61 protein-coding genes and 2 pseudogenes (2 of these 63 only partly in view) are annotated in these 54,613 nt (G+C 68.5%); 19 read left to right on the top strand and 44 right to left on the bottom strand.

What is annotated here, in order from left to right; all coding sequences use genetic code 11:
* On the top strand, positions 1-596 hold the 3' portion of the coding sequence (locus ACZ50N_RS00875; RefSeq protein ID WP_464474362.1) for an HNH endonuclease signature motif containing protein. Its footprint begins 652 nt before the window's first position; 596 of the gene's 1,248 nt are visible here — the last part of the coding sequence; its start codon lies beyond the left edge, outside the window; the stop codon is at positions 594-596.
* 14 nt (positions 597-610) lie between these two features.
* Here ACZ50N_RS00875 and ricR read toward each other — a convergent pair whose 3' ends face one another.
* Together ricR and ACZ50N_RS00865 are read right to left on the bottom strand one after the other, a co-directional pair.
* Positions 611-925: a copper-sensing transcriptional repressor RicR gene (gene ricR, locus ACZ50N_RS00870; protein WP_464474361.1), complete on the bottom strand. Its 315-nt coding sequence runs from the start codon at positions 923-925 to the stop codon at positions 611-613.
* Entirely contained in the window at positions 922-1,500 is a 579-nt protein-coding gene (locus tag ACZ50N_RS00865; protein WP_464474360.1) for a DUF305 domain-containing protein, read from the bottom strand. Before ACZ50N_RS00865 ends, ricR begins: the two co-directional genes overlap by 4 nt.
* 78 nt (positions 1,501-1,578) lie before the next feature.
* Here ACZ50N_RS00865 and ilvD point away from each other — a divergent pair, with 78 nt between their 5' ends.
* Both ilvD and ACZ50N_RS00855 read left to right on the top strand, forming a co-directional pair.
* Positions 1,579-3,294 carry a dihydroxy-acid dehydratase gene (gene ilvD / locus ACZ50N_RS00860; protein WP_046362442.1) on the top strand — a complete coding sequence of 572 codons (1,716 nt, stop codon included), beginning with the start codon at positions 1,579-1,581 and terminating at the stop codon, positions 3,292-3,294.
* Between the two features lie 15 nt (positions 3,295-3,309).
* The gene (locus ACZ50N_RS00855; protein WP_464474359.1) at positions 3,310-3,924 is read left to right on the top strand and encodes a LysE family translocator; all 615 of its coding nucleotides are present in this window, start codon (positions 3,310-3,312) and stop codon (positions 3,922-3,924) included.
* Here ACZ50N_RS00855 and ACZ50N_RS00850 read toward each other — a convergent pair.
* The 7 genes from ACZ50N_RS00850 to ACZ50N_RS00820 all read right to left on the bottom strand — a co-directional run bounded on the left by ACZ50N_RS00850 (position 3,921) and on the right by ACZ50N_RS00820 (position 9,922).
* Entirely contained in the window at positions 3,921-4,922 is a 1,002-nt protein-coding gene (locus ACZ50N_RS00850) for a LacI family DNA-binding transcriptional regulator (protein ID WP_464474358.1), read from the bottom strand. The two genes, ACZ50N_RS00855 and ACZ50N_RS00850, sit on opposite strands and share 4 nt — an antisense overlap.
* Entirely contained in the window at positions 4,919-5,569 is a 651-nt protein-coding gene (locus ACZ50N_RS00845; RefSeq protein WP_464474357.1) for a nucleoside/nucleotide kinase family protein, read from the bottom strand. Before ACZ50N_RS00845 ends, ACZ50N_RS00850 begins: the two co-directional genes overlap by 4 nt.
* A complete protein-coding gene (locus ACZ50N_RS00840) occupies positions 5,566-6,474 on the bottom strand; it encodes a PfkB family carbohydrate kinase (RefSeq protein WP_464474356.1) in 909 nt (302 codons plus the stop codon). Before ACZ50N_RS00840 ends, ACZ50N_RS00845 begins: the two co-directional genes overlap by 4 nt.
* The gene (locus ACZ50N_RS00835; protein WP_048424940.1) at positions 6,452-7,240 is read right to left on the bottom strand and encodes an ATP-binding cassette domain-containing protein; all 789 of its coding nucleotides are present in this window, start codon (positions 7,238-7,240) and stop codon (positions 6,452-6,454) included. Before ACZ50N_RS00835 ends, ACZ50N_RS00840 begins: the two co-directional genes overlap by 23 nt.
* A complete protein-coding gene (locus ACZ50N_RS00830) occupies positions 7,237-8,232 on the bottom strand; it encodes an ABC transporter permease (RefSeq protein WP_046362424.1) in 996 nt (331 codons plus the stop codon). Before ACZ50N_RS00830 ends, ACZ50N_RS00835 begins: the two co-directional genes overlap by 4 nt.
* Complete coding sequence (locus tag ACZ50N_RS00825; RefSeq protein ID WP_046362423.1) at positions 8,229-9,236, bottom strand: substrate-binding domain-containing protein; 1,008 nt, start codon at positions 9,234-9,236, stop codon at positions 8,229-8,231. Before ACZ50N_RS00825 ends, ACZ50N_RS00830 begins: the two co-directional genes overlap by 4 nt.
* A gap of 110 nt (positions 9,237-9,346) precedes the next feature.
* A complete protein-coding gene (locus ACZ50N_RS00820) occupies positions 9,347-9,922 on the bottom strand; it encodes a TetR/AcrR family transcriptional regulator (protein WP_046362422.1) in 576 nt (191 codons plus the stop codon).
* 85 nt (positions 9,923-10,007) lie between these two features.
* On the opposite strand from ACZ50N_RS00820, the gene ACZ50N_RS00815 reads away from it, so the two are divergent.
* Positions 10,008-10,883: an NAD-dependent epimerase/dehydratase family protein gene (locus ACZ50N_RS00815; protein WP_464474355.1), complete on the top strand. Its 876-nt coding sequence runs from the start codon at positions 10,008-10,010 to the stop codon at positions 10,881-10,883.
* Here ACZ50N_RS00815 and ACZ50N_RS00810 read toward each other — a convergent pair.
* The 6 genes from ACZ50N_RS00810 to ACZ50N_RS00785 form a co-directional block, all read right to left on the bottom strand.
* The gene (locus tag ACZ50N_RS00810) at positions 10,873-12,327 is read right to left on the bottom strand and encodes a sodium:solute symporter family protein (RefSeq protein WP_464474354.1); all 1,455 of its coding nucleotides are present in this window, start codon (positions 12,325-12,327) and stop codon (positions 10,873-10,875) included. The genes ACZ50N_RS00815 and ACZ50N_RS00810 overlap by 11 nt on opposite strands.
* A 10-nt stretch (positions 12,328-12,337) precedes the next feature.
* Complete coding sequence (locus tag ACZ50N_RS00805) at positions 12,338-13,939, bottom strand: thiamine pyrophosphate-binding protein (RefSeq protein ID WP_464474353.1); 1,602 nt, start codon at positions 13,937-13,939, stop codon at positions 12,338-12,340.
* A 190-nt stretch (positions 13,940-14,129) separates the two neighbouring features.
* The gene (locus ACZ50N_RS00800) at positions 14,130-14,570 is read right to left on the bottom strand and encodes an SRPBCC family protein (RefSeq protein WP_073684046.1); all 441 of its coding nucleotides are present in this window, start codon (positions 14,568-14,570) and stop codon (positions 14,130-14,132) included.
* A complete protein-coding gene (locus ACZ50N_RS00795) occupies positions 14,571-14,855 on the bottom strand; it encodes a GlsB/YeaQ/YmgE family stress response membrane protein (RefSeq protein ID WP_046362452.1) in 285 nt (94 codons plus the stop codon).
* 40 nt (positions 14,856-14,895) lie between these two features.
* Positions 14,896-15,279, bottom strand: a complete 384-nt coding sequence (locus ACZ50N_RS00790; RefSeq protein ID WP_046362418.1) for an SRPBCC family protein — start codon at positions 15,277-15,279, stop codon at positions 14,896-14,898.
* A gap of 194 nt (positions 15,280-15,473) precedes the next feature.
* Complete coding sequence (locus tag ACZ50N_RS00785) at positions 15,474-16,046, bottom strand: TetR family transcriptional regulator (RefSeq protein ID WP_073684048.1); 573 nt, start codon at positions 16,044-16,046, stop codon at positions 15,474-15,476.
* Between the two features lie 201 nt (positions 16,047-16,247).
* On the opposite strand from ACZ50N_RS00785, the gene ACZ50N_RS00780 reads away from it, so the two are divergent.
* The 6 genes from ACZ50N_RS00780 to ACZ50N_RS00755 are packed head-to-tail and all read left to right on the top strand — an operon-like array spanning position 16,248 to position 22,122.
* On the top strand, positions 16,248-16,913 hold the full coding sequence (locus tag ACZ50N_RS00780) for an HAD family hydrolase (RefSeq protein ID WP_046362417.1): 666 nt from the start codon (positions 16,248-16,250) through the stop codon (positions 16,911-16,913).
* Between the two features lie 20 nt (positions 16,914-16,933).
* The gene (locus ACZ50N_RS00775) at positions 16,934-18,151 is read left to right on the top strand and encodes a sedoheptulose 7-phosphate cyclase (protein ID WP_464474352.1); all 1,218 of its coding nucleotides are present in this window, start codon (positions 16,934-16,936) and stop codon (positions 18,149-18,151) included.
* Positions 18,144-18,956, top strand: a complete 813-nt coding sequence (locus ACZ50N_RS00770) for an O-methyltransferase (RefSeq protein WP_464474351.1) — start codon at positions 18,144-18,146, stop codon at positions 18,954-18,956. Before ACZ50N_RS00775 ends, ACZ50N_RS00770 begins: the two co-directional genes overlap by 8 nt.
* Before the next feature lie 10 nt (positions 18,957-18,966).
* The gene (locus tag ACZ50N_RS00765) at positions 18,967-20,328 is read left to right on the top strand and encodes an ATP-grasp domain-containing protein (protein WP_464474350.1); all 1,362 of its coding nucleotides are present in this window, start codon (positions 18,967-18,969) and stop codon (positions 20,326-20,328) included.
* Between the two features lie 25 nt (positions 20,329-20,353).
* The gene (locus ACZ50N_RS00760) at positions 20,354-21,340 is read left to right on the top strand and encodes a D-alanine--D-alanine ligase family protein (protein WP_464474349.1); all 987 of its coding nucleotides are present in this window, start codon (positions 20,354-20,356) and stop codon (positions 21,338-21,340) included.
* Positions 21,337-22,122, top strand: coding sequence for a TauD/TfdA dioxygenase family protein (locus tag ACZ50N_RS00755; RefSeq protein ID WP_464474348.1), 786 nt, complete (start codon positions 21,337-21,339; stop codon positions 22,120-22,122). The genes ACZ50N_RS00760 and ACZ50N_RS00755 overlap by 4 nt, the downstream gene beginning before the upstream one ends.
* On the opposite strand, the gene ACZ50N_RS00750 is transcribed toward ACZ50N_RS00755, so the two are convergent.
* From ACZ50N_RS00750 to ACZ50N_RS00730, 5 genes are all read right to left on the bottom strand, one after another.
* Entirely contained in the window at positions 22,119-22,778 is a 660-nt protein-coding gene (locus ACZ50N_RS00750) for an O-methyltransferase (RefSeq protein WP_464474347.1), read from the bottom strand. The two genes, ACZ50N_RS00755 and ACZ50N_RS00750, sit on opposite strands and share 4 nt — an antisense overlap.
* 25 nt (positions 22,779-22,803) lie before the next feature.
* On the bottom strand, positions 22,804-23,298 hold the full coding sequence (locus ACZ50N_RS00745) for a TIGR04338 family metallohydrolase (protein ID WP_464474346.1): 495 nt from the start codon (positions 23,296-23,298) through the stop codon (positions 22,804-22,806).
* Complete coding sequence (locus tag ACZ50N_RS00740) at positions 23,295-24,047, bottom strand: DUF2786 domain-containing protein (protein WP_111509832.1); 753 nt, start codon at positions 24,045-24,047, stop codon at positions 23,295-23,297. Before ACZ50N_RS00740 ends, ACZ50N_RS00745 begins: the two co-directional genes overlap by 4 nt.
* Positions 24,048-24,126: 79 nt before the next feature.
* Entirely contained in the window at positions 24,127-25,092 is a 966-nt protein-coding gene (locus ACZ50N_RS00735; RefSeq protein WP_464475741.1) for an alpha/beta hydrolase family protein, read from the bottom strand.
* Positions 25,093-25,136: 44 nt separating this feature from the next.
* A complete protein-coding gene (locus ACZ50N_RS00730) occupies positions 25,137-25,976 on the bottom strand; it encodes an alpha/beta hydrolase (RefSeq protein WP_464474345.1) in 840 nt (279 codons plus the stop codon).
* Positions 25,977-26,059: 83 nt separating this feature from the next.
* On the opposite strand from ACZ50N_RS00730, the gene ACZ50N_RS00725 reads away from it, so the two are divergent.
* The 3 genes from ACZ50N_RS00725 (at position 26,060) to ACZ50N_RS00715 (ending at position 27,954) form a co-directional block, all read left to right on the top strand.
* Positions 26,060-27,052: a sigma-70 family RNA polymerase sigma factor gene (locus ACZ50N_RS00725; RefSeq protein ID WP_464474344.1), complete on the top strand. Its 993-nt coding sequence runs from the start codon at positions 26,060-26,062 to the stop codon at positions 27,050-27,052.
* Between the two features lie 78 nt (positions 27,053-27,130).
* Positions 27,131-27,610, top strand: a complete 480-nt coding sequence (locus tag ACZ50N_RS00720; protein WP_464474343.1) for an SRPBCC family protein — start codon at positions 27,131-27,133, stop codon at positions 27,608-27,610.
* Entirely contained in the window at positions 27,601-27,954 is a 354-nt protein-coding gene (locus tag ACZ50N_RS00715; RefSeq protein ID WP_464474342.1) for an ArsR/SmtB family transcription factor, read from the top strand. Before ACZ50N_RS00720 ends, ACZ50N_RS00715 begins: the two co-directional genes overlap by 10 nt.
* Before the next feature lie 124 nt (positions 27,955-28,078).
* Here the strand turns inward: ACZ50N_RS00715 and ACZ50N_RS00710 are convergent, their stop codons facing one another.
* A complete protein-coding gene (locus tag ACZ50N_RS00710; protein ID WP_464474341.1) occupies positions 28,079-28,519 on the bottom strand; it encodes a MarR family winged helix-turn-helix transcriptional regulator in 441 nt (146 codons plus the stop codon).
* Between the two features lie 93 nt (positions 28,520-28,612).
* Here ACZ50N_RS00710 and ACZ50N_RS00705 point away from each other — a divergent pair, with 93 nt between their 5' ends.
* Together ACZ50N_RS00705 and ACZ50N_RS00700 are read left to right on the top strand one after the other, a co-directional pair.
* Positions 28,613-29,380 carry a pirin family protein gene (locus ACZ50N_RS00705; RefSeq protein ID WP_464474340.1) on the top strand — a complete coding sequence of 256 codons (768 nt, stop codon included), beginning with the start codon at positions 28,613-28,615 and terminating at the stop codon, positions 29,378-29,380.
* Positions 29,358-30,668 (top strand): PQQ-dependent sugar dehydrogenase, encoded by a 1,311-nt coding sequence (locus tag ACZ50N_RS00700; protein ID WP_464474339.1) that lies wholly within the window; start codon positions 29,358-29,360, stop codon positions 30,666-30,668. Before ACZ50N_RS00705 ends, ACZ50N_RS00700 begins: the two co-directional genes overlap by 23 nt.
* Here ACZ50N_RS00700 and ACZ50N_RS00695 read toward each other — a convergent pair.
* Positions 30,644-31,099: an SRPBCC family protein gene (locus ACZ50N_RS00695; RefSeq protein WP_133412772.1), complete on the bottom strand. Its 456-nt coding sequence runs from the start codon at positions 31,097-31,099 to the stop codon at positions 30,644-30,646. The genes ACZ50N_RS00700 and ACZ50N_RS00695 overlap by 25 nt on opposite strands.
* Before the next feature lie 159 nt (positions 31,100-31,258).
* On the opposite strand from ACZ50N_RS00695, the gene ACZ50N_RS00690 reads away from it, so the two are divergent.
* Positions 31,259-32,341: a phosphodiester glycosidase family protein gene (locus ACZ50N_RS00690; RefSeq protein ID WP_464474338.1), complete on the top strand. Its 1,083-nt coding sequence runs from the start codon at positions 31,259-31,261 to the stop codon at positions 32,339-32,341.
* Here ACZ50N_RS00690 and ACZ50N_RS00685 read toward each other — a convergent pair.
* The 14 genes from ACZ50N_RS00685 to fadD5 all read right to left on the bottom strand — a co-directional run bounded on the left by ACZ50N_RS00685 (position 32,334) and on the right by fadD5 (position 47,886).
* Entirely contained in the window at positions 32,334-33,101 is a 768-nt protein-coding gene (locus ACZ50N_RS00685) for a fructosamine kinase family protein (protein WP_464474337.1), read from the bottom strand. The two genes, ACZ50N_RS00690 and ACZ50N_RS00685, sit on opposite strands and share 8 nt — an antisense overlap.
* Before the next feature lie 5 nt (positions 33,102-33,106).
* Entirely contained in the window at positions 33,107-34,015 is a 909-nt protein-coding gene (locus ACZ50N_RS00680) for a mammalian cell entry protein (RefSeq protein WP_464474336.1), read from the bottom strand.
* The gene (locus tag ACZ50N_RS00675) at positions 33,982-34,533 is read right to left on the bottom strand and encodes an Rv1363c family protein (RefSeq protein ID WP_464474335.1); all 552 of its coding nucleotides are present in this window, start codon (positions 34,531-34,533) and stop codon (positions 33,982-33,984) included. Before ACZ50N_RS00675 ends, ACZ50N_RS00680 begins: the two co-directional genes overlap by 34 nt.
* Positions 34,530-35,510 carry an RDD family protein gene (locus ACZ50N_RS00670; protein WP_464474334.1) on the bottom strand — a complete coding sequence of 327 codons (981 nt, stop codon included), beginning with the start codon at positions 35,508-35,510 and terminating at the stop codon, positions 34,530-34,532. The genes ACZ50N_RS00675 and ACZ50N_RS00670 overlap by 4 nt, the downstream gene beginning before the upstream one ends.
* On the bottom strand, positions 35,507-36,187 hold the full coding sequence (locus ACZ50N_RS00665; protein ID WP_464474333.1) for an Rv1363c family protein: 681 nt from the start codon (positions 36,185-36,187) through the stop codon (positions 35,507-35,509). The genes ACZ50N_RS00670 and ACZ50N_RS00665 overlap by 4 nt, the downstream gene beginning before the upstream one ends.
* Positions 36,157-37,719, bottom strand: coding sequence for a virulence factor Mce family protein (locus ACZ50N_RS00660; protein WP_464474332.1), 1,563 nt, complete (start codon positions 37,717-37,719; stop codon positions 36,157-36,159). Before ACZ50N_RS00660 ends, ACZ50N_RS00665 begins: the two co-directional genes overlap by 31 nt.
* Before the next feature lie 3 nt (positions 37,720-37,722).
* Positions 37,723-38,868: a virulence factor Mce family protein gene (locus ACZ50N_RS00655; RefSeq protein WP_464474331.1), complete on the bottom strand. Its 1,146-nt coding sequence runs from the start codon at positions 38,866-38,868 to the stop codon at positions 37,723-37,725.
* A 2-nt stretch (positions 38,869-38,870) separates the two neighbouring features.
* Complete coding sequence (locus tag ACZ50N_RS00650; RefSeq protein WP_464474330.1) at positions 38,871-40,502, bottom strand: virulence factor Mce family protein; 1,632 nt, start codon at positions 40,500-40,502, stop codon at positions 38,871-38,873.
* Positions 40,503-40,518: 16 nt separating this feature from the next.
* Positions 40,519-42,102 carry a virulence factor Mce family protein gene (locus ACZ50N_RS00645; RefSeq protein WP_464474329.1) on the bottom strand — a complete coding sequence of 528 codons (1,584 nt, stop codon included), beginning with the start codon at positions 42,100-42,102 and terminating at the stop codon, positions 40,519-40,521.
* Complete coding sequence (locus ACZ50N_RS00640) at positions 42,099-43,130, bottom strand: virulence factor Mce family protein (protein ID WP_046364265.1); 1,032 nt, start codon at positions 43,128-43,130, stop codon at positions 42,099-42,101. The genes ACZ50N_RS00645 and ACZ50N_RS00640 overlap by 4 nt, the downstream gene beginning before the upstream one ends.
* Positions 43,127-44,344 (bottom strand): MCE family protein, encoded by a 1,218-nt coding sequence (locus ACZ50N_RS00635; RefSeq protein ID WP_046364266.1) that lies wholly within the window; start codon positions 44,342-44,344, stop codon positions 43,127-43,129. The genes ACZ50N_RS00640 and ACZ50N_RS00635 overlap by 4 nt, the downstream gene beginning before the upstream one ends.
* A gap of 2 nt (positions 44,345-44,346) precedes the next feature.
* The gene (locus ACZ50N_RS00630) at positions 44,347-45,216 is read right to left on the bottom strand and encodes an MlaE family ABC transporter permease (RefSeq protein WP_046364267.1); all 870 of its coding nucleotides are present in this window, start codon (positions 45,214-45,216) and stop codon (positions 44,347-44,349) included.
* Position 45,217: 1 nt separating this feature from the next.
* The gene (locus ACZ50N_RS00625; RefSeq protein ID WP_464474328.1) at positions 45,218-46,015 is read right to left on the bottom strand and encodes an MlaE family ABC transporter permease; all 798 of its coding nucleotides are present in this window, start codon (positions 46,013-46,015) and stop codon (positions 45,218-45,220) included.
* Positions 46,016-46,233: 218 nt separating this feature from the next.
* A complete protein-coding gene (gene fadD5, locus ACZ50N_RS00620; protein ID WP_464475740.1) occupies positions 46,234-47,886 on the bottom strand; it encodes a fatty-acid--CoA ligase FadD5 in 1,653 nt (550 codons plus the stop codon).
* 153 nt (positions 47,887-48,039) lie between these two features.
* Between fadD5 and ACZ50N_RS00615 the strand changes: the two genes are divergently transcribed.
* Positions 48,040-48,747, top strand: a complete 708-nt coding sequence (locus ACZ50N_RS00615; protein ID WP_133412761.1) for a GntR family transcriptional regulator — start codon at positions 48,040-48,042, stop codon at positions 48,745-48,747.
* Here the strand turns inward: ACZ50N_RS00615 and ACZ50N_RS00610 are convergent.
* The 3 genes from ACZ50N_RS00610 to ACZ50N_RS00600 all read right to left on the bottom strand — a co-directional run bounded on the left by ACZ50N_RS00610 (position 48,744) and on the right by ACZ50N_RS00600 (position 50,925).
* Positions 48,744-49,181 (bottom strand): SRPBCC family protein, encoded by a 438-nt coding sequence (locus ACZ50N_RS00610; protein WP_073683054.1) that lies wholly within the window; start codon positions 49,179-49,181, stop codon positions 48,744-48,746. The genes ACZ50N_RS00615 and ACZ50N_RS00610 overlap by 4 nt on opposite strands.
* 30 nt (positions 49,182-49,211) lie before the next feature.
* Positions 49,212-50,003: a mechanosensitive ion channel family protein gene (locus tag ACZ50N_RS00605; protein WP_464474327.1), complete on the bottom strand. Its 792-nt coding sequence runs from the start codon at positions 50,001-50,003 to the stop codon at positions 49,212-49,214.
* 166 nt (positions 50,004-50,169) lie between these two features.
* Positions 50,170-50,925, bottom strand: a complete 756-nt coding sequence (locus ACZ50N_RS00600; protein WP_073683052.1) for a DUF72 domain-containing protein — start codon at positions 50,923-50,925, stop codon at positions 50,170-50,172.
* Positions 50,926-50,996: 71 nt separating this feature from the next.
* Between ACZ50N_RS00600 and ACZ50N_RS00595 the strand changes: the two are divergent.
* Positions 50,997-51,194: pseudogene (locus tag ACZ50N_RS00595) on the top strand (hypothetical protein); the annotation flags it as partial.
* Positions 51,195-51,246: 52 nt separating this feature from the next.
* Here the strand turns inward: ACZ50N_RS00595 and ACZ50N_RS00590 are convergent.
* Positions 51,247-51,918: a TetR/AcrR family transcriptional regulator gene (locus tag ACZ50N_RS00590; protein WP_073683050.1), complete on the bottom strand. Its 672-nt coding sequence runs from the start codon at positions 51,916-51,918 to the stop codon at positions 51,247-51,249.
* A gap of 131 nt (positions 51,919-52,049) precedes the next feature.
* Here ACZ50N_RS00590 and ACZ50N_RS00585 point away from each other — a divergent pair.
* Positions 52,050-52,166 (top strand): annotated as a pseudogene (locus tag ACZ50N_RS00585) (CAP domain-containing protein); the annotation flags it as partial.
* On the opposite strand, the gene ACZ50N_RS00580 reads toward ACZ50N_RS00585, so the two are convergent.
* From ACZ50N_RS00580 to ACZ50N_RS00565, 4 genes are all read right to left on the bottom strand, one after another.
* Complete coding sequence (locus tag ACZ50N_RS00580; RefSeq protein ID WP_073683061.1) at positions 52,163-52,516, bottom strand: hypothetical protein; 354 nt, start codon at positions 52,514-52,516, stop codon at positions 52,163-52,165. The pseudogene ACZ50N_RS00585 and the gene ACZ50N_RS00580 sit on opposite strands and share 4 nt — an antisense overlap.
* 114 nt (positions 52,517-52,630) lie before the next feature.
* On the bottom strand, positions 52,631-53,434 hold the full coding sequence (locus ACZ50N_RS00575) for an ABC transporter ATP-binding protein (protein ID WP_073683049.1): 804 nt from the start codon (positions 53,432-53,434) through the stop codon (positions 52,631-52,633).
* A complete protein-coding gene (locus tag ACZ50N_RS00570) occupies positions 53,391-54,428 on the bottom strand; it encodes a taurine ABC transporter substrate-binding protein (protein WP_133412756.1) in 1,038 nt (345 codons plus the stop codon). Before ACZ50N_RS00570 ends, ACZ50N_RS00575 begins: the two co-directional genes overlap by 44 nt.
* Positions 54,425-54,613: the 3' end of an ABC transporter permease gene (locus ACZ50N_RS00565; protein ID WP_464474326.1), read on the bottom strand. 681 nt of this gene lie beyond the right edge of the window; 189 of the gene's 870 nt are visible here — the last part of the coding sequence; its start codon lies beyond the right edge, outside the window — the gene reads right to left on this strand; the stop codon is at positions 54,425-54,427. Before ACZ50N_RS00565 ends, ACZ50N_RS00570 begins: the two co-directional genes overlap by 4 nt.

Raw genomic sequence — 54,613 nt, 5'->3', positions numbered from 1 at the left:
CGGCGTTCCTGCGGCTGGTGCATGCCGGGTGGGACGCCGAAGCCGCGGCCCGCCCGCACGGACAACGCACCACCGTCGTGGTCCACGTCGACATCGAAACCCGCCTGGCGGCTTTACATTTGGGGCCCGTTCTGCCCGACAGCGATCGCCGCTACCTGACCTGTGATGCCACCTGCGAGGTGTGGTTTCACCGCGACGGGCAGGTGCTCGGGGCCGGGCGATCGACCCGCACGGTGAACCGGCGGCTGCGCCGGGCGTTGGAGCACCGCGACCGGGCGTGTGTGGTCCCCGGCTGCGGGGCCACCCGGGCACTGCACGCCCATCACCTGGTGCACTGGGAGGACGGCGGCCCCACCGAATTGTGGAACCTGGCGTTGGTGTGTCCGTATCACCATCGGGCCCACCACCGGGGCCTGATCACGATCACCGGCCCCGCCGACCAGCTCGTCGTCACCGACGCCGCCGGCCGCGTCCTGACCTCAGCCTCGTTGGCCCGACCACCCACCCAACCCCCGCCCGATGTCGCACCATGCCCCGGCCCGACCGGGGAACGCGCGAACTGGTGGTGGTACCAGCCCTACGAACCGCCCGCCTAGGTGTTCGGGTACCGCTAGGAGCGAACCAACCGCGCGATCGCGGCGGACGCCTCGGCGAGCTTCGCGTCCGCCTCGTCGCCCCCGGCGGCCACGGCATGCGACACGCAATGGCCCAGATGCTCGTCGAGCAGGCCCAGCGCCACCGACTGCAGGGCGCTGTTGACCGCGCTGATCTGCGTCAGCACATCGATGCAGTACTTGTCCTCGTCGATCATCTTGGCGATCCCTCGGACTTGGCCCTCGATGCGGCGCAACCGCTTGGCGTAGTTCTCTTTCTGCGCCGTGTATCCGTGCGTCTCGGTGTCCCCACCGTTGTCGACATCGCTCACGGTGTGCCCTCCAGCATCGTGGTCATCTGGTTGAGTTCGGCCGTCTGCGTCGACACGATCATCGTGGCCATCGACTTCGCATCCACGTTCGCTCCACTCGCGAGCTCAGTATCGGCCACGGCGATCGACTTCCGGTGCTCGTCGATCATCGACTGCAACCACAGGCGATCGAAGGCGGCACCCTGCAGCGGTTCAAGCTGCGCCACGACCGGAGGAGGCTGGCCGCCGGGGCCCATCGCGGCGCCCATCTTCGGGGGTTGGTCCCACTGCACCAGAAAGACGTTGAGGACGTTGATCTGATCCTGCTGCTGAGCACCGATGCGCTGTGCGAGGGCGGTCAGGTCTGCGTTGGTGGAGCGCTGCGGCACCACATCGGTAAGGGCGATCGCTTGCCGGTGCCGATCCACCATCTGCTGGGCGAATGTCACGTCGGCGGTGTTGTAGCCGGCGGGGTCGCCGGTGATGACGGGGGTGTCGGTGGTCGACGACGCCGACGGCGCCGCGGCAGGCCCTCCGCAGCCGATCAGCGCCGCAGCGGCTACCAGCGCCGCCAGCGCGCCTGAGACCTTCGACATCCCGCCAGCCTACCCGTACCCCATGGGGGTATGAATATTGGTTTGGCCGGGGGAAACGCCAGGCGCATAATCGTCGGCATGTCTTCAGAGTCTCCGGACACCCGCACGCCCGACATCAAGCCCCGTTCGCGCGACGTGACCGATGGCCTCGAGAAGACCGCCGCCCGCGGCATGCTGCGCGCCGTCGGCATGGGCGACGACGACTGGGTGAAGCCGCAGATCGGCGTCGGTTCGTCATGGAACGAGATCACGCCGTGCAACCTGTCGCTGCAGCGGCTGGCGCAGGCGGTCAAGGCCGGGGTGCACGAGGCGGGCGGCTACCCGCTGGAGTTCGGCACCATTTCGGTGTCCGACGGCATCTCGATGGGCCACGAGGGCATGCATTTCTCGCTGGTCTCCCGCGAGGTCATCGCCGACAGTGTCGAGACCGTCGTGCAGGCCGAGCGCCTCGACGGCACCGTGCTGCTGGCCGGCTGCGACAAGTCCATCCCCGGCATGCTGATGGCGGCCGCGCGGCTGGACCTCGCCAACGTGTTCCTCTACAACGGCTCGATCATGCCCGGTGTCGCCAAGCTGACCGATGGCACCGAGAAGGAAGTCACGATCATCGACGCGTTCGAGGCCGTGGGCGCGTGCGCGCGCGGGCTGATGTCGCGTGCCGATGTCGACATCATCGAGCGCGCGATCTGTCCGGGTGAGGGCGCCTGCGGCGGCATGTACACCGCCAACACCATGGCGTCTGCGGCCGAAGCCCTCGGAATGTCGTTGCCGGGCAGTGCTTCTCCGGTCGCGATCGATTCCCGTCGCGACGAGTACGCCCGCCGCTCCGGCGCCGCCGTCGTCGAGATGCTGCGCCGCGGCATCACCGCGCGCGACATCCTCACCAAGGAGGCGTTCGAGAACGCCATCGCCGTCGTCATGGCGTTCGGCGGTTCCACCAACGCGGTGCTGCACCTGCTGGCCATCGCGTGGGAAGCCCAGGTCGAGTTGACCCTGGCCGACTTCACGCGCATCGGGAACAAGGTGCCTCACCTGGCCGACGTGAAACCGTTCGGCCGCCACGTGATGAAGCACGTCGACGAGATCGGTGGCGTGCCGGTGGTGATGAAAGCACTGCTCGATGCCGGTCTGCTGCACGGGGATTGCCTCACCGTCACCGGGCAGACCATGGCCGAGAACCTGGCCCACATCGAGCCGCCGGATCCAGACGGCAAGGTGCTGCGGGCGATGGACAACCCGATCCACCCCACCGGCGGTATCACGATCCTGCACGGCTCGCTCGCCCCGGAGGGCGCGGTCGTGAAGTCGGCGGGCTTCGACTCTGACGTGTTCGAGGGCACCGCACGGGTTTTCGAGCGGGAGCGCGCCGCGCTCGACGCGCTCGAGGACGGCACGATCACCCACGGCGACGTCGTGGTGATCCGCTACGAGGGCCCCAAGGGTGGCCCCGGCATGCGGGAGATGCTGGCGATCACGGGCGCGATCAAGGGTGCGGGTCTGGGCAAGGACGTGCTGCTGATGACTGACGGTCGGTTCTCCGGCGGGACGACGGGGCTGTGCGTGGGACACATCGCGCCGGAGGCCGTCGACGGCGGCCCCATCGCGTTCGTCCGCGACGGCGACCGCATCCGCCTCGACGTGGCCAACGGCACGTTGGACATCCTGGTGGACGAGGCCGAATTCGAGGCGCGCAAAGCCGGATTCACGCCTCTGCCCCCGGTCTACAAGACCGGCGTGCTGGCCAAGTACACCAAGCTGGTCGGCTCGGCGGCCGTCGGCGCGGTCTGCAGCTAGGCAAGTGTCGGCTCGATGACTCTGGCATTCCTGCTGACCAGCCTGGTCGTGGTAGTCACGCCCGGCACCGGCGCGCTCTACACCGTGGCCAGCGGCCTCTCACACGGCACGCGGGCCTCGCTGCTGGCCGCGGGCGGATGCACGCTGGGCATCGTCCCGCACATGCTGGCCGCGGTCAGTGGGCTCGCCGCGATCATGCACAGCAGCGCCATCGCGTTCCAGACCGTGAAGTACCTCGGGGTGGCCTATCTGCTGTACCTGGCGTGGGTCACCTGGCGCGACGACTCGGACTTGGTGGCCGTCGATGCGCCCGCCGCCCCGCCGGGATCGTGGCGCATCATCGGCACCGCGATCGCGGTCAACACGCTCAACCCGAAGCTGACACTGTTCTTCTTCGCCTTCTTGCCGCAGTTCGTCGACCCCGCCGTTGGTTCCGTCGTCGGCGAGATGCTGGTGCTGTCAGCGGTGTTCATGGCGATGACCCTGGTCGTGTTCGCGGCCTATGGCGTGTTCGCCGCGGCGGTGCGCAGTCACGTGATCAGCCGCCCTCGCGTCGTGAGGGGGCTGCGCAAAACGTTCGCCGCGACGTACGTGGCGTTGGCCGCGCGGATGGCGGTCGCTTCCCGCTAGCTCCGACAGCCGCACGAGTTGCGGTGATGGAACGTCGTCGGCACCTGGATGCGTTGCGCTGCAAATTCTTCCGCGCCCACGCGGCGCAACAGCAGTTGCGCCGCGGTGGCGCCGATGGTCTCGACGTCCTGAGCCGCCGCGGTGAGCTTGGGCTCGAACAGGTCCGACCACTCGAAGTCGTCGTAGCAGGCGAACGCCACGTCGGCCGGGATCGACAGGTCGAGGCTGCGCAGCGCCTTGAGCGCCCCGATCGTCATCGCGTTGTTCATCGACACCAGTGCGGTGGGCCGGTGCTCCCCGGCCATCGCGGCGCGGACTTCGCGTTCGGCGACATCGGTGCTCGACTCACCTTCGATGACGAGGTCGGAGTCGAGCGGGATGCCGTGCGCGGCCAGCGCCGCCACGTACCCGTCGAATCGTTCGACCGTCGAGGAGATTCCGGCGATACCGCGCACCACGGCGATGCGCCGGTGCCCGTGCTCGATGAGGTGCTCGGTGAGGGCCCGCGCCGACTCGACGTTCTCGGGACCGACCTGATCGCAGTCGATGTCGACAGCGCGGTCGATGAGCACCAGCGGGGTTCCGGTACGCACGATCGCCGGCAGCGTCGTCCGCTCCGAGCCGGCCGCCGGAGCCACGATGAGCCCGTCGACCTGCCGGTCCAGCAGCGAGTCGGTGACCCGCTTCTCGGATTCCGCATCGTCGTGGGAGTCACCGACGATCAGCACGTAACCCGCTTCGGAGAGCGCCCTTTCCACCGCGTGGACCAGGCTGCCGAAGTACGGGTTGGTCAGCGCCGAGATCGACAGGCCGACCGTGTGCGTGCGCCCGGCCGCCAGCGAGCGGGCCACGCCGTTGCGGCGGTACCCGGTCTCGGCGATCGCCGCCTCGACGCGCAGGCGGGTGCCGGTGTCCACCCGCCGCGTTCCGTTGATCACGTGCGACACCGTCGACGCCGACACCCCGGCCAGGCGCGCGACGTCGCCCATCGTGGTCATGGCAGCCGCAGGATGCGGTCGGCCCGGGCCGCCGTCGACTCGATCAGCTGGGCGTTGCGTTCGTCGGAACCCAACGCCCAGAACTGCGCTTCCTCGGGTGTCTTGCCGAACGCCTCGTGCCGGCGCACCAGGCGTTCATGCCGAATCCCGGTGTCGGGGGCCAGGAACCAGACCTCATCGAGGCAGGCCCGGGCGGCGGGCCAGGCACCGGAGTCCAGCAGCAGGTAGTTGCCTTCGGTGACCACCAGCGGGGTCGACGGGCGCACCGGGATCGACGATCCGATCGGCTCCTCGATCTCCCGCCGGAACCGGGGGGCGTAGATCACGGCGTCACCGTCACGCTGGGCCTTCAACGCCGCGAGCAGCCGGGCGTACCCGTCGTCGTCGAACGTGTCGTGTGCGCCCTTGCGATCCCGCCGGCCCAGGTCGAGCAGCACCTCGTTGGCCAGGTGGAAGCCGTCCATCGGCACGAGCACGGCATCCTGGGGTCCCAGCGCCGCGACGAGTTGCTCTGCGACCGTCGACTTTCCGGCTCCCGGTGCACCGGTGAGCCCGAGGATGCGCCGGGTGCCGGGCGTGACGAGCGCCCGCGCCCAGCCGATCAGCTCCTCGACGGTGACGCTGTCGACGTTCTGCTCGATGGTCACCGGTGCCGCCTTCGGTCGTGGGAGAGTTGGGCCAGCCAGGCCCGTGGTCCGATCACCGAGCACCGCAGCGCGGCCACTCTCGCCGCCGCCTCCACTCGCTCAGCCAGGCGGACGACGCCGGCCGCGCCGAAGTAGCAGTATGCGCCGTGGAACGCATCCCCGGCGCCCAGGGTGTCGCGAACCTGGACGGCCGGCACCTCGACGCTGCCGAACGCGCCGCCCGACCACCACCGGACCGGCGCCCCGCCGTCGGTGATGACGACGGTGGGTACCCCGTCGGCGAGCAGTGCGGCGGCGGTCCCCTCGGCGCTGTCGGTGCCGGGGGTGCGAAAGTCGCCGGAGCACACCATGTCCGGCGCGTTCGGGACCAGGTCGGCCATCACCGGTTTCCAGCGCCCGGCGTCGACGACGCACAACACCTGCTGCCGGCGCGCGGACCGCGCCGCGGCGAGTCCGATCGCAGGATGGTGTCCGTCGACGAGGACGACGTCAGCACCGGCGATGAGGCTGTCGAGGGCCTCCGGCGCCGGAACGTCGGAGGCCACCGCGTCGAGCGAGACCACGGACCGGTCCCCGGTCGCATCCACCACCGACACGCTGGACACCGGGACCGGTCGCGGCACCCCCGCTGCGGCGTCGATCACCTCGACACCGTGGGCCACCAGATCGCTGCGCACGAGATCGGCGACCGGGTCCGCGCCCAGAGCGGTGACGAGCACCGCCTGCCCGCCGAGCGCCGCGAATGTGACCGCCGCGTTGGCAGCCGGACCACCGGCAGCCACGAATTGTGCTGCGGCGGTGATCTTCTGGTTCGCTGCCGGCGGCTCGTCGATGCGGTGGATCACGTCCAGGGTCGCCAACCCGACGAAGATCCCCCGCGGCTCAGAGACCGGCGCGTTCCTCATCGGTCGGCTCCTCCGCGCCGGTCATCAGGGCCACCACTTCGGACATCGACCGGCTCTTCGGGTCGACGACCCCGGCGCGCTGCCCCAGCCGGTGGATGTGGATGCGGTCGGCCACTTCGAAGACATGCGGCATGTCATGGCTGATGAGCACCACCGGAATGCCGCGGTCGCGAATGGATTTGATCAGGTCGATCACCTGACCGGACTCGCGGACGCCGAGCGCGGCGGTCGGTTCGTCCATGATGATCACCCCGCGACCGAACGCTGCGGCCCGTGCCACCGCGACACCTTGGCGCTGACCGCCGGACAGTGTCTCGACGGCCTGGCTCACGGCCTTGATCCCGATCTTCAGATCGGCCAGGTGCTTGGACGCATCCTGGCGCATGCGCGGCATGTCGAGACGACGGAACACGCTACCCGCGATTCCCTTTCGCCGGACTTCGCGACCGAGATACAGGTTGGAGGCGATGTCGAGGGCGGGCACCACGGCAAGATCCTGGTACACCGTCTCGATCCCGGCGGCGCGGGCATCGCGGGTGTTCTTGAACGACACCGGTTGGCCGTTCATCAGGATCTGGCCCGAGTCCGGAATCACGGCCCCGGCAAGGGCTTTGATCAAGCTGCTCTTGCCCGCGCCGTTGTCGCCGATGACCGCGAGCACCTCGCCGGCGCGCAGCTCGAAGTCGGCGCCGTTGATCGCGGTGACGTTGCCGTACTTCTTGACCAGGCCGCGCGCTTCCAGAACAGGGCTTTTCCCGGTCGTCATCGTGACCTCCTGCGGGTGAACTGATCCACGGCCACCGCGACGATCACCAGGACCCCGGTGGCGATGTTCTGGTAGAGGTTGTCGACCCCGGCCTGGGTGAGACCGTTGCGCAGCACACCGACGATGAGCGTGCCGACGAGCGTGCCGACCACACCACCACGGCCGCCGAACAGGCTGGTGCCGCCGATGACCACCGCGGTGATGGTCTCGAGGTTGGCGTTCTGGTAGGCGTTCGGATCGGCATTCGGGATGCGGCCCAGCGCCGCCCACGCCGCGATCGCGGCGATCACCCCGGTGGTGATGTACACCGACAGCAGCACCCGGCCGGATTTGATGCCCGACAGATCGGACGCCTGCGGGTTACCGCCGACGGCGTAGACGTGCTTACCCCAGGCGGTTTGGGACAGCGCGTACCACGTCACCAGATAGACCAGCAGCATCGCGACGACGCCGTAGGTCGTCGAGAAGGTGCCGATGCGAAACGACGTGCCCAGGAACGTCAGTGGGCCCGGCGTCACCCGGTAGGTCTCCGAACCGGCGAGCAGCCGCGTCGCGGCCTGGATCGCGGTGAACGTGCCGAGGGTGACGATGAACGGCGGCAACCGCAGGGCAGTCACCAGCCCACCGTTGAGCGCGCCGAACACCACGCACACCAGCAGCGTGGAGCCCAGCGCGACAACCGGCCCGTTCGCGCCGGCACTCTGGGCCATCACGATGGTGCCGAACACCGCCACCGCGCCGATCGACAGGTCGATTCCAGAGGTGAGGATGATCAGCGTCTGCCCGACCGCCAGGATGCCGACGACCACCGACTGCTGCAGGATCAGCGAGACGTTCTGCGGCTCGAGGAACGAGTCCGAGATGACGCTGAAGACGACGATCGCCAACACGAGCGCGACCAGGGGACCCAGCAGCGGCTCGCGCAACAGGTTCGATGCCGTCAACCGGCTCGACAGCGGCGGTTTCGTCTGTGGTGCAACACCGCCCGTCATGATCCGGCAGTGCCCCAGCAGTTCTGCTCACCCCAGGCGGTGTCCTTGGACTCGATGCCGGGCATGGGCTTGTCGGTGATGAGCTGGGAGCCGGTGTCGTTGAAGCCGCTGGGCTTGGTGCCGTCCTTGGCGTACTTGACGACGGCCTGCACGCCGAGTTCGGCCATCTTCGCCGGGAACTGCATGACCGTGGCGCCGATCTTGCCGGCCTTCACGTCCGCGACGCCGGTGCAGCTGCCGTCGATCGAGCCGATCGTGATCTGGTCGGCGCGGCCCGCGGACTGGATGGCCTGGTAGGCGCCGGCGGCGGCGGGTTCGTTGATCGTGTAGAGCGCGTTGATGCGCGGCGCGCGCTGCAGGATGTTCTCCATCGCGGTCTGTGCCTTGGTCTGATCGCCGTTGGTGTTCTCCTGGCCGACGATCTCCGGCGAGCCGTTGGTGATACCGAAGCCCTCGAGGAAGCCGTCGTGGCGGAATGTGTCCACGGTGCCGCCGGGCGTGCCGTCGAGCATCACCACCTGCGGGGCGGCGTTGCCGATGGCCGCCTTGACCCACTTGCCCTGGCTCACGCCGGCGGCCTTGTTGTCGGTGGCGTAGGTCGCGTCGACGGCGTCTTCGGGATCGGTCGCGGTGTCGAGCGCGATGACGATCACGCCCGCGTCGCGGGCCCGCTTGATCGCGTCGAGCACACCGGTCGACGAGTTCGGTGTGATGAGAATGCCTTTGACGCCCTGGCCGACCATGTTCTCGATCGCGGTGACCTGTCCCTCGTTGTCACCGTCGAACGCACCGGCGAGCGCGATCAACTGGGCGCCGTCCTTGTCGGCCTGCGCCTGAGCGGCCTCGCGGACCTTGACGAAGTAGGGGTTGGAGTCGGTCTTGGTGATCAGTCCCACCTTGACGCTGTCCGAGCCGGAGCCTCCGCTACAGCCGGTCATGCCCAGGACGAGCGCTCCCGCCAGCACAACCGAACCGATGACGGACCGACTGGGTTTCCCGACCATGTGGACTCCTTTGTCCCCGGGCGACGCCCGACGCGCCGCGGCTGGGCAGGAGCCTAAGACGTAGGCAAGCGCTTGCGCATGCGCTTTCGCAAATTCGATTCGGGCGGTTCTCAGTCCAGGGCGCGGGACGCCGCGCGCAGCTCGTCGAGCGCTGCGAGGGCGTAGTGGGCCAGCCCAGGGCCGTCGTCGTCCGCCTCCGACCACCGCGCGAAACCGCGCTTGAACGCGAGGACACCCAGCTCGCCCGACAGGTGAGCGGCCATCTCGGGAACACCGCGCGCCACCAACGCCTCGGTCAGCGCCGCCGCGAGGCCGACGGTCTTGAGCGCATCGCGCTCCTGCAGCTCGACACTGGCCGCGACGGCGGCCTGAATCTGCGGTCCGAGTTCGCGGTTCTCCGGGCCCATGAACGTCGATGCCCGCTCCAGACCGGCGGCCACCGCCGCCATGGGACCGGCTGACTCCGGCGCATCGGCCACGCCGTCTGCCAACAGCCGGCACAGAGTCTCCTGCCCGGCGACAAGCAATTCTCGCTTGTCAGGGAAATGTCGAAAGAAGGTGCTCTTGGTGACCCCGGCGCGGTCGGCGATCTGAGAGACGGTCGTCGCGTCGTAGCCCTGCTCGGTGAAGAGCTCGACAGCGGCGCGGACCAGCCGCTGCCGCGCCCCGGGTTCCCATCGAGCCATCCTGTCATCGTAGTGACGGGACAATTGTCCCGTCACCAGCGTACGGTGATGGGACGACTGTCTCATCACTGTTCCAGGAGGACCCGTGCACGTATTCGCCACCGGAGGCACCGGCACCCTCGGCACGCCCGTCGTCGCCGAGCTACTGGCCCACGGCCACACCGTCCTCGCCCTCGCCCGCTCCGATGCCTCCGCGGCAGCCCTCGAGGCAGCCGGCGCCGAAACGCTGCGGGGCAGCCTCGAGGATCTCGACAGCCTGCGCGAGGGCGCGCGACGCACCGACGGCGTCGTCCACCTGGCATTCGGCCGCGACTACAGCAGCCCCGAATCGCTGGCCCGCGGCGTTGCCGAGGAGACCGCGGCCCTACAGGCCCTGGGCGCCGAAATGCAGGGGACCGACCGGCCGATCGTCGCTGCGTCGGGCACACCCTGGGTGGCGGGCCGTGCGGCCGTCGAGACCGACCCGCCGCCCACCGACGGTGTGGTCGGCGAGCGGGGTCGCGCGGTCCTCGCGCTGCTCGGGCTCGACGGGGTCCGCGCCAGTGCGGTCCGGATGCCCCGCACGGCGCACGCCGACGGCGAAGGCGGGTTCGCCGGGCTCCTCACCGAGGCCGCCCGCCGGACCGGCATCGCGGGCTACCCCGGCGACGGCGCGCAGCGCTGGCCAGCGGTGCACGCCCGCGACGCCGCCGCGTTGTTCCGGCTGGCGTTGGAGTCCGCACCGGCGGGCACGTCCTGGCATGCGGTCGCCGAGGAGGGGGTGGCCGTACGCGACATCGCCGAGGTGGTGGGCCGTCGGTTGGACCTGCCGGTGCAGTCGGTCGCCGAGGGGACCTTCGGTCCGTTCGGTGCGATTTTCGCCCTCGATCAGCCGGCGCGCAGCGAGGTCACCCGAGCGACGCTGGGTTGGGCACCCACGCATCCCGGACTGCTCGAGGATCTCGAGAACCTCACGCCCTGACGGTGTCCCGGCCCGCCAGCCGGTCGTCCCACTCGGCCAGCACCGCGGTGTCGGTGCGCGACGTCGCCAGGCTCACGACCACGTAGACGATCAGGCTCGATGCCAGGCCGTAGTAGATCGGCTCGTTGGCCAGTACATCGCCGACGATGGCCATGGTGGCGAGAGTGACCACGGTGCCCACCGCCATCGACGACAACGCTCCCGCGCCGGTGGCGCGCTTCCACAGGAAGCCGCCGAGGATCGCGACCAGCAGCCCGCCGACGAGGATGTCGTAGGCGATGGTCAGCGCGGCGACCACGTCACCCAGTAGCGCGGCGATGACGATCACCACGATGCCGAGCACCACCACGTAGCGCCGGTCGGAGTGCACGTCGTCGACCTCCCGCCCGGAGTCGGGCGTACGGCCGAACATTCTCTGCAGCAACGGCTTCACGTCGGTACGGGTGACCGTCGCGGTGGCGATCAGCGCACCCGATGCGGTCGACATCATGGCCGCGACAGCCGCGGCCAGCACCAGACCGCTGATGCCCACGGGCAGAATGGTTTCCGCGATCTGCGCGTACACGTCGTCGCGGACCTCGACCTCGGGCAGGAACGTCGCCGCCGCCATGCCGATGACCGCGCCGGCGATGCCGTAGCAGACGCAGTACAGCGCCGCGGCCGTGCCACCCCACTTGGCGACCTGCGGTGAGCGCGCGGTGAACACCCGTTGCCAGATGTCCTGACCGATCAGCATGCCGAAGCTGTAGACGACGAAAAACGTGATGATCGTCGGCAATCCGATGGCGCCGAGGTCGAACACCGCGTCGCCGGCACGTTCGCGGATGCCGGCGAAGCCGCCGGCCTTGTTCAGCGTGAAGGGCAGCATCAGCGCGAAGATGCCGATGGTCTTGAGGATGAACTGCACCATGTCGGTGAGCGTGATCGACCACATGCCTCCGATGGCCGAGTACAGCATCACCACCGCACCGCCGATGATCACCGACACGGTGCGGTCGGTGCCGAACAGCACGTTGAAGACGGTGGCGTAGGCGATCGTCGAGGTCACCGACAGCATCAGCGTGTAGGCCGCCATCACGATGCCCGATGCCGACGTGGCGTCCATGCCGTAGCGCAGCGACAGCATCTGGGCCACGGTGTAGACCCGCAGCCGCTGGATGCGACCGGCGAAGAACAGGCTCAGCGCGAGTAGCCCGATCGCTATCGCCACCACCAGCCACATGCCCGACAGGCCCCACTTGTAGCCCAGCCCGACGCCGCCGACCGTCGACGCACCGCCGAGCACCACGGCGGCCATCGTGCCGGTGTAGAGGACCGGGCCCAGCCGCCGGCCGGCGACCAGGAAGTCGGCTGAATCCTTGGTTCTGGTTCTCCCCCAGAACCCGAAGGCCAGCATGGCCACCAGGTAGACCACGATGATCGCGATGTCGAGCGGCTTGCCCATGGTGACCTTCCTAGGTGGCGGAGAACATCGTGAGGTGCGCAGGCAGCACGACGACGGCGGGCCCGCGGGTGCCGAATGTCTCCTCGACGACGGCACCGACCGTCGCTGCGGATGCGATGTGCGCGGGAACGTCGAAACTCGCTGCGAGAGCGGCGAAGTCGGGGCGGGCGAGCTCGGTGGCGGTCGCCTGCCCGAAGGCATCGGTCATGTACTCGCGCAGAATTCCGTAGCCGCCGTCATCGACGATCAGCCAGGTGACGTCCGCGTCGTGCTGGCGGGCAGTGGCCAGTTCGGCGATCGAGTACATCGCTCCGCCGTCGCCGGTGACCGCCAGCGTGCGCTGCCCCGTGCCCAGCGCTGCGGCCAGCGCCGCGGGGAAGGCGAAGCCGAGCCCGCCGGCGCCCTGGGCGCTGTGGAACTCGCCGTCGAGCGGGTCCCAGACCGACCACGCCCAGTAGCCGGCGATCGTCATGTCCCAGAACGTCTGCGCTGCAGCGGGAACCGCTCGCCGCAGATCGCTCATCAGGGTGCGCTCGATGTCCAGGTTCTGGGCGGCCAGCCTCTTTTCGACCGCTGTCCGCAGGTCAGCGGCGATTCGCGCGCCGTCACCGCCGTCGCGCCGTGTGACCCGCTGCGCCAGTGCGCTCAACGCCTGCGCGGCATCGGCATGGACGCTCAGCGCGGGGTGGTTGGCGCCCAGTACGCGCGCTTCGGCGTCGATGTGGATGACAGTGCCCGCGGGTTCGAGGGTGTGGTAGTTGCTCGTGACCTCGCCCAGTGCTGTCCCCACAGCGAGAAGGACGTCGGCGCCGGCCAATAGTTCGGTGGTGTAGCGGTCCTCGATCCAGGAGGCCGCCGAGAGTGGATGGTCGAAGCGGATGGCGCCCTTGCCGCCGACGGTCGAGACCACCGGCGCATCGAGTGCCTCGGCGAGCGCGACCAGCGCCTCGGAACCGCCCGACGACCGCCGCACGCCGCCCCCTGCCAGGATCACCGGCCGTTCTGCGGCATCGAGGCGGGCGGCCGCCGCGGCGACGACGTCGTCGCCGGGTGCCCGTGCGGTCACCGCGGTGTGCACCGACGTCACCGGCGGACCATCAGCCGGCTCCAGGAGGACGTCCTGGGGGATCTCCACCCACGTCGGACCGGCGGGTGCGGACTGCGCCAACGACCACGCATCGGCGAGCAACGTCGGCAACTGGCCCGAGTTCATCGCCAGCGCAGTACTTTTCGTCACGTTGACCGCGCTGCGCGCCTGGTCGTCGAGCTGGTGCAGGGCGCCGCGCCGCAGCCCCAGGTATGGGCGCGGCACCTGGCTTGCGATCACGAGCACCGGCACACCCGACGCGTGAGCCTCCTGCAGGGCACCGAGCGCGGTCAGTGCACCCGGCCCGGTCGACAGGAACAGCACGCCGACCTCTCCGGTCGCGCGGGCATACCCGTCGGCGGCGAATGCCGCGTTGTTCTCCACGCGGGAGCTGACGAACGTGAGGTCGCTGCGCCGGATCGCGTCGAACAGCCCCAGAGCGTTCTGTCCAGGTATGCCGAAGACGTGGCTGGCGCCGAGCGCGGTCAGCGTCTCGACGACGACGTCGCCACCGTTGCGGTCCATCGAGAGTCTTTCTGGCCGGGGGTTCGCGGTGGCCCCACGCTAGAACCGCACAGCACCAGCCGCAACAGTTCGTTCACCGAACCCACGACGCCCGTCACCGAATGCCGACGCGCCGCGGTCGATCACGTCCGAACACCACCTCGGGGGCCGGCCAGACGCACGATGTGCCGGCGATGAGGGCCAGAAAAATCTATTGGCCTTTTCGGGACTCCACCCTCTTGCGCAGACCGTCGGTGGCCGTTTCCATCAGACCCTTGGCGCCTCTCTTGACCAGGAAGCCAGGCAGAGGCACCGTCGGATCGACGGTCAGGTCGAATCTCACGTGAGTGCGATCGCCATCCGGAGTCAGCGTGTAGCGGCCCTCCTGCGCACGCTGCTGCTGTGAGCTCACCAGCGTCCAGCTGACCCCGTCGTCGTGCACCGAATAGTCCAGCACCTGTTCGTCATTGATTCCGACGATCTTGACTACTTGGCGGGACCGCTTCGGCCTGCCGTCGTCGTCGCGTTCGAGGATCTCGACCTTCTGGTGCGCTGACGACCACTCGGTGAGCGACTCCAGGTCGTACAGAACGTCCAAGATCTCCGCGGGAGACGCCTCGATGACGGTCTCGCGCGTTTCGCTGACCGCCATCTAGACGCGGGGTCCGGTGCTGCGCTTGCCGGTGATGCCGAGGTAGGCCGCGATCAGCACGATCGCCACGATGATGCCGACGAGGAACGGGATGATCGCGAAGCCGCCGTTGCTGTTCGAGTAGCCGGCCAGGTTGTAGGTCACCCACGAGCCGAGGAACGAACCGAGGGCGCCGAGCACGATCGTCATGATGACGCCGATGTTCTGCTTGCCGGGCATGACCAGGCGGGCCAGTGCGCCGACGATCAGCCCGACGACGATGGCCCCGATGATTGTTCCGATCATGATGTTCTCCTCGCTGAGCAGTGATCCGACCGCCGCAGAGTTACCCGTCTTCGCCAGAATCAATCGCCATGTCGCCGATCCGGCGCAAACCCACAGCGAGAACCGGTAGATAGGCGGGCGCCCAGACGGGCGCGCTCATCCAGGCGCGGCAGCCGCCCGCTGCGGGTTCCACACCGTGGCGGGTCGCAGGCACGCCGGCCACCCGCCACGCCCAGGTCCTGCCCGGGTCGAGTTCGGTGATGGTGAACGGCAGCGGGACGCCGACGGGCGTCCACACCCGACCGGTCGCCCCGAGTTCGAAGGCCCCGCGGTCGAGTTCGGCGCCGGCGACGGTGGGCCCCCAGACGGGCCACGCATCGAGATCGGTCAGAAGTTGCCACACCGTGTCGGCGGGCGCGGGAATCCGTCTGCTCACTGTCCACACGGCTGCGGGGTACCCGCGGGGCGTCAGGTGAATCGCGCGTGGAGCTCGGGCAGGAATCCCGCGAGATGGCTCAATCTCCTGCGCGCAGTGCACCATCAGGTCGCGCGGATCGGGTAGTTGCAGTCCGGCGATCGGGCGAATGAGTCTGCCGGCCAGGGGAATCGGCCGCCGGAACTGGACGTGCGGGCCGCCCGTCACCTCACAGAGTCTTCACCCGATCCGAGCAGCATGTCCACCGCCGCCGCCAGAGCCGCATCGTCGGGCAGTGCGCCGACCATCAACGACGGGCAGGCCACCACCCCGGTGAGCATCGACAGCGCCGCGTCCAACCGCGCCCCGGCGAACCGCGGAGCGAGGAGCATTCGCAGCCCGTACTGCGCCTCGGCGGTGATCCGGTCACGCAACGGCGCCGCGTCGGCTCCCGCAGAGCCGTCGGCCAGCCCGCACAGCACCCGGTCCAGCCGCAGGTCGGCCAGGGAGCCACGAAACGCCGTCAGCTCGGCGACCAGGTCCGTCCGCAGGTCCCCGGTGGGCTGGGGGTGCGGCAACGTGCCCAGCGCGTCGAGCGCGAGGCGTAGCAGGTCGAGCCGCGAGGGCCAGTGGGCGTACAGCGTCGTCTTGGAATAGCCGGCCTGCTCGGCGACCCGGGCATGAGTGAGGTCGTCGAAGCCGGCGGCGCGCAGGACCGCCAGCGCCGCGCGTGCGACATCGGCTCGTGTCCGAGCCACCCGCACGTCCTGACCTGGCATGTCGGCACTGCTGGGCACGGTGGCGCCTTCCGATCGGGGTCTGTCACCAACGCGTCAGAATCTGAATCGATGAACGGGGTTTTCATTAGTGACTGGCCTGTGTACTAATGAACTGTAGATCCAGAAACGGTCGATAGACAGCTTTTCCTCCGATCCGCGTCCAGCACCGGGCGCCCGGGGAAACGTGCTCGAAACTCTCTCTCTGAGAAGGGAATTCCCATGCCCGCCATTCTTTTCGGATCGATCAGCACACTCGCCGACACCTCGGAACTGCAGCGTCAGGCTTTCAACGACGCGTTCGCGCAGCACGGCCTGGACTGGAACTGGTCACAGGACGAGTACCGCAGCATGCTCGGCGGCAACGGCGGCGCCCAGCGCATCGCCGACTTCGCGGCAGACCGTGGCGAGGATGTGGACGCTGCCGCCGTCCACGCCACCAAGTCGCAGCTGTTCCAGCAGCTCCTGGGCGAGGTCACGCTGATCCTGCGGCCCGGCGTACGCGAGACCATCGAGCACGCGAAAGCCGCCGGATACAAGCTCGGCTTCGTCACCACCACCTCGAAGGCCAACGTCGACGCCCTGCTGGCCGCGCTCGATCCGCAGATCGACGCCTCCACCTTCGACGTCATCGTGTACGACGACCATGTCGATGAGACCAAGCCCGCCCCTGCGGCCTACGTCCTGGCGCTGGACTGGCTGAGCCTCACCCCCGCCGACGCCGTGGCCATCGAAGACAACGTGGGTGGCGTGCGCGCTGCACGGGCGGCCGGGCTGCGCTGCATCGCCTTCCCCAACGCCAACACCGCCGGCGCCGAGTTCGATGACGCCACCGACACCGCCGACCAGCTCGACGCCGACCGCGTCGTGTCCCTGGTCGCCGCCTGACCCCCGAACGGAATCCACCCATGAGCGATCTCACCGCGCGAGTCACCGCCTCCGAGAGCAACTTCCACGTCGAAGGCTACGAGCGCATCTCCTATGACCTCACCTACGTCAACGGCGTCTTCGACGTCGCCAACCGCGAACTGGCCGAGGCCTACCTGCCGTACGGCCGCACCCTGATGGTGATCGACGAGGTGGTCTACGACCTCTACCGCGACAGCATCGACGCCTACTTCGCCCACTACGGGATCGACCTGACCGTCATCGGCGTGCACATCCACGAAACCGCGAAGTCGCTCGAGACGTTCGAGCGGATCGTCACCGCATTCGACGAATACGGTTTGGTACGAACCGAACCCGTGTTGGTCGTCGGTGGCGGATTGACCACCGATGTCGCGGGATTCGCCTGTGCGAGCTACCGCCGCAACACCCCGTACCTGCGCATCCCCACCACCCTGATCGGCCTCATCGACGCGAGCGTGTCGATCAAGGTGGCGGTCAACCACGGACACCACAAGAACCGGCTCGGCGCCTACCACGCGTCGCGCCAGGTGTTCCTGGACTTCTCGTTCCTCAAGACCCTGCCCGAAGACCAGATCCGCAACGGCATGGCCGAGCTGATCAAGATCTCCGTGGTCGGTAACGCCGAGATCTTCGACATGCTCGAGCGTTTCGGCCCCGAGCTGCTCACCACCCGCTTCGGCCACCTCGGCGGCGACGAGCGGTTGCGCTCGGTTGCGCATCGCCTCACCTACGAGGCGATCGCCACGATGCTCGAGCTGGAAGCGCCCAATCTGCACGAGATCGACCTGGACCGGGTGATCGCATTCGGGCACACGTGGAGTCCGACGTTGGAGCTGACCCCGACGACGCCGTTCTTCCACGGCCACGCGATCAACATCGACATGGCGTTCTCGGTCACGCTGGCCGAACGGCGCGGCCTGCTCACCGCCGGCGAACGCGACCGCGTGCTGACGACGATGAGCGCCCTGGGTCTCGCGCTGGACTCCGAGTACTTGACGCCGGAGCTGCTCGAGACGGCCACCTCGGCGATCCTGCGTACCCGCGACGGTATCCTGCGGGCCGCAGTTCCCGATCCGATCGGCAGCTGCCGCTTCCTCAACGACGTGACCGTCGACGAGCTCGTCGACACGCTCACTCTGCACAAGAAGCTGTGCACCGAGTTCGACCGCGGAGGTGACGGCGTCGACGCCTTCACCTATTCCACCGTCGATGCCTGACACGGTCGCCACACCAGGGCCTGTCATACCGAGGCCGGTCACGCCGACCTCGATCCTCGCCGCTCAGCTCACCGAGCTGTGCGACCAGCTGAGCGGCACGGTCAGCGGCCAGGTCCTCGACAAGCTTTCGCAGGCAAGGGATCTGGCGACCGGACTGGACTCCTACGTGACCGCGGGCACGACGGAGGAGTCACCGGAACTGGCCGAACTGGCCCGCGCCACCAGCGCTCACGCGTGGCACGACGGCCTGGAGCAGGAGATGCTGTCCGGGCACGTCGAAGGTCAGCTGCTGAAGTTCCTGGTCCGGATGTCCTCGGCGGTGCGGGTCCTCGAGATCGGCATGTTCACCGGCTATTCCGCACTGGCCATGGCCGAGGCACTACCCGATTTCGGCACGGTGGTGGCCTGCGAGATCGACCCAGATGCTGCGCAGGTGGCGCGGGCAGCCTTCGAGGGGTGTGCTGCCGGCCATCGCATCCGCATCGAGCTCGGACCGGCTCTCCAGACCCTGCGGCGGATGGCAGCCGCCGGCGAAGAATCGTTCGACTTCGTGTTCATCGACGCCGACAAGGGTGGGTACCAGGCTTACCTGGATCTGCTCCTCGACTCATCGCTGCTGGCCCCCGACGCGGTGATCGCCGTCGACAACACGCTGATGCAGGGCCAGCCGTGGACCGGCACCACCACCGAGAACGGCTCTGCCATCACCGAATTCAACCGCGCGCTGGCCGCCGACCCGAGGACCGAGCAGGTGCTGATCCCCGTGCGCGACGGACTCACGCTGATCCGCCCCCTACCGCGATGACACGGCTCTCATGACCCTTGCCACCCACCCCCCAGATCGGGCCGCCCCGGTGGGTGCGGTGCGGCGTCCCACCCCGACCCGGGACGCCGCCCGCACCCTCACCGTCCTCGCGGGCCTGACGGCCACCCTCCCCGTCGACCTCGCGATCGTCGTCGGGGCACTGCTGCGCCGCGCACCCCGCCCGGCCGCACGCGCCGCCGACACTGCGCGGACGGTGCTCGTCAGCGGCGGCAAGATGACCAAGGCCCTTCATCTGGCGCGCGCGTTCCACCTGGCCGGGCACCGGGTGGTGCTCGCCGAGTCCGCCAAGTACCGCTTGACCGGACACCGCTTCTCCCGCGCGGTCGACCGCTTCTACACCCTGCCGGACGCGGCCGATCCGCGCTACCCGCAGGCGCTGGCGGACATCATCATTCGCGAAGGTGTGGACGTCTTTGTCCCGGTGTCTAGCCCCGCGGCCAGCGTTCCCGAGGCGGCCGTGGCCGCTCTCGTCGGCGATCGCTGCGAGGTGCTGCACGGGTCGGCGGCACTGATCGCGACGCTGGACGACAAGCGGGACTTCAGCACGCTGTGCACGTCGCTGAACCTCCCGGTACCGGAATGCGCACTGATCACCGATCCGGCCGACGTCGAGCGTTTCGACTTCGTACCCGGCCGCTCGTATGTGCTCAAACGGCTGGCCTACAACCCCGTCGGCCGGACGGACCTGACCCGGCTGCGCCGCGAAACACCCTCGGAAAACGTGGCTTTCGCCCGCTCACTCGACATCTCCCCCAGTGACCCGTGGCTGCTGCAGGAGTACGTCGAGGGCCAGGAGTACTGCACGCACTCCACCCTGCGCGACGGCGTCGTCACCGTGTACGGCTGCTGCGAGTCCTCGGCGGTGCAGCTGAATTACGGCTTCGTGGACAAGCCCGAGATCCGCTCATGGGTCGAACGTTTCGCTGCGGCTACCGGTGTCAGCGGGCAGATCTCGTTCGACTTCATCGAAGGCGACGGCGGTCGGCCCTACGCCATCGAGTGCAACCCGCGCACCCACAGCGCGATCACGATGTTCCACGACCATCCGGACGTGGCGCACGCCTACCTCACCGACGGGCATGCGACGATCACCCCGACGCCGGGTTCGACGCCGACCTATTGGATCTATCACGAAGTGTGGCGCCTGCTGCGCGGACCCGACCGGCTGCGGCGCCTGCGCGTGATCGCTCGGGGCCGCGACGCGATCTTCGCGGCATGGGACCCGCTGCCTTACCTCGGCGTGTACCACCTGCAGATCCCCGCGCTGTTGGTCAGCAATCTGAGGCAACGACGAGGCTGGCGCCGCATCGACTTCAACATCGGCAAGCTCGTGGAGAATGGCGGGGATTGACGTGCGCCGCAGCATCGTTCAGTTGGTGGGTTCACCCGTCGACGAGTTCCACGCCGAACTGTCGCGGCTCTACGCTCGTGCCAGCGCCGAGGCGCTCGCGGCGCGGCACCATGTGCGCTTCGCGTACGTGGCGCCCGGCGGCACGTGGCAGTTTCCCGAGGGGCTGGACGCAGGCAGTCTGGCCGCTGCGGAACCGCTCTCGGCGACAGCCGGTATCGCGCGGCTGGCGCAGATGCGACCGGATGTGGTTCTGCCGCAGATGTTCTGTCTGCCGGGCATGACGTCCTACCGGGCGTTGCTCGATCTGCTCGGCCTACCGTTCCTCGGCAACCCCGCCGAGGTGATGGCCAACACCGCCGACAAGGCAGTGGCCCGCGCCCTCGTCGCAGCCCGCGGGGTCACCGTGCCCGCCGGCCGGCTCGTGACACATGCCGACGAGGTCGACCTGCCGCTGCCGCTGGTCGTCAAACCCGCGCGGTCGGACAACTCGGTGGGCGTGTCGCTGGTGACCGAGCGCGGGGAGGTGGCCGCCGCGGTCGCGCTGGCGGCCGCCCACAGCACCGATGTGCTGGTCGAGACCTTCATACCCCTCGGGCGCGAGGTGCGTTGCGGCGTCCTCGATGTCGGCGGCCAGTTGGTGTGCCTGCCGTTGGAGGAGTACGCGCTCGACGCCCCGATCCGGTTGCCCGCCGACAAGCTGGGGCGCTCTGGCGGCGGCGAGCTGCGGCTCACCGCGGGCGACGGCGGCCGGGCGTGGATCGTAGCCCCGGGCGACCCGGTCGAGGCGGCGGTGTTCGACGCGGCACGCACGTGCTTCACGGCGCTGGGCTGCCGGCACTACGGGCTCTTCGACTTCCGCATCGACCCCGAGGGCACGCCGTGGTTCCTCGAAGCGGGACCGTACTGTTCCTTCGCGCCGTCCAGCGTGATTGCGAAGATGGCTGCCGCCCAGGGATATTCGGTGCTCGACCTGTTCGACATTCTGTGCGGCGAGGCGAGGATCGCGGCATGACTCTCGAGGTGAGCACCCGCGACCCCGTCGGCGCACAGGTGCGTGGGGTCGCTGTGGGTCCGCTGAACCCCGCGGTGGCCTCGCAACTGCGTGCACTGCTTGCCGTGCACGGCGTGCTCGTGCTCCCCGATCAGCACGTCGACGACGAAGCGTTCGTGCAGTTCCTGAAGAGCTTCGGCACCCTGGTGTTCACCACCGGGGAGACACCGGTGCCGGCGGCGCCGCAGCTCAACGTCATCACGAACGTCGGGCGTACGCGCACGCCGCGTTCGTCGTTCCATGTGGACACCAGCTACCTGCGGAACCCACCCGCGTACACGGCGCTGCGTGCGGTGACGGTGCCGGAACGCGGCGGGCAGACGTTGTTCACCAACCAGTACACCGCCTACGCGACGCTGCCTCGTCAGCTGCAGGCGCAGATCCGCAACCGCGTGGTCACCCATGTCGTCACCGGTCTCGAGCTCGACGGGGACGCCGAGACGCAGGCGCGGCACCCGCTGGCACTGCGCCATCCGCTGACCGGCCGGACCGCGCTGTATCTGTCGACGCGGGAGCGCTGCCGCGACATCAGCGGCATGGCGCCGGATGACGCGGAGCAGCTCATCGACGACCTGTTGACGCATTCCACGCAGCCGGACAATGTGTTTCGGCATGCGTGGCGCCCGCACGATGTGGTGATCTGGGACAACCGGTGCGTGATGCACAAGGCCGACCACAGCGGCGTGGTCGGTGACCGGGTGATGCACCGAGGGACCGTGCTGGACGGGGTGCGCTGGGGTTAGCGCACCACTGCGACGGCGAAGCCGTCCCAGCCCTTGGTGCCGACGGTCTGGATCGCCGCGCTGTCCAGGCGCGGATGCTGCCCCATCATCGTCAGCATGTCCCGCACGGCGCGGGCCTGCAGGTCGTCGGGACGCGGATCCAGCACCCGGCCCGAGCGTGCGATGTTGTCGACGATGATCACCGTGCCCGGCCGGCCGAGGCGGATCGCCCACTCGACGTAGGCGACGTTGTTCTCCTTGTCGGCGTCGATGAACACCAGATCGAACGGCGCACGATCGGTCAGCGTGGGCAGCGTGTCCAGCGCCGCGCCGACGATCACCTCCACGCGGTCATCCACCCCCGCACGCGCCAGGTTGGCCCGCGCCACCTCGGCATGTGCGGCCTCGAACTCCAGGCTGATGACGGAACCCTGCGCACCGACGGCACGGGCGAGAGCGATCGTGCTGTAGCCCGCGAGCGTGCCGATCTCGAGCACTCGCCGGGCCTGGGCGACGCGCACCCACAGCGACAGCAGAGCCGCGTGCTGCGGGGACACTTCGATGGCCGGCATGCCCGCCGCGACCCCGGCCTCACGAGCCGCCCGCAGCACGTCGTCCTCGCTGTGCAACACATCGGTGAACAGTTGGTCGAGAGACACCCAGTCCGGATCCGTCACGCCAGCGACGGTACTCGCGTCCCGCTCAACCCCGGACGCCCTCGCTGGCGCCGACCACCTGGAGCACGTGGGCCACCTCCGGACCCATCACCGTGGCCGTCAGCCCGCGCAGCGTCGCGACGAACTCCGGCCCGTGGGCGGGCTCGGCGTCGCACAGGTGGTGGGCGATCTCGTGGAGTACCACCAGTTCTCTCAGCGCCCAGCGGTTTCCGTTGTCCGGCACCGCGATGGTGGCAGCCTCACCGACGCGTTCGAAGTGCGCCGCCGTCGCGCCACGGCGAGGGCGAACCCTCAAGGCGCCCACGCCCGGCCACGCTTCTCGGACGGCCGGCAGCGACAGCACATCGTCCACGTATGCCTGCACGGACTCCACGGACGCGAACCGCGCCTCCGGCGGCAGCGTCAGCTGCGTCCCGAAGAACTCGACCATCCGCGTGTTGCGCTCGGCCGCCCGATCGAACATCGTGCGTACGAACTGTTCTGCGGCATAGACTTTCGCGCGCTGGGTGTCCCGACTCACCGTTCCAGCGCGCCGCGCGCTCCCGCCAACTCCGTCTCCCCGCCCAGCCGCGCCCGGCGCCCAGCACGGTCACCGGCGCGCCGCGCCGCCGACGAATAGCCCGCCGTTGCCGTCGTCGCCCGCCACGTCCCGCGCGCCCGCGACGTCTCCCGGTAGTAGTCCTTGAGCTCGAGGTCCTTGTCGCGCAACGCGATCGCGGTACCCGGATTGCTCTGCGGGCCGCGGGTGGCCTCCTGTTGGGCTTGTTCGCGGGCCTCGGCCAGCCGCTGCCCCACCCGCGCCCCGAACGCGAGCTGGAAGTTGATGCGCGCGGTGATGGTCGGCGTCGGGCGATGGGCACCCGAGGCGATGTAGTCCTTCGACGCGCGCACCATCTGCAGCACCAGGCTGGTGTAGAGCGCATGGGTGGCGTCGATGTCCTCGGCGAACCCGTAGGCGTAGACGAACGTCGAGTTCGACGCGATGTCGCACTTGACGTCGTTGGCGGCGGCGATCAGCACGAACAGCTGCACGTAGGTGCGCAGCCCGCGCGCTCCGGTCTCGCCGATCGTGATGGTGCGCTGCACCGGGGTTTGCGCGGCGGTGCGCTGCGCGCTGTGCGAGCGTGCGACCGCCAGGTCGATCGACGTGGCGGTGGCCAACCGCTGGGCGGCGGCCATGAACGCCTCGGCCTCGTGCGCGTTGTCGGTGCCCTCGGCCTGGCGCAGCAGCGCCGCGATCCGGGACAGCATCTTCTCGTCGGTACTCATGCCGGGAAACCTAGGCCGGGCGGCAGACATGTCATCGCTGACCAGTATCGCCCATCCCCACAACCGTTTTCATCCACAGCTAGCGCGTGGCGAAGCTGTCGAGCGCGGACACCAGCTGCGGCGAGAGCGGATCCTTCTTCGCGTAGTTGGCGATGTTGTCGGTCGGGTCGTCGCGCAGCACGTGGTTGACGCCCTTGAGTTCGGTGACCGTCAGATCCGTGCGGCCGAGGGCATCGATCAGCGGCTTGGCATTGGCACAGTTGGCTTGGTTGTCCGAGTCGGAGCAGGTGAGCAGCACCGGCGTGCCCGCGGGCACCGCGGCGGCGAGCGCCAGCGGATCGATGCGGTCGGCATCGACGACCGCTTTGATGTTGCCGGCGTTCGCGATCGCGTTCAGCCCGTCGGGAAGCGTGGCGGGCACGGTGCCCTGCGTACGGATCTCCGCCACCGCGGCCTTCCATGCCGCGACCGTTTCGGGCGAGCCGCCCGCCGCGACGCGGGTGGTGATGATGTCGAGATAGCGCCCCGGCAGCGGCTGCAGCAGGCCCAGTGAGTGCACCTTCGGTGCATCCGGCGCCGTGTCCCCGGCCAGTGTCAGCGCGTGGATGGAGCCCTCCCCCAGTCCGTACACCGACAGCTTCGCCGGATCGGCGTCGGGCCGGCCGGCCAGAAAGCGCAGCGCCGCCTTGGCGCCGGTGGTGTAGACCGCGCTGACGACGTCGTCGGGATGATCTTTGTACGGACCGATCCCGGTCCGGCCGGTGCCCACCTTGTCATAGCGCAACGTCGCCACGCCGCGGTCGGAGAGTAGCTCGGCCAGCTGCCGCATGTTCCCGATGGGGCCGGCGACCTGGTTGTCGCCGTTGCGGTCGGTGTTGCCGCTCTCGGAGATCAGCAGGGCCGCGGGGCCCCGCTCGTCACCGCTGCGATGCCGGTAGGTGCCGTAGATCGTCAACCCGTCGGCGTCGAACGACACGTCCTCGTCGACCCAGGACGCGCCCTGCTCGGCGCCCTTCGACGAGCACGCGGGCGCGCACAGCAGCATCAGGCCCAGCAGCAGTGCCACGAGCCGTCTCACCCCGGGGCGCCTCACAGCTGCGACTCGATCCAGGACGTCACGTCGTCGAGCACCAGCGCCTTCTCCGGCTCGTTGAACACCTCGTGATAGAGCCCCGGGTACTCCTTCAGGTGCACATCGGAAGAACCCACGCACTCGACCAGCGTCCTGCTGCCCTGCACCGGGATGAGACGGTCCGCGTCGCCGTGCACCACCAACAGCGGCGCGGTGATCGCCGCGGCCCGACGGGGCATCGTCTCGCCGACGCCGATCAGCGCGCGGCCGATGCCGGCAGGCAGCCGACCCTGGTACACCAGCGGATCGGCACGGTAGGCGGCGACCACCTCCGGGTCACGCGACACCGCCTCGGCGGGCAGATTCTCCACCGGCAGGCCTGGCGCGATCCGGCCCAGCAGCTTGGCTGCCGCCACTTTGACCGCGGGGACCGACGACTGGGCGGCGACGGCGGGGCCGGACAGCACCATCGCGGTGTAGTCGTCGGGGTGTTCGACACCGTAGGTGAACACGATCGCCCCGCCCATGCTGTGGCCGAGCACGATGCGCGGCAGCCCGGGATGCTCGCCGCCCGCGATGCCGACCAGCGTGTGGAAGTCGGTGGTGAACTCGGACATGTCGTGCAACAGCACGCGCTTCCCGCCGGAACGGCCGTGGCCGCGGTGGTCGAGCGCATACGTGATCAGACCGGCGTCGCCGAGTCGGGCCGTCACGTGGTCGTAGCGGCGGGCGTGCTCGGCGTATCCGTGGGCGAGGATCACGACGCCGCGCGGGTTCTGGTCCGGCGTCCACGTGTCGTAGACGATGCGCACGCCACCGACTCCGTCGAAGCTGCGTTCAGTTCGCGTCACGGGCATGCACGGCAGACTAGCGAGAGCCCGCAGCACCGGCAGCCGAGCATGGCTGACTTCGTCGGTGGTGCTCGTTAAGCTCGGGAACCGTGACCGTGTTGGCTGTCGATGACAGCAGCGCCGAGAACGCCTTTCTTGCCGATGCCCAGCGATATCGGCGGGAACTGCTCGCGCACTGCTACCGCATGACCGGTTCGCTGCATGACGCCGAGGACCTCGTGCAGGAGACGTATCTGCGCGCGTGGAAGGCCTACAAGGGGTTCGAGGGCAAGTCGTCGGTGCGTACCTGGCTGTACCGCATCGCGACCAACACCTGCCTCACCGCCCTGGAGGGCCGCAATCGCCGCCCGCTGCCCAGCGGGTTGGGTCAGCCGGCGTCCGATCCGCTCGGTGAGCTGCACGAGCCCCATGAAGTCCGGTGGCTGGAGCCGCTGCCCGACCCGACCGGGACCGACCCGTCGGACCCGTCGGCGATCGTCGAATCCCGCGAATCGGTGCGGCTGGCGTTCATCGCGGCGCTGCAGCACCTGCCGGCGCGCCAACGCGCGGTGCTGGTGCTGCGCGAGGTCCTGCAGTGGCGGGCCGCCGAGGTCGCCGAGGCAACCGGAGTGTCCACCGCGGCGGTCAACAGCCTGCTTCAACGCGCCCGAGCCCAGCTCGACGAGGTGGCGCCCACCCGTGACGACGAACCGGTGGAGCCCGACTCGCCGGAGACCGCGGCGCTGCTGGACCGCTACATCTCGGCGTTCGAGACCTACGACATCGACCGACTGGCGGACCTGTTCACCGCCGATGCGGTGTGGGAGATGCCGCCGTTCGACGGCTGGTACCGCGGTCCTGCCGACATCGTCGCGCTGTCGAAGCACCACTGCCCCGCCGAAGGCCCGGGGGACATGCGCTTCCTGCGGACCACGGCCAACGGGCAACCGGTCGCCGCGCTGTACATGCGCAATCCGCAGAGCGGTGTGCACGAAGCGTTCCAGCTGCACGTTCTCGACATCCGGACCACCGGCATCGTCCACGTGGTCGCGTTCAAAGAGGACCACCTGTTCGAGCACTTCGGGCTACCGCCAAACCTCTGACAGTCCAAAAGGTAACCAAAAGGTTGCGCATCGCGCCGATCCGTTCTAGCGTTATGGGCAACCAGGAGGTTGCATATCATGACGGATCGCATCGAGAAGAGTGCTCTGCTGCGCGCATCGCTGGATCGCGTGTGGCGGGCGATCAGTGAGTCCGACCAGTTCGGTACGTGGTTCGGCATGACGGTGGACGGCCCCTTCACTGCGGGAGCGACGGTGACCGGGACGATGACACCCACCGCGGTCGACGACGCGGTGGCCGCACAGCAGGCAGATTTCGCCGGGGTGTCGTTTCCCCTGCACGTGGTGGCGGTCGAGCCGCCACGCTACTTCGCGTTCCGGTGGAACCCGCTGCAGGAGCCCGAATTCGCGGAGCTGACCACGCTGGTGGAGTTCACGCTCACCGAAGCCGACGGCGGCGTGCTGCTCGAGATCGTCGAATCCGGGTTCGACGCGCTGCCTGAATCGCACCGCGCCACGGCGTTCGCCGACAACAGCGGTGGGTGGGCCACCCAGCTGCGCCTCATCGGGCAGTACCTGGCGGCGCCGCAGTGGGCGTGAGCCTCGCGACCGCAGCACCGCTGTTCGACGCTTTGGGCGATCCCCATCGACTGAGCATGGTGGTGTGGTTGTGCGACACCGGCCCGTGCTCGACATCGGCTGTCACGCAGGCGGTTCCGGTGACCCGGCAGGCGGCGACAAAGCACCTCACCCTGCTCGAGTCAGCCGGCGTGGTACGGAGCGAGAAGCGCGGACGGGAACGGATCTGGACGGTGCAGACCAGCACGCTGCATGCAGCGCAGGATCTTCTGGGCACTTTGTCGCAGCGCTGGGACCAGCGCATCGACCGGTTGCGAGCCTTCCTGGAGGACGACGATCAAGCGGCGAGGCACGAGCCGCGTTGAGGAGTCCGACCAGAAGAGCCAGGGAGGACGACGATCAAGCGGCGAGGCACGAGCCGCGTTGAGGAGTCCCACCAGAAGAGCTAGAGAGGACGACGATCAAGATTGCTAGAGAGGACTGACCGGCTCAGCGCGGGAGCCGGTCGAGCACCCGACCGATCGCCGCTCCGAACGCGCGCTGCTGGGCGGGCGAGAGCCCGTCGAACATGACGGAGCGCACCAGGTTGACGTGGCCCGGCGCAGCGACCTCCAACGCCGACCGGCCCTCGGCGGTGATCGCGACCGTGGCCGCCCGGCGGTCGTCGTCGTCGCCGTGGCGTTCGACGAGGCCGCGTCCGCGCATGCGACGCAACTGATGGGAAAGCCGGCTCTGCTCCCACCCGATCAGCTCCCCGAGTTCGGTGATGCGCAGGGGTCCGCGTTCGGACAAGGCGACGAGCACGTCGTAGTCCGACAGCGAGAGCTCGCAGTCGGCCTGCAGCTGCCGGTGCATCGCGGTGTGCAGCCGGCTGACCATCGCGAGGTAGTCGCGCCAGATGCGCTGCTGCTCAGCAGTGAGCCACTCCATCACCCCACTGTACGGAATACATGATGTGTCATGCATGTTGTCGGATGCAGAGCAGCCACCTAGGCTGGCCAGGACTCCCGAGGAGTGATTCCCATGAGCAGCATCCAGAGCGCCGTCGACGTCCGCCGCGCCGCCGACCGCGCAGCCACGAAGATCGCCTGGCTGGACTCCAAGCACTCTTTCTCCTTCGGCGGTCACTACGAACCCGACAACACCCACCACGGGCTGCTGCTGGTCAACAACGACGACATCGTCAAGCCCGGCACCGGTTTTGACACCCACCCGCACCGCGACATGGAAATCGTCACGTGGGTGCTGCGCGGCTCGCTGGTGCACCAGGACTCCACCGGCCACTCGGGGGTCATCTACCCCGGTTTGGCGCAGCGCATGTCGGCAGGCCGCGGCATCCTGCACTCCGAGAAGAACGACTCATGGACACTGACCGGCGACCAATCTCATTCTGAGCCAGTGCATTTCGTGCAGATGTGGGTGGTCCCCGACGAATCCGGGATCACCCCGGGCTACCAGCAACTCGAGATCGACGACGAGCTGCTGCGCGGCGGTCTCGTGACGATCGCCTCGGGCATGCCCGAGCACCGCGACGCTGCGGCCATCACGATCGCCAACCGCTACGCGGCCCTGCACGGCGCCCGGCTGCAGCCGGGCCAGACCGTGGAACTTCCCGATGCCCCCTACCTGCACCTGTTCGTCCCCCGCGGCGAGGTGGTCCTCGAGGGCGCCGGCGCACTACACGAAGGAGACGCCGTGCGGTTCACCGCATCCGGTGGCCAGCGCGTCACCGCCACCGACGCCGCCGAGATCCTCGTCTGGGAGATGCATGCCGGTCTCGCCGCGGCCTAGCCACCTCGGCGCGCTGCTCGTCGCGGCCACACTGGTCGCCGGATGCAGCACCGCGTCGGAACCCGCGCCGCCGGCCTCATCGACGTTTGCGGCCCCGTCGTCAGGTGCGACCTCGGTGCCGCAGACCGGCATGAGCACCGTCGACGTCACCGTGCCAGCGGGCATGGCGGAGGCGCCGTTCGACCAGCCGCGGCAGGTCCGGGTGCCGACGGGATGGCAGCTGTCGGTGTGGGCACGGACGCCGCGACCGCGGCTCGCGCTGTGGGCGCCCGACGGCACGCTGCTGGTGTCGGTGCCGAGCGCGGGCACGGTCTTGCGGTTCACGCCGGGCGATGCCGGTGCGACCCAATCGGTGCTGCTCGACGGCCTGGACCAGCCGCACGGACTGGCGATGGCCGGGTCGACGCTCTACGTCGCGCAGAGCGACGAGATCAACGCATACGACTACGCGAACGGCGCCGCGACCAACCCGCGTGTGGTCGCCGGCGGGTTGCCCGACGCCAAGAGCCCCGACCTGCGTGGCGCGTACTCGCACGCACTCAAGAGCGTGGCCGTCGGACCCGACGGTGCGGTGTACTTCTCGATCGGCTCGACCGGCAACATCTCGGCTGCCGACCGCACCGCCACGCCGCCGCGGGCCACGATCATGCGGGTCCCGCCCGGCGGCGGGCCCGCCGCACCGTTCGCCACCGGCGTCCGCAACGGCACCGGTCTGGCCGTCGCACCCGACGGATCCGTGTGGACCGCGAACAACGGGCGTGACAACGTCGCCGACCCGAGCACCGGCCAGGTCGACCCCGCCTACGTCGGTGAGAACCCTCCCGAGCAGATCGCGCGCCTGACGCCGGGTCGCGAATTGGGTTGGCCGTACTGCAATCCGGCTGGCGGGCCCGCTGATCTCCCGTTCGTCCGGGATGTCCAGACCAACCCGGACGGCACCGAATTGGATTGCGCGACATTGCCGGCCGTCGAGCAGAGCATGGGTGCGCACTCGGCGCCGCTGGGGCTGAGCTTCGTCGACGGCGCCCTGCCTGCGCCGTACGCGCAAGGGGCCCTGATCGGCGTGCACGGATCGTGGAACCGCCAGCCGCCACGCGAACCCGAGGTGTCCTTCTATCCGTGGCGCGATGGGCGGCTGGAGAACCAGCAGACGCTCGTCGGCGGCTTCCAGGGCGACAACGGCTCCCGGTGGGGCCGACCCGTCGCGGCGGTCGCCGGCCCGGATGGCGCGGTCTACATCACCGACGACGCCGCCGATGCGATCTACCGGCTGACGCCGCCGCGCTGATCGAGTCCGTTCAGCACCGCCGCCAACTGCTTCTCGGTGTCGCCGGCCATCTTCTCGAACGCCAGCTTCATCACCGGATTGAGCAGCCTCGCGGTGCCGTGCATGTGCAACTCTGCCTCGTAGGTGATCACCGATCCGGGGCCCTCCGGTTCGACGGTGATGGTGTCGACCGATGTCGATGAGCCGTTCTCACCGACGAAAACGACCTTGCGGTCGGTGAGCTCGTCGAGCGTGTAGGTCAGCTCGGCGGTGACGCCGAGGATCTTGCTGACGTTGTGCCAGTACGCGCCTTCGGTGACCGGGCCGCTGTCGATGCGTTCACAACTCCGGGTGCCCGGATCCCACTGCTCGGCGTGCGCGAAGTCCTTGAGGTAGTCGACGACGACCGGAGGCGGCGGACTGACGGTGAAGGTACGGGACACGGTGGGCATGCTGTCGAGTACCCGCTGGCGAGCTCGCAGCAAACCGGTCAGCAATCTCGGCGGAACCATCCTGTGATACTGCTGTGACGAAAGTTGACAGCGATTCTGCTGCGATTATTGTTGGCCTTCTGACCAGCCAGGTCAGTTCCCCTGTCGAAGGAGCCGCCCGTGTCGACTCCTGCCGCAAACATTCGGCGGCGACTACGCGGCGCCGCGGCGGCGGTGGTCTGCGCCGTGGTGGCCGCCGGAGTCAGCGCGCCACACGCCGCAGCGGCCAGCGCTCGGGAACTGCTCGCCACCGCGATCGCCACCACCAAGGGCTCGTACCTCGTCTACAACTTCGGGTCGGGGTTCCCCGCCCCCATGCTCGACGCCTCGGGTCGCTGGTATGAGATGGGCAACGGCGGCCGGTTGATGATCATCAAAGCCGCCTCGTCGAGATTGGCGCCGCGGCTGCTGGCCGACTCTCACACCGGATTCCAGGCCCGCTGCGAGCGCGACCCCCGCGCCCGCACCGCCGAAGGCCTGCTGCAGGCGTCGGAAACCTACTCCCCGCTGCAGGCGTGGCAGGTGCTCGGCCAGCCGACAATCGCGATCAATGCGAACTTCTTCGACGTGCGCGGCCAGCAGGGCGGCTCGTGGAAATCGACCGGCTGCAGTTCGCCGCTGGGTGCCTACATCGACACCACCCGCAATCTGGGCCGCACCAACGCCGCGGTCACCGGCACGCTGGCCTACGCCGGCAAGCAGGGCCTGTCGGGCGGCAACGAGAACTGGATGGCGCTGTCGACGATGGTCCTGCCGGTGCAGGGCGCACCGTTCGTGATACCGCCCAAGAGCGACAACGACTTCGACGCGGCATCGCCGGTGATCGCCGGCCTGCTCGACAAGGGCACCCGGTTCGTCGCGGTGGCCGGCATGCACCTGCTAGCGCCCGGGGACACCGGCCAGATGAACGATCCCGGCCCGAGCGCGGCGCGCACTGCGATCGCCTACGTACGCGACCGCGACGAGATGTACGTGTTCTCCGGCGGTAGCTACACCCCTGACCAGATCCAAGACCTGTTCCGCGGGCTGGGCAGTGACACGGCGGTCCTGCTCGACGGCGGCGGCTCGACGGCCATCGTGCTGCGCCGCGACACCGGCGGCATGTGGGCGGGCGCCGGTTCACCGCAGGGCTCCTGCGACACGATGGCGGTGCTGTGCGATTCGCACGAGCGGGCACAGCCTGCGTGGCTGGCGTTCAACTAGCCGCCATCGCACTGCGGGCAGCCGCCAGCGTCTGGCGCTCGTAACCGGAACCGAACAACACCATGTGCGCCAGCAGCGGGTAGAGCTGGTGCAGGCCGATCCTGTCGCGCCAACCCTCGGCCAACGGTCGCACCTGTTGATAGCCCTCGAGCACAGCGTCGTGGTGCGGACACCCGAACAGCTCCAGCATCGCCAGGTCCGTCTCGCGATGGCCGCCGTGCGCGGCCGGATCGATCACCACCACTCCGTCGGGCGTCCACATCACGTTGCCGCGCCACAGGTCACCATGCAGCCGGCACGGCTCCTCGGATGGGTCATCGAACACCCCTGCTGCACAACGGGACACGACCTCCTCGACAGCCTCCCGGGTATCCGGTGTCACCCGCGCCCGCTCGAGCATCGGCATCAACCGGTGCTCCGCGTAGAAGCGTCCCCACGACGTGTCGTGGCTGTAGCTCATCGGCAGCGGCTGCTGCAGCGGTCCGAAGAAGCCCGCCGGCGCGGTCCATCCAGGCGGCGGCGCGCCGAAGCCGTCGGCGCCTGCCGCGTGCGTGCGCGCCAGGCGGGCGCCGAACGTCCGCGCGGCCGCCCGCTCGGGCGGCACCGACGTCAGCCGCTCCAGCGTGAGGGAGTGCTCGTCGACCGCCACCACCCGGACCGCCGGAACACCCCCGTCCGCGGCCGAAAGCCATTGCAGCCCAACGGCTTCGCATCGAAAGAACCCGTCAGGCGCATGCGCGTGACGTTTCACGTGGAACAAGCGATTTACAGCTGGGGAGTCAGGTCGAACGACGTGACCGTCGACATCCGGGTGATCCGCCACTCCCCGCCCTCACGCTTCATCGTCAGGCGGTAGGACAGGTAGCGCAGCGACGGGATGTTCTTGGTGACCGGGCTCGTCGAGATCGAGTTGGTGTACACGATCGCGGTGGCATCGGTCGGCGCAATCGAGGGCGACACACTCTCCACCGCCGCACCGACCACCTCGGTCGTGTTGGTGACCTGGGCCTGCTTGTTCGGCTCGACGATCGCGTCGATGTACTTGCGGTAATCGGCCGCGAAATCGCCGCCGAGGTACCTCGAGGCGCGGTCCGCCAGGGCGGGCATGTCGTCCGGGGTGTAACTCCACAGCGCGGTGATCGCCGCCGTCGCCGTGCGGGCGATCTCCAGCTTGGTTGTGTTCAGCGCCCGCTGCGCCAAGTAGGGCTGCACCATCGCCCCGGCGAAGGCTCCCCCACCGACGAACAGCACCGAGGCGACCACCGCGGCCGCGACCAGACCGCGCCCCGCGGGGCGATGCTCGACCATCCGGAACTCGTCCGCGGCAGTCTCGTCGGCAGCCTCGTCTACCGCCTCGGCTGAGGCATCGGTGTCCGGCTCGGATTCCGGCGTGGCGTCGGCGTCCGACTCGGCCGACGCCGTGTCCCCATCACCGGCTTCCGGCTTCGACGTCCTCGCCGCCTTGCCGACCGGCCTCTTGGGCGCTTCGAGTGGCTCCTCCACCGCCGACGACTCGGGCTCGAGCCGCTCGACCATCTCTTCGGGCTCCGTCGCTGCGTTCGCGCGACGCCGGAAGAAGCGGCGCCGACGAGGCGACGGCGCGGGATCGGCGGGGGTCGCGGTTGCCGCGTCGTCGGTGGTCAGATCACCTGAATCAGGTTGCTGATCTTCCACTGCTGTCCTTCCTTGATCGTCGTGGCGATCCAGCGGCTGCCACTTTCGATCGTCGTCTTGCCGTCGGGCGTCGTCGAGGTCGCCTTGGTGGCGATCAGCACGTCGGCGCTGCCGTGGTCATTCCAGCGCTGCACACCCGCGGCGAGCACCGTGCCGGTGGTCGGTTCTCCGCGAGCCACCTGCAGCAGGATCTCGTTCTGCTTCTCCTTGAAGCTCTTCGCGAACTCGCCGGTGGCCTGAGCAGCGATCCGGTCGGCATAGGCGTTGGCGTTGAACGGATCCAGAGTCATGTACTCGGTCATGAACTCCCGGGTGTACCCGAGTGCGGACGCCTCCCGTACGGCATCGGTCCGGTCGTGCTCGTGGCGGATCATCATCAGGGTGCTCGCCGTGATCGCCGCGGCGACCACGAGTGCCACCACCGTCGCCACCAGCGGAAGACCCCAGCGTCGCGGCCGCCGGGGCCGACTGCCGAAGTAGTCGGTCGCGGTGTCGTCGACCTTGCGCCGCGGACTCACTGGCCCGCCGGATTCATCTGCGGCTTCTTCAGCACGGTCAGGTTCGCCACTCGCCACTGACCGTTCGCCGCGCGGTCGAAGTCGGCACGCACCGTGGCCGTGATGAACTTCAGGGTCTTCGGATCGTCGCCGCGCTGCCCCTGCATCGCCAGCAGCATGGACGCCTGATCCGGCGTGACCGGCGGATCGGTGAGCACCGCATGGCTGACGGCCCAGTACTCGTTGGACTTGATCCCCGCCTTCTGCGCCGCCTGCTGCTGGGCGACCAACTGCTCACGGTAGGTGTCGGTGGTCAGCCCCTGAGCGCGGGCGAAATCGGCGGCCATGGTGTCGGCGCTGTAGCTCAGCATCTGTTCGACGATGCGCGGCCCCTGCTCGTCGATCTGGGCCCGCGCGGCATCGACCGCGCGCTCGTGCTTGTACACCGTCAGGTAGCCCAGCCCGGCGGCCGCCGCACACACCACTGCCACCGCGATCAGCACCACTGCGACCAGCCGCCGCACGTTGCGGGCCGGGCGCTCGACGACGACGACTTCGGTGCGCGCCAGCATGTCGGCGAACGTGCGGCGTCGGCGATCCCACAGCGGCCAGAGCCAGCCGACGAACACCGCCACCGTGTCCAGCAGATGCGCGAGCTCCCGGAGGGCGAGGCGCCCGATACCCACGGGACCACCGTTCCGGTCGCGCACCGCGATGCCACACAGGGCCCGCCCCAGCGTCCACCCCGTCGCGGCCGGAAGGACCAGCCGGTTGACCGCCGTCGCGAACAGCGCCACCGCGCCCGCGCCGGTGAACACCCAGCGCGCCCAGCCGTCGGCGGGCGAGGCCAGCGCCAACAGCCCCATCGTGACGATCACCGCCACGCCCGGCAGGACGTCGACCAGCAGCGCGCCCGCCCGCGTCGACCACGACGCCCGGACCACCTCCGGCACCTCGGTGTCGGAGACGGAGTCGGTGGTGGGCAGAACCACGGTCACGAGGTCACCTGGTCGAGCTTGGCGATGCGGTACCGGCCCTCGTCGAACGCCATCGTCGCGCGCAGCCGGTAACCGACCTGCTGATTGGCGGCTTGGGAGTTGGTGATCTTCACCCGGACGGCGACGAGCACGTTGATCGAGCCATCTGGATTGTGCCGCTCGACGGCGGCGCGCAGATCGTCGACGGCCACCTTCGCGTTGGCCGCCTGGTACGCCTCGGCGATCACGCTGCCGAACAGACCGGCCTGCACCCCGAAGTCGCCGGTCGAGCACTCCAGGATCTTGGACTGCGCCACCGTCATCGCCGCCGTGTCGGGGGCATTCGTGGCCGCCACGCATTCCTTGGCGGCGGCCAGCGCGGCGTCATCGCTGCGGGCGATTGCCGCGCCACGCTGATTCGCCTTCCACGCGTAGTAGCCACCCGCCGCTGCGCCACCGGCCAGGAGCAGCAGGGCCGCGGTCAGGCCGGCGACCCAGCGGGTGCCGAGCCGCGACTGCCGTCGCGGGTCCGTCGGTGCGTGATCGAGGAACTGCTCGTCGACCGTCGATTCCGGGCCGACCGTCGAGTCTTCGCCGACCGTCGAGTCTTCGGCGACCGTCGTGTCCTCGTCGGCGGCGCCGTCCTCGGGGGTGTCGATGGGGGGGTTCAGCCGGCTGGTGCCAGCATCTCCTTCCATCCGTCATCTCCTGGGTTACTCGAGTTCTTCACGTTGTATCGGACTCCGTCGGGCCCCACGACCTCGCCGCTCTGCGGGCTGTACGCGGCGGTGCTGCCGGGCGGGCCCTGCGCGGGAGTGTAGATACACGGGTTGGGCTGTTGCCCGCTGCAGCTGACGGTACCCGAGCCCGGTCTGCTGATCGGATCGCTGACCGGTGAGGTGCTGAGCGGAGGCGGCAGCTGGTCGGCCGGCAACGGGTTCATGCCGTTGTTCACCGACGGCGCCGGAACCACCCGACCCGGAGTCACTCCCTGGTCGCACCGGGCGCCCGGAGCGGGGCAGGACAGGATCTGGTTGGGGTCGCCGTACCAGGGGTTGGTGCCCAGCGGCACGTAGGGCTCGTTGCTGTGGCATTCCTTCGGCGAGGCGGCGCGCTTACCCGGCACATCCGCGCACGGGTAGTTACGGGCGCCACGAACGACGTTGCCCTGGTAGTCCTTCGGGATCTTGCAGTAGGTGCCGGTCGGCAGCGGCGCCATGCTGGTGTCAGCGGGCGAGCGCCACTCCGACGCCGGCAGGAACCCGGTCAAACAGGGGGGCGGCGAATTGATCGAGAGGGAGAGGTGCACCAGGCCCTCGTTCTCGAATATCGTGCCCGCCTGCGTCAGTGACGCGCCCTGCGGCAGGATCACCAGCGCCTGCTCGAGGCCTTTGTTGTAGCGCTTGAGCATGTCGATGACCACCGACAGGTTGGCCAGCGTCTGCGGCAGCGAGTCGCGCACATCGGAGAACAGCGCGTTCACCTGATCCAGCGTCGGCGCCGCCTGCTGCAGACCGCTGCGCAGCGCGCCGTCCTGCTCGGCGGTCTGGCTGGCGATAACGTTCAGGTTGCGCGCCCACTGGCCGATCGCGTCGCCCGACTGCACCTGGCTGTTCAGGATCGGCGCGGAGTTCGCGATGATGTCGTTGACCTGCGGCAGGTTGTCGCGGAACCCCTCGGCGAGATTGGTCGTCGACTCGACCAGCCGCTGCAGGGACGGACCCAGCCCACCGACCGCGGCCGACGTCTCTGTCAGCAGCGAATCGATCTTCTCCTTGGGCAGCACGGCCAGTCCGCGGTTGGCCGCGTCGAGCGCCGGACCCACCTCGGCCGGGACCGTGGTCTTCGTGATGGTCTGCCCCGGGCTGAGGTACTGCTTGGTGTCGGCGGCAGGCACCAGATCGAGGTACTGCTCACCGATCGCCGACACCGAGTGCACCTCGGCCGTCACGTCGACCGGGATCTTGTAGTCGTCGCTGATGCTCAGTGTGGCGCGGGCGCCGTTCTCGGTGGGCTCGACCTCGGTCACCTTGCCGATCTGCGTGCCTCGGTAGGTAACGTTGCCCGTGGCGTACAGACCGCCCGAGCGCGGCAGCTCCGTGTAGAGCGTGTACTGACCGACGCCGGCCAGGCTCGGCAGGCGCAGGTAGTACAGCCCCAACACCGCGACGGCCGCCACGGTGAGCACCGTGAAGAGGACCAACTGGATCTTGATGAAGCGGGTCAACATCGCTCACTCACCCCTTTCCACCAGCGGTCCGCCGGGTGCGTCGTGTGGGTTCGGCGTGAATCGGACATCCGGAATCATCGTGGCCGGATCGCGGCCCCACGACTGCTCGAGGGCGCGCAGCATGCCAGAGACACCCGTGCCGCTCAGGAAGCCGTTGTCGATGGCCGACAGCGTCAGATCAAGCCCCAGCGACACGTTGAGGTAGTCGCCGCGGATCGCCTTCGGCACATTCTCGATGCTGAATGGTGCGGTGAACATCAGCTTCAGCGCGCCGATCAGGTACGGCGATGCCTTGCCCAACTCCCGCAGCGGACGCTGCAGATTGGCCAGGTTCGTGTTCAGGTCACCGCTGGCCGGTGACAGCGCATCATCGGCGGCGTTGCTGATCCGGCCCAGCGCCTCGACCGCGTCGGCGAACAGATCGCGGGTGTCGGCGAAGTGCTTGATCAGCGGCGGAAACTCGGTCAACACCTGGTCGAGCGTGTCGTTGCGCTGCTCGACGATCGAGAGCAACCGGTTCGTCGAATCGATGGCCCGGGTGATGTCGCCGCGCTGCTGATTCAGCTCGTCGGTGAACGTGTCGAGCTTGCCCAGGAAGTCGCGGATCTGATCGGACCGACCGTTGAGGACATTGAAGATCTCGCTCTGGATCGTCTCCAGGTTCGACACCCCGCCGCCGGTGAGGATCGAGGCGATGCTCGCCAACACGCGCTCGGTGGTCGGGAACGCTGACGCGTTCTTCAGCGGGATGGTGTCCCCGGTCTTCAGCTTCTCCGGCGACGGGTCCGGCGGCGCGTCGAGCTGCACGTGCTGCGAACCCAGCAGGCTCGTCTGACCGATCTTCGCCAACGTGTTCTTCGGCAGCTGCACCGTCGAATCGAGATCGAGCGTCAGGGTGGCCACCCAGTTCTTCAGCTCGATCGAGCGCACCCGGCCGACGTACACGTCGGCCACCCGCACTCGGCTGTTGACGTTGAGCGCCAACGTGTCCGGCATCTGCACGTAGATCGTCGTGTGGTCGGACCCGGTCCCGGGACCGCCGGGCAGCGGCACATTCGCGATGCCCTTCCACGAACCACACGAGCTCAGCACCACGGCCGCCGCGCCGAGCGCGACCGCGCGACGGCCCAAAGTCGCCAAGCGTCCCACGGTCAGCCTCCCGTCTCAGCCGGCAGCAATGGACCCGACGGAGCGGCGGGCGCAGGGCCGGCCGCCGGTGCCGCCGGCGTGATGGCCCCCAGCGGATCGCCCGGAATGACACCCGGTGCGGGTGCCGGCGGGGGACCCGGCTGCGGGTACCACGGCGGGGGCAGCGGGTTGTTCTCGTTGTACGCATTCGGCGGGCCTGGCAGCCGGCCGTTGTTCACGCCGAAGGCGGGCGGAGCCGGCGGGGCCACGATGTCCGGGCCACCCATCAGCTCGGACAGCGATTCCGGGGTCAGCATGTTCTGGGTGAACGGCTGCACCTCGACGCCCTGCATGCCGGGCGCGACGACCCAGCCGGGCTCGTGGTTGCCGTGGGAGAACAGCGTGTCCCTGGAGAAGATGCCGGGCACGGTGGTGTCCTTGTATCCCGGCGGCGGCTGCAGCCGCGGCTCGGAGTACGCGATCTGCTTGGGCAGCGTCATCGCCGCCTGCAGCTGGTTCGCACCGAACGGCAGGTAGTTGAACTTGATCGCGTCCAGGATCGGGCCTAGGTACTGGGCGCACAACTCCGAGGACTCCTGGTAACCCAGCCGGCTACCGGCCTGGATCGCGCTGCAGATGAACTGCATCGGGTTCGCGAAATTGTTGATCACCGGCACGCTCATTATGCCGCCTGCGTTCGGCGCCGAGATGTTCACGACGTTGGCGCCCAGGTTCGGTAACACGTGCAGTCCCGTCTCCAGACCGTCACGGGGCTCAGGCTGCAGGATCGCGTTGGTCACGTCGGCCAGGTTGTCGACGTCGTGGGCCAGCACCTCGCCGTTCTTGCCAATGAAATCCCGTGTGGTCGCGAGCAATTGATTGAGGTCCTGCAGGGCGTCGGCCACCTCGCGGTCGGTGTTGGTGAACGCGTTGGTGAACTTCGCAAGGTCGTTGTTGAGCGCCACGAACTGCTGATCGCTCTTGTAGAGCGCGTTGACGAACAACGCCAGGCTCTTGACCACGCTGAACAGGTCGCCACGACCCTCGTTGAGCGCATACAGCGCCTCCGACAGGCCCTTGAGTGTCTTGTTCAGTTGTTCGCCCTTACCGGCGAAACCATCGGCGGCCGATTCGATGATGTCGCCGAACGGACCCTTGGGCTGCGCAGGCGTGGGCCCCAGATCGGTGAGCAACTTGTCCAGGGAGTCGCGCAGGTCGTCGTACTCGACCGGCACCTGGGTGCGGTCCAGGTTGATAACAGCGCCGTTCTCCAGCACCGGGCCGCCCGTGTACGGCGGGGCGAGCTGGATGGTGCGCGAGGCGACCAGGCTCGGGTTCAGGATCGAGGCGGTGGCATTAGCGGGGACCTTGTACTTCTTCTCGTAGTTGAAGGTCACCTTCATCTTGTCGCCGTCGGGCTCGATCGATTCGATCTTGCCGACCTGGACACCCATGATCTGCACCTTGTCCCCCGGATACAGCGCGAGGGTCTGGGTGAAGTAGGCCGTCACCGTGTTCTTGGTCAGCCGCTGATAGGCCTTCCAGCCGAAGAACGCGGCCACGATCGCGGCGATCAGCACCACGGTGCCGATCACCAGCGCCGTTCGGGACACGCCTGGCACCTTCAGGTTTCGCACATTGAAGATCGTCGACATCTAGCTCTGCACCCCCTCAACCTTGCGAGCCCGGCGGCAGGAACGGTGGATTGCCCGGCAACACCGGCTGGCCCGCCGGGGCCGGCTGCGGACCCGGGCCGGGTGGCGGCGGCGGACCGTTCAGCGCCGGCGGCAGCGGCGCGATGCCGGGCGTGAAGTCCGGCGGCGACGGCTGCGGCGCCAACGGCACCGTGCGAGCGCCGGGTGGGGCCGGCGGCAGCGGCGGCCTCGCCCCGGGCACGTTCGGCGACAGCTGACCCGGGATTGCGGCGGCCGGCATCCCGGGTGTGGGCTGCGGTCCGTTCGGGTTCGGCGCCGATGTCGCGACGTTGGGGCCCTGGCCTGCGTAGTTCGGGCCGTACGGGTTGTCCCCGAACGGACCGACGGTCAGGCCGGCGCACGGCAACGGGTTCCCCGGCCGGGGCAATCCGTCGGCGGGCGGGGTGTACGAGCACGGCGAGCCGGGCACGACGGCCGGTCCCGGGTTCTCCGGGGTGCCTTCCAGCGGCGTCGGCGCGGGCGGTGGCGCGCCGTTGGTGAAGCCGGTTCCGTTCGGGTCGGGGAATCGGAACGCGGGCAGGCCGGCGTTGCGCCAGAACTGCTCGGGATCGATGCCACGCTTCTTGAACGCGGCGTCGACGTACGGCTGGAGAATCCAGTACGGGGCCAGGTTCGACAGCATCACCTTGAAGTAGGGGCCCGACGCGACAGCCTCACCGAGCGACGCGGTGAACTTCGACAGCGTGGTCAAGACGTCGACGAGGTCGAACTTGCGCTCGTTGAGCACGTCGCTGATGGTGCGCAGCTGCTCGAGCACGTGGTTGAGGTTCGGGTTGTCGTCGATGAAGCCCTTGACCTGGGTGGAGAACTTGCCCACCCGCTCCAGCAGCTGGCTGACCGCGTAGTTGCGCTCGTTGACCGCCGCGAGAAGCGTCTGCGCGTTCACGAACAGCGCGTTGATCTGCTCGCTGCGGTTGCCGAGCACGCCGGCGACCCGATTGGCGTTGTTCAGCAACTGCTTGACCTGGTCGTCGCGCTTGCCGATGGTGTCGGAGAACCGGGCCACCCCGTCCAGCGCGGCGCTCAGGTGGGGATAGGTCTGGTCGATGGTCTCCGACAGCACGTTGAGCGAGTCGCGCACCGTCTTGGTGTCCCAGTTCGACGCCGAGTTGCTCAGGTCGAAGAACGCGTCGTAGATCTGGTACGGCGTCGAGGTCTGGCCCAGCGGAAGCGTGCCGTTGGCGCGTAGTGGCTCGTCACCGCGCGGCTCGATCTCGATGTTGCGCCGGCCCAGGATGGTGTCGGTGCGGATCGCGGCACGGCTCTTGGTGCCGATCTCGGTGCCACCGAGCGAGTAGCCGATCACGACCTTGTCGCCGGAGATCTCCGTCGACTCCACGAGTCCGACGTCGACACCGGCGATCCGCACCTTGTCGCCGGCGTTGATGCCGCCGGTGTCGGAGAACTCGGCGTAGTACGTCGGCTGCGCGAACAGCATCGGCACATTGGTGAAGCTCTGCCCGACACCGATGACGATGACCAGCAGGATGACGCCCATCAACCCGCTGCGGACGCGGTTGGAACCCTCGAGAACTCTCATTGTGGCGTGCACCTACCCGAGGGCTGGCTCCACACCTTGACCGTGCGCACCGGCCCGCCGGGCTGCAACCCGTTGAGCTTCAGCGTCACGTCGCAGGCATAGAAGTTGAAGAAGTCACCGTAGATGCCACCGGCGCGACCGATGATCTTCAGCGCGGTCGGTACCCGGACCAGCAGGTCGTTGAGCTGATCCTTCTGATCGACCAGCGGCTGCTGGAGGATCTCGAGCTTGCTGGTGGTCTGCTGCAGCAGCGGCCGGTTGTCGGCCAGCAGATCGGCGATCGTGCCCGCGGCGTCGCTGATGTCGGCCACCGACTTGGCGATCGGATCGGCCCGGTTCTTCAACCCGGTGATCAGGGTCTCGAAGTTCTTGACCGTGTCGTCGAACTGCTGCTGGTGCTTGACGGTGGTGGCCAGCACGGTGTTGAGGTTGTTGATCACTTCCCCGATGGCCTGGTCGCGGTCGGCCAACGCGGAGGTCAGCGACGCGGTCTGGTCTAAGATGTCGCTGATGGTGCCGCCCTGGCCCTGGAACACCGTGACGATCGACTGCGCGATCGTGTTGACCTTGTCGGGATCGAGCGACTGGAACACCGGGCGGAAGCCACCGATCAGTGCATCGAGATCGAGTGCCGGCTCGGTGCGCTCGACAGGGATGGTGCCGCCGGGCTGCAGCCGCGTGTTGCTGTCGCCGCGCTTGAGCTCCAGGTAACGGTCGCCGATCAGGTTGAGGTAGCGCACCGATGCGGTGGTCTCGTCGAACAGCTCCAGCGAGCGGTCCACGTCGAAGTCGACCTGGGCCTTGGTGCCGCCGTCGATGATCTTGACGTCCTTGACCTTGCCGACCTCCACGCCCGAGGCACGGACGAACTGCCCGGAACGCAGGCCACTGGTGTTGGTGAAGACCGCCGAGTAGCTGGTCGTGCGGTCGAAGCGCATCTGACCGAACACCACGATGATGATCGCGGTGAACAGCAGCAGCACCAGGGAGAAGGCCCCCAGTTTGATCGCGGTTCCGGTGATTTTCATGGGTTGATCGTGTGCTCCCCGACTTGGCGGCCCCAGACGTACTCGGTGAGCAGCGGCTGGCCCAGTTCCAGGTGGTTGTACGGCGCGATCGACGCTCCGGTGTCCATCACCAGGTACGGCGCCGGCCACAGATCGCGGGTGATGGGCTGCCAGCAGCCCGGACGGCCCTCGGGTCCGCCCTTGGCGTTCACCCGCGGCAGATTGTCGGGGTAGACGTAGGCGTTGCCTGAACCGAGCCCCAGCAGCTCGGAGTGCAGGCGTAGCGAGTAGCCGTTGCCGCCCAGCGACGCGGCGACCTTGGGCTCGACGTCGTGGTAGTTGCGGATGGTGCAGAACAGCGCGGGGCTGTACTCGTCCAGCAGCGCGGAGGTGGGCACCAGGTCCTTCAGTCCGCGCTGCAGGTAGGGACCGCCACGCTCGAAGATCTCGCCGCCGTTGTTGCCGAACCCGACCGCGGCCATCAGCGCCTGGTCGACGTTGCCCTGCTGCTCGTTGAGGGTCCGCGCGGTGGTGACCGCGTTCTGCAGCCCGTCGAACAGGTCGGGCGCGGCGTCGGCGTACACCTCACCGAGATCGGCGAGAAGCTGGTTGTCACGGCGCAGCTGCGGCATCTGCGGGTTGATCTCGCTGAGGATCTGATTCCCGTTGATGATCGACTGGCCGAACCGGTCGCCGAGCCCGTCGAGCGCCTGCGCCGTCGCGGTGAGAGTCTGGTTCAGCTTGATCGGGTCGACCTGTCCGGCGACCGACACCACGGTCTCGAACAGCGTGTTGAACTCGGTGGTCACCTTGGTGACGTCGATGACGTCGGAGCCGTTGATCCGCTGAGGCGACGGGTCCTTCGGCGACGAGAACGACACGTACTTGTTGCCGAACACCGTGGTGGCGCTGATGTCGGCGTTGACGTTCTGCGGAATGAGGTCGAGGTACTTGGGGTCGACCTCGAGCACGATCTTGGCCCGGGGCTCGTCACCGACGGTGACCTGCTCGACCTCGCCGACCCGGCCGATCTCGACGCCGTTGTAGGTGACCTTGGCGCCCGGGTCCATGGACAGACCCGAGCGGGCCGCCATCATCGTGAGCTGGGTGCGCGGCAGGAAGTCGCCGCGGAACTGGAAGAAGACCAGCACCAGCACCACGATCGTGATGAGGGCGAGCACGAGGCCGGCCAGCTTGTAGGGCGGGGTGCGCTTGCTGTTGACGGGAGCTGTCATCGCTACACCGTCAGATTGAAGTTCGGGTCGACGCCGTAGAGCGCCAACGAGGCGAACAGGACCACACAGACGATCGCGATCAGCGAGGCCCGCATCGAGCGGCCGACGGCCTCACCCACGCCGACCGGGCCGCCGCTGGCATAGAAGCCGTAGTAGCAGTGGTTGAGCATCACGATGACCGAGATGATGACCGCCTGCACGAATGACCAGAACACGTCGTCCGGCCGCAGGAACGTCCGGAAGTAGTGCTCGTAGGTACCGGTCGACTGCCCGTAGATCAGTGTCGTGGTGACCTGGGCCGACAGGAAGCTCATGATGATCGCCATCGCGTAGAGCGGGATGATCACGATGAATCCCGCGACGATGCGCGTGGACACCAGGTACGAGATGGACTTGATGCCCATCACCTCGAGGGCATCGATCTCCTCGCTGATCCGCATGGCTCCCAGCTCGGCGGTGGCGCCGGCGCCGACGGTCGCCGCCAACGCCTGCCCCGCGACCACGGGTGCGGCGATCCGGACGTTGATCAGGGCCGCGAAGAAGCCGGTGAACGCCTCGACACCGATGTTGCCCAGGGACGCGAAGCCCTGGATGGCCACCAGCGACGAGCCCGACAGCGTGACGAAGCCGACGATGGCGACCGTGCCACCGATGACGGCCATCGCACCGGTACCCATGCCGATCTCGGCGACCAGGCGCAGCATCTCTTTGCGGTAGTAGCGAACTGCGTGGCCGATGGAGCCGACCGCGGTGACGACGAACCACGCGACGTGGCCCATCGAGTCGAGCCCGCGGGCGGGCGCCCCGGCCAGCTTCTGGGCGGTGGCGACCCCGCGGGGAAAGCGAGAACGCAAAACGGCAGCGGTGGACATGTCAGCTCCCCGTTCCGAATTTCACGCCGATGGTGGTCAGCACGACGTTGACCGCGAACAGCGCGATCACGCAGAGCACCAGGGTCTCGTTCACGGCGGTTCCCACGCCCTTGGCGCCGCCGGCGCACGTCAGCCCGCGGCAGCAACCGACCAGCCCGGCGATCAGGCCGAACGTCAGCGCCTTGACCAAGGAGATGAGCACCTCCGGCAGGCCGGTGACCAGGGTCAGCGTCGACACGTACGCACCTGCCGACACGTTCTGCAGATACACACCGAAGATGAAGCCGCCGACCAGGCCGATCGTGATCACCGCACCGTTGAGCAACATCGCGACGAACGTGGAGGCGATCACGCGGGGCACCACCAGGCGGTGGATGGGGTCGATTCCGAGAACCTCGAGGGCGTCGATCTCCTCGCGGATGGTCCGGGCGCCGAGGTCGGCGCAGATCGCGGTCGATCCTGCACCGGCGACCACCAGCACCGTCACCAGAGGGCCGAGCTGGGTGACCGCGCCGAGCGCGGCACCGGCGCCGGAGATGTCCGCCGCGCCGAACTCGGTGAGCAGGATGTTCAGCGTGAAGATGAGGAGCACTGTCAGCGGAATGGACACCGCGACGGTGGGCAGGAACGCGACGCGCAGCAGGAACCAGCTCTGCAGGATGAACTCGCGCCATTGGAACGGCGGCCGCAGCGTGGCCTTGCCGACGAGCACGCACATGCGGACGAATCCGCCGACCGCGGTCAACGCGGGCCTGGCCTGATCGCGCACGTAGCCCGTCAGGTTGGAATCGGTCGTCACCGCGAAGTCTCCGCGACGAGACCATCGGACATGTAGCGCACCGGCAGCACCTGTCGCACGCTCCCTTCCCGGCCCGACCCCAAAGATGTGAGGTCTGTCTCCCTACCGGTCGGTAGTAAGACGGACCACCGGACTGTACCCGATGGCGGGGACGCTTCGTACCGCATCGGCGCGATTGCGCACTCAACCGTTAGCAATGGCTCCCCCTCGTGCTGATCTCACCGCTGCCCCGTCGAAATCGTTGTCCGCGTGGAACTTTCGCCAGCGTCAACTCCGGGCGCCGCGGCCGCGCCGGAGCCGAACCGAGCCCGCAGCTCCGTTTTGAGCACCTTGCCGGCCGGGTTGCGGGGTAGTGCCTCGACGATTTCGAGGGCGCGGGGGTGCTTGTAGCGGGCCAGCCGCTCGGTCAGGAAGCCGTCGAGATCAGCGAGGGACAACGCCGTGTCCTCCTGAGGTGTCAGCGAAGGCCGCAGGGCCACCACAGCTACCGGCACCTCGCCCCACTTCGGATCCGGCCGGCCGATGACGGCCGCTTCGGCGATGTCCGGGTGCGCGGCGAGCGCGTTCTCCACCTCGGCGCAGTAGATGTTCTCCCCGCCCGAGATGATCATGTCCTTCTTGCGATCGACGACCCAGATGTAGCCGTCGGCGTCCTGGCGGACCAGGTCTCCGGAATGGAACCAGCCGCCGGCGAAGGCGTCGGCGGTGGCCTCGGGGTTGTTCCAGTAACCGGCCATCAGCGTCGGCGCGCGGTAGACGATCTCGCCGACCTGACCCACCGGAACGTCGTTCATCTCGTCGTCGACCACACGCGCCGACACCGTGGGGATCACCCTGCCCACCGAACCGAGCTTGCGCAGCGCGTCCTCGCCCGAGAGCATGCACGTCACCGGAGACATCTCCGTCTGTCCGAACGCTGCCAGGATCGCGGCGCCCGGGAACGTCTCGGCCATCTCCCGCAGCAAGGTGTCCGAGGCGGGTGCGGCACCCCAGGACAGCACCCGCAGCGCCAGGTCGCGGGGGCGGGCGCGCTGCGCCGCGCACACCGCCTGCCACTGGGCCGGCACCAGGAAGATGCCGGTCACCTTCTCCGCGGCGAGCACGTCGAGCAGTTGGTCGGGGTCGAATGCGCCCAGCGGATAGATGACCGTCGGCCGGCCGAGGAGCAGTCCGACGATCGTGCTGCCCACGCCCGCGATGTGGAACAGCGGCACCCCGACGAAACCGACGTCGTGGCTGAGGTCCACCCCGTTGGTGAACAGGTGCGTCATTGCCTGACCAGCCAGGTTGTTGTGCGTCAGCACCGCACCCTTGGGTCGACCGGTGGTCCCGGAGGTGTACATGATCAGCGCCGGAGAGTCGTCCGGGACGTCGACAGTGGGACACGGGACAGCCTCGGCGACCAGATCCTCGTAGCCGAGTACCGCTGCATCGGTATCACCGCCTGCGACGACGACCGTCTGCAGCGTGGCGTCGAGGTCACGTACCGCGGTGGCCACCCCGGCGAGGACGGGTTCGGTCACCACGATCGCGGCGCTGCAGTCCGACACCAGGAACGCGATCTCCGGCGGGGTCATCCGGAAATTCACCGGAACGGCGATCGCACCGAGCTTGTTGACGGCGATCATCGCCTCGATGAACTCGGGCCGGTTGAGCATCAGGATCAGCACCCGGTCGCCTGCGCCGACACCTCGCTGATGCAGCGCCCCCGCGAGCGCGGTCACGCGGCGGTCGAGATCGGCCCAGGTGGTGGTGGCGCCGAGGAACCGCAGCGCGGTGCCCTGGGGTTGCATCAGCGCATGCCGGGACAACTGGTTGGCCCAGTTCTGCCTGCGGGCCAGGTACGGCTGCTCCACTTCGGTGGTCACCAGGGTCGCTCCGTCGTCCTTGGAAGTCGGGGAAGTCGGGGAAGTCGTGAGTTGCGCGGTGATGATATTTGATCAAACATTGTGTTGCCTCGGTCACACTATGGCTCAGGCGGCGCCGGGACAACCCGTCGCACCCCGGGGGAAGGGCGGCGTCGCATGTCAGCTCCGGCCGGGCCCTTGTCATCGGGCCAGCTGTCGAGCAGGGTTCGGCGGGAGCAGATGTCGGACGAGGTGGCCGGCCGGCTGCGCACCGAGATCATGACGGGGGTGCTGCGGCCGGACACGTTCATCCGGCTCGATGAGACGGCTGCGCGCCTCGGCGTGAGCATCACCCCGGTCCGGGAGGCGCTGCGGACGCTGCGCGGCGAAGGCATGGTCGAGCTGGAGCGGCATCGCGGCCACCGGGTGATGCCGTTGTCGCGGACCGACATCGAAGACATCTTCTGGATTCAGTCGACGATCGCGCGGGAGCTCGTGACCACCGCGGCCCGGCGCATCGACGACACGCAGATCGAGCAGCTCGTCGAGCTCAACGCCGCGCTGGCACGCGCCGTGCACCGTGACGACCCCGACGAGATCGCGCGGGCCGAGTTCGCGTTTCACCGGGCCGTCAACCGCGCGTCGGGGCGAATCAAGCTCTCCTGGTTCCTGCTGCACGCCAGCCGCTACCTGCCACCGCACGTGTTCGCCGCCGATCCTCGCTGGGGCGTCGACGCGGTGGCCGGCCACGAGGTCATGATCGATGCGCTGCGACGGCGCGACGTCGCGACCGTGGTGCGACTGACCGAGGAGCAGTTCGCCGACGGGTTGGCGCGCCTGCTGGCCTATCTCGACCGGATCGGCCGGTGGGGCACCTCGGCCTAGGCAGCGAGCTGCTCGGCCCGCGCCTTCAGATTGTCGGCGAGGTAGTCGAGCGTGTCGCTGATCGCCTTCTTCACCATCGGTTTGGGCAGCGGCAGCGTGGTCTCGACATCGAGGTCGACGGTCAGCAGCGAGGTCGGCCCCATCGCGACGACGGAGAACTTCTGCTCCTGCTTCTCGAAGTGATCGCCCTGCTGCAGCATCGTGAAGATCTGGTTCTCGCCCGGGTAGTAGACCGCGGTGATGAAGGTGCCCGCCTGGCCCTGCACGACGACGTCGAGCCGCAGCTGGCTCGGCCTGCCGTCGGGGTAGCGGGCAAGGATCCAGCAGCCCTTGATCTCCTCGTTCCACTGCGGGTAGGCCTCGAAGTCGGCGACGATCGCCATGATCGACTCGGCGGGGGCTGCGACCTCCACGGTCTTACTCACCAGCGGCATCGGCTGAGCATAGCGAGTTACCGCACTGCCTCATGCCGGCGCGGCGATGCCCTCCCGGCGCAGCGCGGGCACGACGAGAGCCCGCAGTTCGCGGCTGACCTCGAACTGCTTGCCCGGCAGCGTGCGTGCCACCATCCGCACGTTGATGGTGTCCACCTGGATGCTCTCGACACCCATCACCTGCGGCTCGTCGAGCAGCAGGTGGGCGAGGCGGTCGGTTCCCATCGCCTGCGCCGACACGTCGCGCAGCACGTCGTTGACGGCGACGATGTCGGCGGTCGCGGGCAAGGGGATGTCCACCACGGCGCGCGCCCAGTCCTTGGACAGGTTGAGCGCTTTGACGATCGTGCCGTTGGGAATCGTGTAGACCTCACCATCGCCGGTGCGCAGTCTGGTGATCCGCAATGTGACGGCTTCGACGGTGCCGCGCGCGGTGCCACCGCCGGTGATCGTGAGCTCGATGAGATCGCCGAATCCGTACTGCTTTTCGGTGATCACGAAGAAACCGCTGAGCAGATCTCCCACGATGCGCTGCGCGCCGAAGCCGAGCGCACCGCCGAGCACCGCGGCGGGCGCGACCAGGGAGCCGATCGGAAAGCCCAGCGCAGCCGCGATGTCGAGACTCAGCCCCACATAGAGCAGGGTGATGGCGACCGAGGCGACGACGGACACCAATGTCTGCCGGTGGCTGGAACTCTGTGAGCGCGTCCCATCCCCGCGGGCGGTGAGCCGGCGGCTGATGCGTCGTGCGACCGCGCGGATCGCCCGGGCGGCGAGCACGGCGAACACCAGCGCCAGCGCGATGTGCACCCCGGTGGTCAACAGCCACCGGACGACGGTGTCGATCAGCGCCCGGCACTCCTCGTCGACGGGGGAAGCAACGCCAGCGCTGCGACGTAGCCGTGCCGGGGAGCCGCTGCGGGGTAACCCGCGCGCACGAAGGCGCGTGCTCGGGTGAGAATCCGTGGGGCCTTCATGGCGAGGTGGTCTACCCCGGAGCCGATGCTGTCAAACCCAGCTCGTTCTTCAGGTCGCGGGCATTGCGGACGGCGTTGCCGCCGAGATCGTTGTTGAAGTAGACGAAGACGTTGCGGCCCTGGGCATTCCATTCCCGCACGCGGTCGGCCCACCAGTGCAGGTCGTCATCGCTGTAGGAGCCGCCGTACAGCGCGCCGGGGTCGGGTCCGTGCAGCCGCACGTAGACGAACGACGCCGTCGTGCGCAGAACGCACGGCAGACCCGATCCGCTCATCACCACGTAGGCCGCCGCGTGTCGTTCCAGCACCTCGAACGCGGCCGGCTCGTGCCACGACGGATGCCTGAATTCGACGGCGACGGGGATCGCGGCGGGCATCACCGCGAGGAAGTGATCGAGGCGGTCGAGGGCATCCAGGTCGGCCTCCAACGTCGGCGGCAACTGCACCAGCAACGGGCCGGCACGGTCGCCGAGTTCGCCCCACCCGCGGTGCAGCCGCTCGATCCAGATCTCGGGAGACCGCAGCCGGCGCGCGTGTGTCAGGCCGCGGGGTGCTTTGACCGCCATCAGGAAACCCGGTGGCAGCTGGTCACGCCAGCGGGCGAACCAGGCGTCCGGTGACCACCGGTAGAAGCTGCCGTTGAGTTCGACGGTGTCGAACTCGGCGGCGTAGCGCGCCAGCCGCTGCGCTGCGGGCAGGCCCCGTTCGTAGAGCACCCCGATCCAGTGGTCGTAGGACCACCCCGAGGTGCCGATGCGGATCGTCACGCCTGCGCGGATACCCCACCGCTGGCCGCTCAGTGCCGTTTGAAGTGCACCTCATCGGCAACTGCTACGCGGTGACAGTGCCGACGTCGGACTACCGACCGCTCCTGCAAGAGCTGCTCTTCGCGTACGGGCCGTGCGGGCAGGAGGACGCCGTGCGGGACATCTGCCGACGGGAACTCACGCCTCTGGTCGACGAGGTGTGGACGGACCCGGCGGGCAACCTGATCGGGCGTGTGCGGGGTGGTGCCCAGGAGAGCCCGGCACCCGCGGTGCGATCCCCGCGATGGTGAACGTGCTGACGGAGTTCCTCCGCAGGCCCCGCTAGGCGTCCGCGCGCGACTGCGCCTGGTCCACGCCGAGCGGCGTGGTCTCGCGCACCGCCTCGTCGCGGATCAGCCCACGCAGCAGCGCGGTGCTGAACTCGACGGCGATCTCCTGAGCGGTGCGGCGGCCGTGCGGGCGCAGCCAGCGGTAGGACCCGAGGGTCATGCCGATGTACCCGAGCGCGAGCACGTGGGAATCACAGTCGTAGAACTCGCCGCTGGCGATGCCACGGTCGATCACGTCGCGCACGTGCTCGTAGACCTGAGTCTCTTTCTCCCGGATGTAGGCCACCTGCTCCTCGGTGAACCACTCGGTGATGTACGGGCCTTCTTGGAAGTACACGGCGGCGCGTTCGATGTCGCTGGCGATCCCGACCAGCAGGCGCCGCGTGAAGTGGTAGATCGTCTCGCGGGCCGACGCCGATGGATCGTCGTGCAGTGCGTCGACGGTGAAGTCCGCCGCCCCCTTGTAGATGTCGTAGAGGATCAGCGCCTTGCTCGCGTAGTAGTGGTAGACGGTCGCCTTGTTCAGCCCGACCGCGTCGGCGACGTCGTCCATCCGCGTGCCGTGGTAACCCCGCGCCGCGAACAGCCTGGTCGCGACGGCCAACAACTCTTCTCGGCGGGACATCCCGTTGCCCGTCCCGGATGCCGCGGCGGTCTCTGACATGGTGTCACTCTAGAAGGCCGACGAGCCCGCGCTCTACTAACTGGTTGGTTCGGTCTCGCTGGTTGCCCTGTGACCCGGGTCTCGCGCGGTCTAGACTCGTCGGCAGCGTGCACGCCCCAGGCGACGGAGGTATTGCGGTGGACCCGAATCCCGATTACGACGCGAGCGACGAGCTCGAGTACGGCATCAACTGGTTCGCCTGGATCCTGCGCGGGGTGTACCCGCCACCGTCTTACCCGCCGGTCTAGTCCGCAGCCACCATCCGCCCAAACCGACGTTTGGGCGCAATTGTGCGAGTGCGCCGCACCATTTCGTCGATCTCGGCACGGCTCCACTCCACCAGAGCCGACGCATGGCCGCGGATCTCGGCGGCCCAGTCCCGCGGCGGCACCGGCTCGAGGTCCGGCGGCCACAGCAGTGGACGTTCGACATGCACGAGTTCGGCCCCGGGGGCGGGCCACATGTCCTCGAGGTAGCGCTCACCGCATTTGCGGCAGCGCACCTCGTATCGCATTCCGTGCGGTGCGGTTTCGATGAAGACGTAGTCGGCCATCGACACGCACCGCGGGCACCTCGCCAGACCTCGCTCGACCACCATGCTCACGCCGATATCGTGCGGCTCACAGCCCAGCGGGCGCACCGGTCCGGTCGCAGTCGATGCGGTTTCGGTGCCGTTTCGAGACCCGACCCGATGCCAAGACCAGACGGACGATCAGGCCGCGGCGGCCTTGACCGCGCGGCCGACCTCGGCCCGCAACCGGCCGTACTCCGGCGATCGCCGTAACTCGTCGGGATCGACCCCCGAGCGCGGCAGGTCGACGGGAATGTCGAGCGCGACCGTCCCCGGTCGGCGGCTGAGCACGATGATCCGCGACCCCAGGAACGCCGCCTCGTCGGCGCTGTGCGTGACGAAGACCGTGGTGCGCCCGGATTCGGCGCTCACCGCCCGCACATCCTCCTGCAGCCGTTCCCGGGTCAGTGCATCCAACGCGGCGAACGGCTCGTCGAGCAGGAACAGCGGCGTCTCGGCCGCGAGCGCCCTGGCGATCGCGACGCGCTGCTGCTGTCCGCCACTGATCTCCCAGATGCGGCGTGTGGCCAAACCGGACAGCCCCACCCGGTCGAGCAGCTCGTCACGCCTCTCGGCCCGTCGCTCGCGCGGCACCTTCGCGTAGGTGAGCGCCAGCTCCACGTTGCCGCCCACGGTCCGCCACGGGAACAACCGCGGCTGTTGGAACACGACGCCTGCACTGACCCCGGGAGTCGGTGCCGCACCGCCGATCTGAACCGAACCCTGCGTCGGTGACTCGAATCCGGCGAGCAGACGCAGCAGCGTGGATTTGCCACAACCGGACGCACCGACGAGCACCACGAAAGAGCCTGGCTCGACGGTCAGATCCACCGGCCCGACGGCGGTCACCGCGTTCGATCCGCTGCCGTATCGGTGTGAGACCGAATGCAGCGCAATCACATCACTGCGCGAGGACACTCGGCAGGCCCTTCGTGTACACGGCATCGGAGAACGTCTGCAACGGCGCCGCCTCCGGAATCTGCTTCTGCTCGGCCAGGAATTGCGAGGCGCTCTGCAGGTTCGCCGCGATGTTGCCCGGTTTGCCCTCTGCGCCAAGCCATTCCGCTGATGCGACCTCATCAGGAGTCAGGTACACGCCCTGCTTCAGCTGCCCGGCGACGTCCTCGGGACTCAAGCCGATCTCGGCGGCGATGGCTGTGGCGGCGGCGGTCGGATCCTGGTGGATCACTGTCAGTGCGCGGGCTTGCTGCTGGCGCCAGACGTCGACGACGTCGGGATGACGCGCGGCGAAATCGTCGGAGACCGCGCCCAGATCGAGCGTGGGCTTTCCGCTCTTGGCCAGCTGCCGGCTGGTGATCAGATCCTTGCCGGTCTTGCGCAACTGGTCCAGCGTCGGCAGCCAGGTGTAGGCCGCGTCGATGTCGCCGCGCTCCCACGCCGCAAGGATGGCCTGCGGCTGCAGGTCGACGAGTGCAACGTCGCTGGGGGACAGTCCGTTCTCATTCAGTGCAGCGAGCAGACTGTAGTGCGCGGTCGACGCGAACGGAGTGCCGATGCGCTTGCCCTTGAGCTGTGCGATCGTGTCGACGCCGCTGTCGTTGCGCGCCACCAGTGCTTCGTTGTCACCTGCGACGTCGAGCACGAACGCCACCTTGTACGGGATGTTCAGCGGAGCCGACAGGCCACGCGCCACCGGGCTCGACCCCAGCGCGCCGAAGTCGAGTTCCTTGGCGATGAACGCGGTGTTCACATCAGCGCCTGAGTCGAACTTCGTCCATTTGATGTTGTAGTCCGGCAGCGCCTGCTCGAGCCACTTGTTGTTCTTGACGATCAGATCCCCACTGGGGAACGCCTGGTAGCCGATGCGGATCGTCTCCTTCGACGCATCCTGACCGCTGTTACCGACCGAGCACCCGCTCAGTGTGAGCACCGAGACCAATGCCGAGATCAGCACGGCAAGAGACCATTTCAGCTTCATATCTTTCCTCTCCAGGGGACCGCGCGCCGCTCGAGGGCGCGCAGAAGACCGTCGATGACCAGACCCGAGAAGCCGATCGCGAAAATGCCGACCAGCACGACGGGGGTGTTGTTGTAGTTGCTCGCGTCTTTGACCAGTCCGCCGATTCCGGGGATGCCGTTGAACAACTCGGCGGCGACCACCGA

The sequence above is a fragment of the Mycolicibacterium obuense genome (assembly GCF_055397605.1).
The sequence above is the reverse complement of the archived record's forward strand: the minus strand, read 5'-3'. Positions and strand labels throughout refer to the sequence as shown.

Bases quoted from the DNA above. Each gene is read 5' to 3' on its own strand.
- ACZ50N_RS00865 (WP_464474360.1), bottom strand. From the start codon at position 1,500: ATGTCGAAGGTCTCAGGCGCGCTGGCGGCGCTGGTAGCCGCTGCGGCG.
- ilvD (WP_046362442.1), top strand. From the start codon at position 1,579: ATGTCTTCAGAGTCTCCGGACACCCGCACGCCCGACATCAAGCCCCGT.
- ACZ50N_RS00855 (WP_464474359.1), top strand. From the start codon at position 3,310: ATGACTCTGGCATTCCTGCTGACCAGCCTGGTCGTGGTAGTCACGCCC.
- ACZ50N_RS00850 (WP_464474358.1), bottom strand. From the start codon at position 4,922: ATGACCACGATGGGCGACGTCGCGCGCCTGGCCGGGGTGTCGGCGTCG.
- ACZ50N_RS00840 (WP_464474356.1), bottom strand. From the start codon at position 6,474: ATGAGGAACGCGCCGGTCTCTGAGCCGCGGGGGATCTTCGTCGGGTTG.
- ACZ50N_RS00835 (WP_048424940.1), bottom strand. From the start codon at position 7,240: ATGACGACCGGGAAAAGCCCTGTTCTGGAAGCGCGCGGCCTGGTCAAG.
- ACZ50N_RS00830 (WP_046362424.1), bottom strand. From the start codon at position 8,232: ATGACGGGCGGTGTTGCACCACAGACGAAACCGCCGCTGTCGAGCCGG.
- ACZ50N_RS00825 (WP_046362423.1), bottom strand. From the start codon at position 9,236: ATGGTCGGGAAACCCAGTCGGTCCGTCATCGGTTCGGTTGTGCTGGCG.
- ACZ50N_RS00820 (WP_046362422.1), bottom strand. From the start codon at position 9,922: ATGGCTCGATGGGAACCCGGGGCGCGGCAGCGGCTGGTCCGCGCCGCT.
- ACZ50N_RS00810 (WP_464474354.1), bottom strand. From the start codon at position 12,327: ATGGGCAAGCCGCTCGACATCGCGATCATCGTGGTCTACCTGGTGGCC.
- ACZ50N_RS00805 (WP_464474353.1), bottom strand. From the start codon at position 13,939: ATGGACCGCAACGGTGGCGACGTCGTCGTCGAGACGCTGACCGCGCTC.
- ACZ50N_RS00800 (WP_073684046.1), bottom strand. From the start codon at position 14,570: ATGGCGGTCAGCGAAACGCGCGAGACCGTCATCGAGGCGTCTCCCGCG.
- ACZ50N_RS00795 (WP_046362452.1), bottom strand. From the start codon at position 14,855: ATGATCGGAACAATCATCGGGGCCATCGTCGTCGGGCTGATCGTCGGC.
- ACZ50N_RS00780 (WP_046362417.1), top strand. From the start codon at position 16,248: ATGCCCGCCATTCTTTTCGGATCGATCAGCACACTCGCCGACACCTCG.
- ACZ50N_RS00775 (WP_464474352.1), top strand. From the start codon at position 16,934: ATGAGCGATCTCACCGCGCGAGTCACCGCCTCCGAGAGCAACTTCCAC.
- ACZ50N_RS00770 (WP_464474351.1), top strand. From the start codon at position 18,144: ATGCCTGACACGGTCGCCACACCAGGGCCTGTCATACCGAGGCCGGTC.
- ACZ50N_RS00765 (WP_464474350.1), top strand. From the start codon at position 18,967: ATGACCCTTGCCACCCACCCCCCAGATCGGGCCGCCCCGGTGGGTGCG.
- ACZ50N_RS00755 (WP_464474348.1), top strand. From the start codon at position 21,337: ATGACTCTCGAGGTGAGCACCCGCGACCCCGTCGGCGCACAGGTGCGT.
- ACZ50N_RS00740 (WP_111509832.1), bottom strand. From the start codon at position 24,047: ATGAGTACCGACGAGAAGATGCTGTCCCGGATCGCGGCGCTGCTGCGC.
- ACZ50N_RS00735 (WP_464475741.1), bottom strand. From the start codon at position 25,092: ATGCTGCTGTGCGCGCCCGCGTGCTCGTCGAAGGGCGCCGAGCAGGGC.
- ACZ50N_RS00730 (WP_464474345.1), bottom strand. From the start codon at position 25,976: ATGCCCGTGACGCGAACTGAACGCAGCTTCGACGGAGTCGGTGGCGTG.
- ACZ50N_RS00720 (WP_464474343.1), top strand. From the start codon at position 27,131: ATGACGGATCGCATCGAGAAGAGTGCTCTGCTGCGCGCATCGCTGGAT.
- ACZ50N_RS00710 (WP_464474341.1), bottom strand. From the start codon at position 28,519: ATGGAGTGGCTCACTGCTGAGCAGCAGCGCATCTGGCGCGACTACCTC.
- ACZ50N_RS00705 (WP_464474340.1), top strand. From the start codon at position 28,613: ATGAGCAGCATCCAGAGCGCCGTCGACGTCCGCCGCGCCGCCGACCGC.
- ACZ50N_RS00700 (WP_464474339.1), top strand. From the start codon at position 29,358: ATGCCGGTCTCGCCGCGGCCTAGCCACCTCGGCGCGCTGCTCGTCGCG.
- ACZ50N_RS00695 (WP_133412772.1), bottom strand. From the start codon at position 31,099: ATGCCCACCGTGTCCCGTACCTTCACCGTCAGTCCGCCGCCTCCGGTC.
- ACZ50N_RS00665 (WP_464474333.1), bottom strand. From the start codon at position 36,187: ATGGAAGGAGATGCTGGCACCAGCCGGCTGAACCCCCCCATCGACACC.
- ACZ50N_RS00660 (WP_464474332.1), bottom strand. From the start codon at position 37,719: ATGTTGACCCGCTTCATCAAGATCCAGTTGGTCCTCTTCACGGTGCTC.
- ACZ50N_RS00650 (WP_464474330.1), bottom strand. From the start codon at position 40,502: ATGTCGACGATCTTCAATGTGCGAAACCTGAAGGTGCCAGGCGTGTCC.
- ACZ50N_RS00645 (WP_464474329.1), bottom strand. From the start codon at position 42,102: ATGAGAGTTCTCGAGGGTTCCAACCGCGTCCGCAGCGGGTTGATGGGC.
- ACZ50N_RS00640 (WP_046364265.1), bottom strand. From the start codon at position 43,130: ATGAAAATCACCGGAACCGCGATCAAACTGGGGGCCTTCTCCCTGGTG.
- ACZ50N_RS00635 (WP_046364266.1), bottom strand. From the start codon at position 44,344: ATGACAGCTCCCGTCAACAGCAAGCGCACCCCGCCCTACAAGCTGGCC.
- ACZ50N_RS00630 (WP_046364267.1), bottom strand. From the start codon at position 45,216: ATGTCCACCGCTGCCGTTTTGCGTTCTCGCTTTCCCCGCGGGGTCGCC.
- ACZ50N_RS00615 (WP_133412761.1), top strand. From the start codon at position 48,040: ATGTCAGCTCCGGCCGGGCCCTTGTCATCGGGCCAGCTGTCGAGCAGG.
- ACZ50N_RS00610 (WP_073683054.1), bottom strand. From the start codon at position 49,181: ATGCCGCTGGTGAGTAAGACCGTGGAGGTCGCAGCCCCCGCCGAGTCG.
- ACZ50N_RS00590 (WP_073683050.1), bottom strand. From the start codon at position 51,918: ATGTCAGAGACCGCCGCGGCATCCGGGACGGGCAACGGGATGTCCCGC.
- ACZ50N_RS00580 (WP_073683061.1), bottom strand. From the start codon at position 52,516: ATGGTGGTCGAGCGAGGTCTGGCGAGGTGCCCGCGGTGCGTGTCGATG.
- ACZ50N_RS00575 (WP_073683049.1), bottom strand. From the start codon at position 53,434: ATGCCGTGTACACGAAGGGCCTGCCGAGTGTCCTCGCGCAGTGATGTG.
- ACZ50N_RS00570 (WP_133412756.1), bottom strand. From the start codon at position 54,428: ATGAAGCTGAAATGGTCTCTTGCCGTGCTGATCTCGGCATTGGTCTCG.